A 49,881-nucleotide genomic window follows, 5' to 3' on the forward strand; every position below is an offset into this window, starting at 1 on the left:
GCCCAAATCGCATTTACGAACACCTATGTAGCTGACTAAGGTAATTCGCGCTTCCGTCTGCTGTTTCGCAGGCAACGCACGCAACTCTCCGTTATCGACGTACTCAGTGCGTTTTCACACAGCCTGGGTCGGATACAGCCCTTCACGACAGGCAGAAATCGGCCAAGAGCTGTCGTTGAGTCCCATCTGCATGAAATGACTTTCATCCCGGGCATGCTCACTTGCAAGACCGGCGCGCCACAGTTAAGGTCATGCTTCATGACTACGCCATGCATCGAATCGACCACAACCTTCACGACCGCCACAGGCGGGTCGTGGGAGGTTGTGTGAGTTAAAACAACGCATAACCCCAAAGACCCGCCAGTAATGGACCGGGTCTTTTTTTTGCCCCGGTTTTATTGGCACAAACGTAAGGAAACGCACATGTATGCACTTCTGATTCTCGACATGCAGGTAGGGCTTGTACACGGCCCGGATAGACCTTGGGGCAGTGAAGCGCTTCTCGATACATTGAATAGGCTGATGAGAAGTGCACGGGAGGCTGGCGCCCCCATCTTTCTCGCCCGCCACATAGGTCCGGCCGGGTCTCCTATCGAGCCGGGTAGTCCGCTCACCGAGCTTGTCCAGGAGTTGCAGCTAAGAGGTGACGAAGTGATTTTTGAGAAAAAACGTCCCAACGCCTTTGCTCAGACTGAGCTGGCTGGTCAGCTACGCGAACGCGGCTGTGAAGGCATCGTCGTTACAGGAATGAAAACTCAATACTGCGTAGATAGTACTTGCCGTGCTGCCCGCGATTGCGGCTTCGATGCTGTGCTCATCGCCGACGGACATACCTGCTCTGATACTCCAACGCTCAAAGCAGAGGCCATCGTTGCCCACCACAATGCAACCTTGGCGGGGCCATTCTGCCGAGTCGTTCAGGCTGAGGAATGGAGTTTCTAAGAAACTCCCCTGATCGACCCCGGCCAGGGTCGATCAGTCCGCTTGGCGCTGATGGGTTTCTTCTCCACTGGCCACTATCGGCCAGCCCGTCAATCACAGCGTGAGTCAATGTCTGCTTCACGCCCCGAGGAAGTCAGTCCGGACACTAGAGTCAGGTGTCGGATTGATGAGCCGTCCAGTGTTTCATTTCTTCTGCAATGAAGTGGTTCACCAGGTCACTGTACATCTTCTCGATTGCATCCGGGCTCAGGCCCTCAGCCTCGGCCCACTCGCGTCGTGTCGCCAACATGGCCTTGAAACGCTCCGGAGCACGCACCGAAGTCACTGAGGTCTTGTACTTCGAGGCAGCCAGTACGTAGTGAAAGCGCTTACCCAACAGCTTGATAACAACCTGATCTAGGGCATCGATTTCGCGTCGGATATCCTCCATGCCTGCACACTCTTCGGGCTGCAGCTGATTGATGACGTCCATGTTAGGTGACTCCGTTTGCTGAAAAATTCGTGTGCCTTCGGAAGAAGTATCGGCGCGCTGACTTCCGTGAACGATACAGCCTGAATACCATAAAATCCGCTGTCCGCCGCACGATGAGCGTTTTTTTCGCTAAGGCAGATCGGCGAACTCTTTAGACCACGTTAATCGAAAAGGCAGTGTGCAATGGTACCGGTGTTTGACTGTCCGCTTGTGGCCGATTTCTGCCTTCCACGACCGGCTGAAGCCGACCCATAGCGGTCTTTGGCGGACCTCAAGAGTTAATCTCTGACTATCCGTTTTTTGGCTGCTGATCACGATTGGCTGTTCTCGAAGCCAAATGGTCCGTAACGGCGGCGCGTAAATATTACGGAACTGAATCTGAGCTGCTCAGCTGCGCAAGGGAATGCTGGCTTATTGTGATCTACACTCCCTGAGCGTGTGAGTAGACGCTTCGCCACAAGATTTACTCAGTCGCTAAGTTTAGAGATAGACCTGAATTTTAGTGAGTCGCGGTCTGGGCGGGGGCACGCCAGTCGATCAGCAAAAAACCTTGTCTGGCAATCGTGTATCAGTCGAGTTCGACAACACCTGGATTGAAGCCCTGATCGCCCACATGACCTGGCACCTACTGAAAAAGTCGGGAGGGTTTCAGGCATTCAGATGATTTCACCGTGGCCACGAAGGCTCACGGTGCCAGCTTGCTCAAAACTAATGAGGTGGAAATGAACAGGAAGTCAAACCGGGGCTGGACAATGGCTGCGGCAGTCGTCGTAGTGGGTTCAACGCTTTTCGCGGGGTGTGCGGGCAAAAACGATCCTATCGCGCAGGCAGACAAGGCGGATGAGGCCAAGGGTGTGCCCGCGCCGAGTCTGGAGCAAACCAAGGCGATCGCCGAGGAAGGCTTTATCTACGGCTTGCCGCTGGTTATGAACTACGCCGTGATGAACGAATTCGCGGTGGACTCCAAGTCCAGCCAGTTCAAGGCCCCCTTCAACCAACTGCACAACGATCATCGGGTCGCGACACCGGCTGACACCGCCATCATTACACCCAACAGCGACACGCCGTACTCGATACTCTGGGCCGACCTGCGTGCAGAGCCGCTCGTGATTACCGTGCCGGCCGTCTCCAAAAAGCGCTACTACTCGGTGCAACTGATCGACGGCAACACCTACAACTACGGCTACATCGGGAGCCGGGCAACTGCCAGCGCGCCCGGGAGCTACATGATTGCAGGCCCCGACTGGAAGGGTGCGACACCTCCAGGCATCGAGAAGGTGTTCAGCTCCACGACTCCCTTCGCACTGACCCTGATCCGGACCCAGTTGTTCAATCCGGCCGATATGCCAAATGTCGAGAAGTTGCAGGCGGGCTACAAGATCCAGTCGCTGTCCGCCTTCCTCCATCAACCTGCGCCGCTCGCTGCGTCGAAGATCGATTTCGTGCCGGCCACCACGGATGGCATCAAGGCCAACTTCTACGAGTACCTGTCGGCCGCGCTGCAGTATGTGCCAGCATCGGATGACGACAAGGAGATCCGGGCCAGGCTGGCCAGTATTGGCGTAGGTCCTGGGCGGAACTTCGAGTTCAAGGACCTCTCGCTTGAGCACAAGGCCGTGGTCCTGCTCGGGATGAAGGCCGGCGACGAGAAGGTCGACAAGTTCCTCTCGAGCGGAATGAAGAATATCAACGGCTGGAGCGTCGGCGCGTTCTTCGGCGACCAGGCGTTCTACAAAGGCGACTGGCTGATGCGGGCTGGCGCAGCGAAGGCTGGTCTGTACGGTAATGACGCCGCCGAGGCGATGTACCCCATTACGCGTACCGATGGCACTGGCCAGACGTTGAATACCGGCAAGCACAGCTACACGCTCACCTTCCCCGCCGGCAAATTGCCGCCAGTCAATGCCTTCTGGTCGGTGACCATGTACGACGGCAAAAGCCAACTGCTGATCAAGAATCCGATCAACCGCTACCTGATCAATTCGCCAATGCTGTCGGCCATGAAAAAGAACGCGGATGGTTCACTGACGCTGTACATCCAGAAGGATTCGCCGGGCAAGACCAAGGAGTCCAACTGGTTACCCGCGCCTGACGACTCGGCCTATCTGGTGATGCGCCTCTATTGGCCGAAGGCCACGCCACCTTCGATTCTTCCCGCTGGTGAAGGCAGCTGGCAGCCACCGGCACTGGTGGTATCGAAGTAGTGCGACTCTTGCGATCCATTGCTGGCACTCGCCGTAGGTCGGTGTAGGCCAGTGCTACCTTTTTGCCAATAGCAGCCGATCATGAAGGGTTGCTATTGGCCGTTCTCTGCCGATCGTGGTTACAAAGCATTCCGGTCAAATCCGTCGCAATCACTGGTCAGGTCGAATGCAATCGGGTGGTCAAGTGCCGTGCAATTTTTCCAAAAAAAGACTGAAGTCAATACGGAAGGCTTGGGCCAAACCTCTCGGTAGTCCTGGTGCGGAGTATTGCGGACACCAGCGTCCGAAGTGTTCGGATCTCTAACGCATTTTTCCCGACTACATCTCTCCCTACACTGGCTCGACCAGGTTTTTCGCAGTTGGAATACCTTGGCGCCATGACGTTATTTGCCGTGGCCAACCTTGGCTTTATCAGCGCCCTCTGCGCGGTATTGGCCTTATGCCGCCAGCCGTCGTCGCCCGACAACGCAACCTTTCCCTTCAAACCAGGCTCAGGAGTTTCCATGACCCTGTCATCAAAAAAAATTCGAGTGGGTCTCATTGGCGTCGGTCATTGGGCCGAGTACGGCCACTTGCCCGCCCTCCAGTTGCTTCCCGACTATGAGCTGACGGCAGTCCACAGTCGCAGCCCGGAAAAAGCCGCCGAGTTGGCACTGCGCCACGGCATCCGCTTTGCACTCGATTCCGTGGAGGCGCTGGTCAATCATCCGCAAGTGGATCTGGTGCTCGTGCTCAACACGGCACCCCAGCACGAGGCCACCGTACGAGCAGCCATCGCCGCCGGCAAAGATGTGTACTGCGAATGGCCGCTGACGCCCAGCAAGGCCGTGTCGCAGGAACTGATAGCGCTTGCCGAGAAGGCTGGCGTTCGGCATATCGTCGGATTGCAGCGTCGACTGAATCCGGACTATCGCTACGTACGCGATCTGTTAAAGGACGGCTACATCGGGGAACTGCGTTCGGTACGGTTGCATGTCAGCGTCGAATATTTCCAGCGTGAACGCCTGGCTGCCCTGCACTTCACCATCCCGCCGGAGAACTTCTCCAGCCTGCTTTCCATCTATGGCGGTCACTATTTCGATGCGGTGTTCAGCACGCTGGGCCATCCGCAGAGCATCAGCGCTCTGACAGTAAACCAGTTCCCGGAAGTGACGCTGATCGAGACAGGTGAGGTACTGAAACACACAACGGCCGACCAGGTTCTGGTCAACGGTACCTTCTCCAACGGGGCTGTGCTGACGGTCCATATCGAAGCCGGGAAACGCAGCAACCATGGCATACAGCTGGACCTGACCGGCACCCAGGGTGATCTCAAGATCTGGAACACCACCAGTTTTGGCGACCAGTTCAATACCATCGAAGCGGCCCAGGGCGACTCGCAACCGATGCATACACTCACGGTGCCGCCGCGCTACAACTGGCTGCCGGAGAATGACCTGGGCGGCAGCCAGCAGGAACTGGCCCACTTGTATGCCGCCTACGCCAGGGATGTGCGCGACGGTACCCAGGTTGCACCGACCATGGCGGATGCCATGCGCATGCACGAATTGATCGATGCCATCGAAATTTCCAACCGCGACGGTGTGCGCCTGAAGCTGCAGGCGTAAGCGATCAGATGCGCAAATGCGCACTCATGTAGTCAATGAAAACGCGCAACTTGGGTGAGGCATAACGGTTGGCTGGCCACAGCATCCAGAAGACGACCTGGCGGTCAATGCAGTCGTCCAGCACGGTGACCAGCTGGCCGCTTTCCAGCGCTTCGCGCACCAGGAAAGTCGGCAGAAAGGCAATGCCCCTGCCCTGGATTGCGGAGTAGGCAAGTGGCTCGATGGTGTTCGACGTCATCGTGGCGGGCAGCACCAGTTCAGCCTCGGAGGCTTCGAGTCGCAGCGGCCAGCGTTCCAGCTTTCCGGTTGCGGGGAATTTGTGCTGCAGGCATGCATGGCGTTCCAGTTCACGCGGATACGCGGGTACGCCATGCCGCTTGAGATACGTCGGCGACGCCACCAGCACATGTGCGCAGGAACCCAGGCGGCGCGCAGTCAAGCGAGAATCGGTTTGCTCGCCGGTGCGAATCACCACGTCGAACCCCTCCTCGATCACATCGACCATGCGATCGCAAAAATCGATATCCAGTTCGACTTCCGGATACTGCTCCATGAACCCGTCAAAGGCCGGCATCATCAGGTCGCCCAGTAGCGGAGTGCCTACGCGAAGTCGCCCACGTGGACTGCCAGCCAGGCCTGACAGCTCGGACTCGGCAGCGGTGACCTCGCTGAGGATGCGCCGGCAGCGCTCAAGGAACAGGGTCCCCTCGGCCGTCAGCGTGATGCTGCGTGTGCTGCGATGAAACAGCCGCACATGCAAGCGCTCCTCCATCCGGGCGATGGTTTTGCCCACGGTCGAGGATGACACCCCCAACTGGCGGGCGGACTCGGTAAAGCTGCGCGTTTCGGCAACCTGCACGAACATCGAGATGCCATTCAGACTTTCCATCACTTTTCCTGCCTGCTCCGACAGAACCCCACCAACAAGGCGGGATTACGGAAAAAACATCCGAAATGTTCGGCTTCGCGGGATATTTTTCTCCGCGAATTTTACGCCTACATTGGCGCCATCCCACCACTGATAGGTATCGTTGTCATGTCCAAACTGCATACGAGCATCCAGATAGGTCCACACCGGATTTCCCATCGCGTCGTTCTGGCGCCACTTACCCGTATGCGTGCCGAGCCGGGCGCCATCCCTGGCCAGTTGATGGCCGAGTACTACGCCCAGCGTACCACCGCCGGTGGCCTGCTGATCGGCGAAGCGACTATCGCCGCAGCCAATGGTAATGGCTACCTCGGTGCTCCCGGTCTGTATGACGACAGCCAGATCGCCGGCTGGAAGCTCGTGACCGATGCGGTTCATGCCAAGGGCGGCAAGATCTTTCTGCAGCTCTATCATGCGGGGCGCCAGTCAAATAGCCTCCTGCAGCCGGGCGGCGCCCAGCCGGTGGCCCCTTCCGTCGTGGACCACGGCGGCCTCGCCTTCACCGAGACTGGCTGGACCCCCGGCAGCCCGCCGCGCGAACTGACCATCGCGGAAATCCGCGGGCTGGTGGAAAGCTTCCGCGCCGCGGCCGAGCGCGGTATCGCAGCCGGATTCGACGGCGTGGAGTTGCACTCGGCCAACGGCTACCTGTTTGATCAGTTCCTCCAGGACGGCAGCAACAAACGTACGGATATCTACGGTGGCTCGTTCGAGAACCGCAGCCGGTTCCTGCTCGAAGCGGTAAAGGCGGTGATCTCCGTCTGGGGCAGCAATCGGGTGGCAGTACGCCTGGGGCCGAGCGGCAATTTCGGCGATATGTCCGACAGCGATCCCATTGGCCTGTTCACCTATGTCGCGCGCGAACTGAACAAGCTGGACCTCGCCTATCTGCACCTGATCGAACCGCGCATCCTGGGTGTCGCCGAAGACGAGCGCCGCGACCAGAATCCGGTGGCGTCCCAACTCATCCGCCAGCACTACAAGGGCACGCTTATCGCGGCGGGCGGTTTCTCCGGTGAATCGGCCAACGCGATCCTTGAGGCCGGCGATGCAGACCTGGTCGCGTTCGGCCGCCACTTCATCGCCAACCCTGACTTGCCGGAGCGCCTGCGCAATGGCTGGCCGCTGAACCCGTATGACCGCGAGTCGTTCTTCGGTGGCACGGAAGTGGGTTACACGGACTATCCTTTCCATACCGAAGTTGCGTGATCATTTGCACCACTGGTAGCTGGGGTCATAGTGCCCCGGCTACCTCCCTCCAAAAAATCACTCCCCCAATCTGCCGCGTTTCACAGTCGCCTCTGCCAGCGGGGTCAAGGTGCTAACCCAAGAAAGACCTTTTCTCCTACAGGCTTTTCACAAGGGTGGCGCGACTGAGCAGTTTTTCGGCCGCAGCACGCGAGGTGGGTCTTTCTCAATCCCAGGTCTCCAGGATTGTCGCCGAGCTCGAAGCCGATCTCGGCACCCTGCTGCTGGCGAGATCGACACGTGCCGTCGTACCGACCGAGGCCGGGGCGGATTTTCTCTCGCGCATGGAACCCATCCTCGTCACGGTGGAAGAAGCCGAGCAAAGCGTTCGCGGTGGCCTGGAACTGCATGGGGTCGTGCGGATCAGCATGCCAACGAGCATCGGTGTACGGGAAATCATTCCGCGATTTGCGTTTCGAATGCCAACTGGCAGTCGCTGAAGACGACTTCGTCATGTTGCACGGTCGCTTCACTGGCCTCGGCCAGCCGGCGAACTGGGTCGTGGTCGATATCCTGCGCCTTGAGGGCGGCGTGATGGTCGAACACTGAGATGTGATTCAGGACGAGGCGACGCGCGAAGGTTCCGCCGGCGGGCACCCTATGTTTGGGGATCAGTTCCCAGGCTGATGCTCCATTAAACAATTCAAGGAATTCAGGCCGAACTCAGGCGACGCTCGATTGCGGGACGCATTCCTTGAGTTGAAGGCGTCTCGGTAGACAGCTATCAACGCAATCAGACAGTCGCCCTTGGTGGATATGTTATGTTATACCTTATACAAACATGCACTGTCAGGCTCCACTGGCAGAGCCATCCACTCCCTGCTTGCGACATTCGATGACAACTTCTACTCACATCCCCCCCATCACACGCTTGAACCAACGCCTGCTGTCCATTGATGCCCTGAGGGGATTGGTAATCCTTCTTATGCTGTTGGATCACGTGCGCGAAACGTTCTTTTTGCACCGTCAGGTAACAGACCCGATGGACATCGGCTCCACTGAGCCGGCGCTATTTTTCAGCCGCACACTTGCCCATTTGTGTGCGCCGGTTTTCATACTGCTCACTGGACTTTCCGCTTACCTGTATGGCCAAAAGCACCAGGGCAAGGGTGATGTGTCAGCCTTTTTGTTCAAGCGCGGTCTGTTCCTGGTACTGCTGGAGTTCACCCTGGTGAATTTCGCCTGGACATTTCAGTTCCCGCCTACGGCGATTTACATGCAAGTGATCTGGGCGATTGGCATCTGCATGATTGCCCTGGCCGGACTGGTCTGGTTACCCAGGCCCATTCTGTGCTGCCTGGGCCTGGTGATCGTGGCCGGGCACAACCTGCTGGATAATGTGCACTTCGCGACAGGCTCGCCCATGCATATACCCTGGGCGATTCTGCATGATCGCGGCTGGATCGAACTCTCCGACGGCTTGCGCCTGCGCACCTCTTATCCTGTGCTGCCGTGGATCGGTGTGATCGCCCTTGGATACAGTATCGGCCCCTGGTTCGCTGGCCAGGTTTTGGCCGCAGAGCGTCAACGTACCCTGCTGCTTGCAGGGGCCGGGACATTGATCGGATTTGTCGCACTGCGAGCAGTCAATGGTTATGGCGAGGTGCATTGGGTCGCCCATGAAGGCCTCACGCAAACCCTCATGAGTTTCTTCAACATCACAAAATACCCACCTTCCCTGCTGTTCCTTTCGCTGACGCTGGGCATGGGCCTGTTACTGCTTCGTGCCCTGGAACGGGCTCAACAACGCAAGTGGGTCAATGCATTGGCAGTCTTTGGCGCGGCGCCGATGTTCTTCTACTTGCTCCACCTTTACGTACTCAAGGCGCTGTATCTGGTCAGCGTGGCGCTGTTCGGATTGAACCAGGGAATTTTTTTCGGTTTCGACAGCATTTGGGCTGTGTGGCTGACGGCGGTGCTCTTGGCTTTGTCCCTGTATTTGCCTGTGCGCTGGTTCGCGGCATTGAAAGCACGCCGTCGCGATATCGGATGGCTCAAATACTTCTGATCAGGGCATTTGCCCACAAAAGGGGCCCCTGGAGAGAATGCCCGTCAGTTAAGTGTTTGAACACCGCAAACCTTGTGGGAGCGAGCTTGCTCGCGATGACGGTCGCACATTCAAAATCAATGTATCTGACAGTCCGCCATCGCGAGCAAGCTCGCTCCCACAGTGTCCCGGGCTTAACTGACTGGCATTAGCCTCTGGAGAGCCCCTTTTTTCTAGACTGCCCCGTCCTGAAAACCTTTATCAAAGCGGAATGAGGCGCCGTAAGCCGAATCCGGTAAATGGTTAGCGCCATCGTCCCGTAACCGCGAACGGAAAGTACCGCTCTGTGGCTGGGTGCGATACAAACCACGTTTTTGCAGTTCAGGAATGACCAGTTCAACGAAGTCCTCGAGGCTGCCCGGGCTGATCAGCGGGTTGAGCATGTAGCCGCTGGTGCCGGAGATTCGGGCGTGCTCTTCGATCCGATCGGCCACTTGGTGCGGCGTTCCCACCAGAATCAGATCACTGCCCCGGGTGACGTTGGCAAAGCGCTGTTTGACATCGCCGGCGGTCAAGGGCTTGCCACTGCCATCGGGACGCATCACGTAGGAGGTCATGCCTTCGGTGTGAGTGGATAACGCATCGCTGTCTGCGTAGCGGCTGATGTCGATACCGGTATCACCGGCATAACTCACCAGCTGCGCCTGCAAGTGATAGTTGCTTTGCAGCTCGTCATATTTGCGCTGGGCTTCGATCTCGGTCCTGGCCGTGACGATGCGCAGGACCGTCAGTGATTTGACATCTTCAGCGTGACGCCCCCGTGCCCGGGCCTGCGTCCATATATCTTCCAGTCCCTGGCGAATCTCCAGCGGGTTGGACTTGGCGATGAAAATCAGTTCGGCGTGCTTGGCCGCAAACTCCCGACCACGGCCTGACCAACCGGCCTGGATCAGCAAGGGTGTGCGTTGCGGTGACGGGGACGTCAAATGCGGCCCGGCCACCCGGTAATGCTCGCCAACATGATCGATCGGTCGCACGCGATCGCCCTTGGCATAGACCTGGCGAGACTTGTCGGCCACCACGGCATCGTTTGCCCAGCTGCCTTCCCAGAGTTTGTAAACCACATCGAGAAATTCATCTGCGCGTTCATAGCGATCATCGTGCTTGATCATCTGCTCCAGGCCGAAGTTGCGAGCGGCGCTGGTCAGGTAGGAGGTGACGATGTTCCAGCCGACCCGGCCATTGGTCAGGTGATCCAGCGTGCTGAAACGCCGGGCATGGGTGAACGGATGCTCGTAGCTGGTGGTGACAGTGACGCCGAAGGCCAGGTTTTCCGTCACGGCGGCCAATGCCGGGATGATCATCAACGGATCGTTGGCCGGTGCTTCCACCGCCCACTTCATGGCCGCGTCGGCATTACCGCCAAACACATCGTAGAAACCCAGCACATCACCAAAAAACAGCATGTCGAGATGAGCCTGGTCGGCGATGCGTGCCAGGTTCGACCAGTAGCCCAGCGAGTTGATGGTCAGTCGTTCGTCAGCCGGGTGCGTCCAGAGGCTCGGCGCGCCGCCACAGCCGACACTGGCTTGCTCGTATAACGCAAACAACAGAGGTTTTGGATCGGACATCGTAGTACCTGTAAAAGTCATTAAACGGAGCGGGTCAGCGCTGATGCTTGAAACCTTTGCCGTAGTGGCGTTCAAGACGGTTCTGTATCAACTCCAGTCCAATGGACAGGAGCCAATAGATAACGGCTGCGGTGGTGAGCATTTCGATGTAGCGGTAGGACGAGCGACCGTACGACTGCGCGAGGAACATCACTTCCCAGACCCCCATCACCGATATCAACGATGAGTCCTTGAGCATTGAAATGAACTGACTGGTTGTCGGGGGAATGATCGTGCGCATGGCTTGCGGCAGGACGATGTGCAGGAACGTTGCCGCAGGCCCCAGCCCCAGAGCCATCGCCGCTTCGCGCTGTCCGGGTGCTACAGCCATGATGCCGGCCCGAAAAATCTCGCTGAGGTAGGCACCATAATTGAGCGAGAGCGCAATGATCCCCGCGCTGATGGCGCCAGGAACCACACCCAACTGCGGCAGCCCCAGGTAGATCAGCAGGATCTGGATCAGCAGTGGAGTACCGCGAAAAAAAGACGCATAGAAACTGGCAATGCCGAAAGCCACTGCACTGCGAGACAGGCGCGCCAGCGCCGTCACGAAGCCAAGGAGCAACGAAAGCCAGATCGAGCAGAAGCACAAGAACAGCGTCAGTGCGGCGCCCTGCAAGAAACCGTCAGGCCCCAAATGCAGGCCGACCAGATTGGGCAGTTTCTGCAGAATGATCGAGAACTTCAGATCGAAACTCATGAAAAACATGACGCACAGGCCGAACAGCACTGCCCAGGTCAAATACAGGCGAGTGCGAAACCCCAGTAGCGGGCTGAAACGACGCGTCTCGGTTTCGGAGGTTACAGCCGCCTTGGCCGGGTGTGGATTGAGGGCTGTCATTGGCTGATATCGGCACCGATCCACTTCTGTGAAATCTTGCTTAATGTGCCGTCGGCCTTGAGTTGGGTGACGACCTCAGTGACTTTGGCGTTCCATTGCGGATCGCCCTTTTCGATCGCGACCACGTTAGGCTCCGCATACAGCGTGTCGCCGGCAATTTTGAAGCGAGGATCCTGGGCAATGCGTTCGCGAGCGGTGATGAGGTTGGTGACCATGGCATCCAGGCGCACGCCGGTGCCCAAGGCCAGATCCTGGAAGGCGACCGTTTCGTTGTCGTAGGGCGCGACCTGGACGCTTTCGAATGGATAGCTCAACGGCTTGTCCTCGGCGCCCTCGATCACCAGATCCTTGTTCAGATAGGCTTCATAGGTCGACGCACTGATCACACCGACTTTTTTACCTGAAAGATCCTTGCCCGTGACAATGTCCTTGTCTTTGGCATTCACCACGATCACGGCCGGTGACTGGTAATACTCCACCGGGAAGTCGAACACTTCGGCCCGCGCCTTGCTCGGGGTCATCGAGCAGACGCAGATGTCATATCGTCCGTTCCAGTGTCCTGCAGCGATGACATCCCAGGACGGTGTCTGCAGCTTCAGCTTCACCCCTAGCCGTTGCGCAACGGCCTTGGCGACATCCACGTCAAACCCGTCCAGCTGGTTCTGTTCATTGAGAAAGGAGAATGGCGGATAGCTTTCCATCAGAACGCCGGTCAGCTCCCCGCTGCTGGTTACGCGATCCAGAGTGGCGCCCGCGAAAGCCGTCGAGCAGGTAGCCAGTAATGCCAAGCCAAAAGGTAAAAGCGCCTTAGTGTTCACAGACAAGTGCTCCAATCGATTCAAAATACTGAATAGATTAAAACGCACTATAAAAATACTTTGTACTTACTTTATGGAATATAAGACTACGTTCAAGCTATATTGGATCCAGCGGTCCAGGCGCCTGCACCGCTGACCCTTGGTGACAAGCAACACCCCGACCGATCCGTTCGGGGCGTTGCTCTTTGCTCAGCGATAGCAATCGAGCAGGCGTGCGGCGACTTCCTTCAACTGCGTGTCGGCCAGACGGTTGATCCCGGCAGCACGCTTGCGCCCTCCCCCCGTTGGAAACTGCCGGCAGAAGGCATCCGCCGTCAGCCCGGCCTCTTCCGGTACCCGCAGGCTGAACGCCCAGTCACCGTCCGCCCTGGCGCTGAGCAAGCCGATCGCCTTGCGCGGTGCACCGGCCGCCAGCTGGTTGGCCAATACGCCACTGACCCGCCGCGCCCAGGGTTGCGCGGGCAGGCGGTATAGCTGCGCGCCCCGGCCCTCGTGCCAGGGTTCAAGGCCGGCGGCAGCGGCCATGTCGGCGGTGTGGCCGCTGCGCAGGGTGGTGAAGCTTGTGCTGTGGCGGATGAAGTCCAGCGGGTCGTGGTAAGGCAACAGCTCGGCGGCCAGCGCCAGCGGCTCGAAGTGCAGGTCCGACAGGCTGTCGCCGTAGGCGTTGTAGTTGAGCAGCAGGCCCAGCTCCTCCAGGGCCTGCACCTCATCGTTGGCCAGGCCATGCTGCGTCGCCAGCGCCCGTGCCGGGCCGGTCAGGCCGTCACCAAAGGCCGCGGCCACCGCCCAGCGGTGATGACGCCCGTCCAGGTAGGTGTTGACCAGCAGGCTGGTGCACACCTGGGCGCCAGTGTCGATGAAGGACTCGAACGCCGGATGCCGCGGCAGTTCGCCTGCATAGTGATGGTCGAAATAGCGTACCCGGGCGCCGCCGTCGAGCAGGCGCCGGGTGGCCTCGCGGTTCTGCTCGTGGGCCACGTCCAGCACCGTGACCCGCTCGCCGGGCCCGGCCTGGACCCGGCGCAACAGCTCGATGTCGCGCTTGACCCCGCTGACCAGGCGCACCTGCGAGTCCAGTTCGCCCGCCAGGCGCAACTGCTGCAGGGCGCACAGACCGTCGGCATCGCCGTTGAAGGCGCAGTGATCGATTGTGTTCATCTGCCCTGCTCCTCAGTACATGACTTCGCCGCCGTTGGCATCGAGTTGCGCGCCATTGATCGCACTGGCGTAGTCCGAAGCCAGAAACAACGCAGCGCGGGCGCACTCCTCGTCGCTGCGCATGCGCCCGCCAGGAATGCCGGCACTGAACTCGGCGCGCACCTGTTCTTCGCTGACACCACGGGCGGCAGCATTCTGGCGTACCAGGGCCTGCACCGGCTCGCCCCACATCCAGCCACAGGCCAGAGCGTTGACCCGCAAACCGTGGGCCGCCTGCTCGCTGGCCAGGTAGCGCACGCTGGCCGCCAGGGCGCTTTTCGACGCGGCATAGGCCGCCCCTCCCTGATACGGCTTGCGCACGCCCAGGGTGTTGATCATGACGATCGCCCCCGCGCCCTGCGCACGCATGGGTGCCAGCACCGCGCGGCTCATGTTCAGCGAGCCCAGCAGATTGACCTCCAGCGCCTCGCGCAGCGGGTCGTTGTCCGCCTCGTCCACCGCCTGGAAACCGCCATGGGAAAAGGCGCTGTTGATCAGCGCATCGATACGGCCGAATTGCTCGAGAGTGGCTTCGGCGAAACGCTTGCAGGCCTGCACATCGGTGATGTCGGTGGCCACGCACAGCACTTGGCAATGCCCGGCGACCGCCTTGATGCGCTGTTGCGCCTCAAGCAGGCGGCCCATGTCGCGGGCACCGATGGCCACGGCTCGCGCCCCTTCGCGCGCGGCCTCCAGGGCCAGTTTGATACCCAGCCCGGGGCCGATGCCCGAGACCATCACGACTTTATCTTTCAATAGCATGGGGGAATCCTTTTATTGTTATGGGCGACTTGCAGCGTCTGACCAGTACAGGTTTCAGGCTGGAATATGCCGGGTTCGATACTCCGCATAATCACGTTGCAACATGTCCTCACTGAGGCCGAACTGGCCGGGGTTGTAGTGATGAACTGCACGTTTTTCACGACCGTTTTCCGCCAGCCAGCACCCCATGGCGATCTCGACCTGCGGTGTCTGCTCGAGGCCGGCAAAACGATAGATACGCTCGACTACAGCTTGCGGTGCGGCCAGCGTGTCCTCGAAGTGCACATCGAGGAAGCGTTCGGACGGCATGCGTTCGCGGACCGCCATGGTGTGGCGTAGAGCACGTGCCATACGCCGGTTCCACTGCTCGCCAACGGCCTCGGCATCGACCTCGTCGCTGTAGAGCATCCAGAGGGTATGGATAAAACTGGCCAGGGAGGGAATGGTCCTGGCCGGTTCACGATGAGTGAGGATCACCTGCGCTTTCGGGAAAACCTCGAACAGCAGTTCCAGGGTATGCAAGTGCTGGGGACTCTTGAGTAACCAGCGACGGCCAGGTTCGATGCCACGACGTGCTTGCTGCCATTGCAGGAATTGCAGGGTTCGCTTGAGGTACTGATAAACCTGGGTCTGGTCCTGGCGATCAAGCCACGAGGTATAGCTCGGCACGTTGACATAGGAGTCCATGGCGCACAGGAACGAGTGCTCCATGAGCATGAACTCTTCATCGGGCTGCTCTGCATCGAGGGGGTGAATGGCGAGCAACTGCGGGAGGAACTCGATCATCCCCGCCACTTCGTCACGTGCCCGGGCAATACGCAGCAGCGGCTGTTCCAGGGTTTCACCCGGCAATGGCGCGGGGTAACGGGTCTCCCACCACTGCGCCTTGCTGAACTGTGGGTCCACCGCCAGGGTGCGCTGCAGCAGCGTGGTGCCGGTGCGTGGCAGGCCGACGATCACCAGTGGGTCGTTGATTTCCAGTTCGAGGATTTGCGGGTAACGCCGACAGTGATCCTCGATGATCAGACGGTTGATCAGTTGCGCCAGCAGCTTCTCACGCAACAGTCCGCGCCCCGACGGTGACAACCGCGCTTCTTTCTCCAGGGCGTCAGCCAGCACTACCAGGCCCTGGCGAAAATCGCCCGGGCCGAAATCGTCGAGGCCGCCCGCACGTGCGCAGGCTTCAGCCAGCAAGGTATCCAGGGCGAAGTCATTGGCACTCATCGCACGAGCTCCTTCAGATCATTGAGTTTGACCACGCGTGTCGTTGGCTGCACCGGCTGCTTTGCGCCCACCCATCGCAGGCAGAGGGTGCCATGCGGATGGCTGGCAGTTTCCAGCCAGTTCGCCAGACCGGGGTCAACGGCGCAGAGGATCATGCGCAAGCGACCATCCGCCTCCAGCTGCGCCGACTGTTTGTTCAGGCAGATGCGGTGATAGCGGTAGTCGAGCGACTCCATCCAGTAGTTGTTGATCTGCACATTCCAGAAATCGCAGTCCGGCACCTGATCGACCTCGATCAGCAATGCCTCGTCATCCGCCAGCGCCCAGTAAGAGTGGTAATAGAAAATGTTCGGGTCGCCCCCCACCGACTGGCACAGTGCCTGGTCGGCGGCGGGCAGTTGATTGGTGTGCTTCTGGTAACCCTGAGCCCAGTCGGCGAATAACCGGGCGGTGTTCTCGACGAAACTGCCCACCCGCTGCAGGCTTTGTTGCAAGCGCGGCGCATCCAGCGGTTCGGGTGTCTGGCGGGCATTCAGACGTTCAATGCGCAGTTGCGCCGGCTGCTCGCTGCTACGGTCCAGAAAGGTTTGGCGGACAATCAGGGCATTGCTCTGCGGTTCAAGCCGCAGCCAGTTACCGATGCCAGGCGGGTGCTGGCTGAGGATGATTTCGAAGTTGCCCTCGGCATCCGACTGCAACATTCCGGCATCGAGAAAGCCGGTCTGGATCATCTTGCCATCTGTCTCATAGCCACCTTTCTGGGAGCCGAAACTGAGGTAGGCAACACTGCCGCGCTGGCCGCTGACCCGGTACTCGTGCGCGCCGTTGAGGCGCGCGTAGCTATACAAATTATCGGGGTTGTCAGCGCCAATTTTCGCCGTTTCGTGGGAGGGTGTGATGAAGCCCGGGAAGTCCGGATCAGCAAATTCCAGGTGCATTTCCAGCGCAATGCGTAGCAACCGCGTGAGATAGCGAAAACCTTCGGCGCGGGTCTGCACATCGGCCGGCGCTTCGGCGCGCAATATTTGCTCGCCGCTACGTCGCAGTTGCTCGCAGAAGAGGTTCCAGCTTTCGCCGCTGAGTACCTCCTGATCGATCCTGTCTGTAACCATGTCGGTCTCCTCTGTTGGCGGAAAGTCCGCCGCTGCCAGTGACCTTAGGGAGGACCCGCTTGCCGATTCTTCGTCCAAGCGGACTAAATCGCCTGCTAGTCCGCACGGACGAGGAGCCGTCCACCGTGAGCGGCGAGGATCGCGCCTGAGCCCTTGGCTTACTCCCCACCGCAGTTTCGTGGCGCGGAGTCATCCTCAGAGGAGTTACCCATGACCGCAGAGAAAAACCTGGTCCGTTCAGTGACCGTGGACATCGCCGCACCGGCCGAATTTGTCTGGTCGGTACTGATCGACCTGATGCGTTATCCGCAGTGGAACCCCTACACCGTCAAGATCGAGTCCAGCTTGCGATTGGGCGAACCGGTCAACCTCTACCTGCCCAATCCGGGGCGCCCGGGTGAACTGCTGCACGTGATCGAGTACCTGGCGGACTTCGAGCCCCACCGGCTGCTCGCCTGGGAGATGTATGCCAACGCCGACAATCCCGACGCTGCCCGTCGCGAGCAGCACATCGAGCACACCGGCGCGGCCAGTTGCCGCTACCACACCACCGACCAGTTCCTCGGCGCCACCGCCGACCAGGTCATGACCGATCATGGCGCTTGGGTCAAACAAGGGTTCGATGCCGTTGCCCACGCCCTCAAGATCCGTGCCGAGACGCTGTACGCGTCCGTCGCGTGACCTTCAACTGCCGGCGCCTCTTCGTCCGAGCAGACGAAGAAGCGCCGGCGGTGCTTTACCTACCGTGGTGTTCAGCCGGCGCCAATCCCGGCAGAACACGAGGAGGTATCCGATGTTGACTCATCTGCAATGGCTGGAAGCGGAAAGCATCCAGATCATCCGCGAAGTGGTGGCCGAGTGTGAAAACCCGGTGATGCTCTACTCCATCGGCAAGGACAGCGCGGTCATGCTGCACCTGGCGATGAAGGCATTCGCCCCGGGCAAGCCGCCCTTCCCCCTGCTGCACGTGGACACCACCTGGAAGTTTCGCGAAATGATCGCCTTTCGCGACCAGACCGCCGAGCGCCTGGGCCTGGAACTGCTGGTGCACATCAACCCCGAAGGCGCGGAAAAGGCCATCGACCCCTTCATCCACGGCTCGGCCTTGCACACCGATGTGTGGAAGACCCAGGGCCTGAAGCAGGCCTTGGACCACTACGGTTTCGATGCAGCCTTCGGCGGCGCCCGGCGCGACGAAGAAAAGTCGCGGGCCAAGGAGCGGGTGTTTTCCCTGCGCTCCGAGCAGCACCGCTGGGACCCCAAGCAGCAGCGCCCGGAGCTCTGGCGCCTGTACAACACCCGCAAGCGCAAGGGTGAAAGCCTGCGGGTGTTCCCGCTATCGAACTGGACCGAGCTGGATATCTGGCAATACATCTACCTGGAACAGATCCCCATCGTGCCGTTGTACTTCGCCAAGGAGCGCCCGGTGGTGCGCCGTGACGGCACGCTGATCATGGTCGACGACGAACGCCTGCCGCTGCTGCCCGGAGAAACCCCGGAACTGCGCAAGGTGCGCTTCCGCACCCTGGGCTGCTACCCGTTGACCGGCGCCATCGACAGTGACGCCGACAACTTGCCGGCGATCATCAGCGAGATGCTGGTCAGCCGCACCTCGGAACGCCAGGGCCGCCTGATCGACAGCGATTCGGCCGGCTCCATGGAGAAGAAGAAACAAGAGGGGTATTTCTGATGAACGCGATCACCGATGCACGCAATGGCGACTTGACGCCCTACCTGCAACAACAGCAGAACAAGCAGCTGCTGCGCTTCATCACCTGTGGCAGTGTCGACGACGGCAAGAGCACCTTGATCGGCCGCCTGCTGTATGAATCCAAGGCATTGTTCGAGGACCAGCTTGGCCAGCTCGAGGCCGACTCGAAAAAACTCGGCACCCAGGGCGACGAACTGGATTTCGCCCTGCTGGTCGACGGCCTGAGCGCCGAGCGCGAGCAAGGCATCACCATCGATGTGGCTTACCGTTTTTTTGCCACCGACAAGCGCAAGTTCATCGTCGCCGACACCCCCGGCCACGAACAGTACACCCGCAACATGGTCACTGGCGCCTCGACCGCGGACCTCGCGGTGATCCTCATCGATGCTCGCCAGGGCTTGCTGACCCAGACCCGTCGGCACAGTTACCTGGTGTCGCTGCTGGGCATTCGCAAGGTCGTTGTCGCCATCAACAAGCTGGACCTGGTGGGCTTTTCACAAGCGGTGTTCGAACGCATTGAAACCGAGTATCGCGCGTTCGCCACGCAGATCGGCCTGCATGACATCCAGTGCATCCCGCTCTCTGCGCTACGTGGCGACAACATGCTCGAAGCCAGTGCGAACACCCCCTGGTATCAGGGGCCGACCCTGCTCCAGCATCTGGAGAACGTCCCTCTGGAGCAGGCTCGACAAGTCGAGGCAGCGTTCCGCCTGCCCGTACAGTGGGTAAACCGTCCCAATCTGGATTTTCGTGGCTACTGCGGCAACGTTGTCGCAGGCAGCGTCAACGTGGGTGACCGCATTCGGGTGCTGCCATCAGGGCAACAGAGTGAGGTCACCGCGATCTTCGGTAGTGCCGGGGAACAGCAACAAGCCCTGTGCAACCAGGCTGTCACCCTCGTTCTCAAGGATGACATCGATATCAGCCGTGGCGACTTGATTGCTCTGGCCGACGCACCACCGGCAGTGGCCGACCAGTTCGAGGCGACGCTGGTGTGGATGGACGAAGAGCCGATGTTGCCCGGGCGTCCTTACTTGATGAAGATCGGTTGTCGCACCGTCGGCATGAGCTGCGCCAACCTCAAGCACCGGATTGATGTGAATAGCCTCGAGCATCTCGCGGCCAAGACCCTGGAACTGAACGGCATTGGCGTGTGCAACCTGCACCTGGACCGGCCGATCGCCTTCGATGCCTATACCGACAACCGCGATACCGGAGGCTTTATCGTCATCGACCGCCTGAGCAATCGCACGGTCAGTGCCGGCATGCTGCACTTCGCCTTGCGCCGTGCGCAGAACGTGCACTGGCAGGCCATCGACGTCAACCGCGAAGCCCACGCCGCGCTCAAGGGCCAGTCGCCGCGGGTGCTGTGGTTTACCGGTTTGTCCGGCGCGGGCAAGTCGACCATCGCCAACCTGGTCGAACGCAAGCTGCATGCCCTGGGCCGGCACACCTACCTGCTCGACGGCGACAACGTGCGCCACGGCCTGAACCGCGACCTGGGCTTCACCGAAGCCGACCGGGTGGAAAACATCCGCCGGGTCTCGGAGGTGGCCAGGCTGATGCTCGATGCCGGGCTGATCACCCTGGTCTCGTTCATCTCGCCGTTCCGTGCCGAGCGTGACATGGCCCGCAGCCTGGCCGGCGACGGCAACTTCCTCGAGATCTTCATCGATGCGCCGCTGGCCCTGGCCGAGCAGCGCGACCCCAAGGGCCTGTACCTCAAAGCCCGGCGCGGTGAGCTGAAGAACTTCACCGGCATCGACTCGCCCTACGAACCGCCGGTGGCGCCGGATATCCATATCGACACCCAGCACGAGTCTGCCGAGGCCGCCGCCGAACGCATAGTCGAAGCCCTGCTGGCGCTGTAACGGCTACCGGGCGCAGCCTTGCCCCTCGGGTTTGCGCTGCGCCCGTCAGTGCCTAGGCCAAACGGACGATTTTGCCGTCGTGACCCCGGTCGATACTCGCCCATGACAACACGCAGCCAAAGAGGCGCGCATGACCCTGCCCTTTTCCACCTGCCCGGACCTGCACGCCAGCATCGACATCCCCTCTGCCGAGCTCAGCAGCCTGCTCGGGCTGGTCTACCACGGCACGCTGGAGCCCACACCCTGGGCCAGCTTGCTGGAAGCCTTGCGCCAGCGCTTCGCCGCCAGCTTCGTCACCCTGGTGCTGCGCAATCCCGACCATGAACGCCCCGGGCTGATCGTCAATGCCTCGGTGCATGGCGCGCTGTTGCCCGGCGAGCCCTCCTACAGCGAGCACTTCTATTCGATCTGCCCGTTCCTCGACTGGCCCGCAGACCAGGTGGCCAGTGCCGACCAGGTGCTGGGCACAGAAGCGTGGCTGGCCCATGATTTCTACCGCAACTACCTGCATCCTCTGGACCTGCGCGATGTGCTGGTGGCCAACATGCGCACCACCGCCGGCATGCACTGCGCGCTGTTCGCCTGCCGCGACCACGCCAGCGAAGCGTTCACCCCGGCGCAGATCGACCTGATCCGCCTGTTGTTGCCGCACCTGCAACAGGCAGTGGACCTGCACTCGGCGGTGGATCAACTGGATGCCGAACGCCAGCTCTACGCGGCCACCATCGACCGCCTGATGGTGGGCACGGCCATCCTCGACGAGAACGGCCGGATGATGCGCTGCAACCGTGCCGCCCAGCGCCTGTTCGACAGCCATGACGGCCTGGAGTGCAAGTACGACAAGCTCTGTGCCTTCGCCGGCCATGAGAACCGCACACTGCAGCAGGCCATCCAGGCGGTGTTGAAACAGCGCCCGCGCGGCCTCGACGACCTGCAAGTCCTGACCCTGTCGCGGCCCAGCGGCGAGATGCCTCTGAACCTGCTGCTGCGCCCGATTGCCATGAACTACCAGACCCACAACAGAGCCCGACGCCCGGCAGTGGTGGTGTTCATCCGCGATCCCGCCGACTCGCCCCAAGCCTCGCGCGATCTGCTGCGCAGCCTGTTCCAACTGACCCGCACGGAAACCGAAGTGGCCATGCTGGTCATGGACGGCCAGACCCTCGATGAGACGGCCGAAGCGCTCGGGGTTTCGCGCAACACCGTGCGCGCCCACTTGCGCGGTGTGTTCGCCAAGACTGGCGCCACGCGCCAGGCGCAACTGGTCAAGACCTTGCTCAATAGCGTGGCGTCTTTGGGGTAGCCGTCTGCGCCTGATGTCCATGACTGCACCTGGCCGGCCCAGTGGGATGAACGCGAAATCCAGAGAATCCTGTTTACTGAAACGCTGTGTCAGCAGCGCGTGAAACCCGCTTATCCGCGCCTGTCGTACTGATTCACCAACCTCACGCGCAGTGCGCAGGCAAACAAGCGCATGCACCGGACTTTTTCGTCTAACGTCATTGAATGCGTGTGCATGACCCACTTCCTCTGAAAATGGAGTTCGACGATGAAAACAATCGCTTCCTGGCTGACGATTACGCTTTTTGCTCTGGTGCTTGGCGGCTGTGCCGCGGTGGGCGCCGGGAGCGGAGGCGCTGGCGAGATGGAAATTCGCTCGGGGAAAATCGAGCAGATTACACAGACCCAGATGCAGACCAATCACGATAGCGGTGTCGGCGCCATAATGGGGGGTATTGGCGGTCTGGCCCTGGGAAGTCTGATCGGCCAGGGTACCGGCCGGGATGTGGCGATGGTCGCCGGTGCGCTGGCTGGTGCGGCAGGCGGCAACTACGTCGAAAAGAAAAAATATGATCAGCCCGTGGACGCACAGCAGATCATCGTTCGCACCCAGAGCGGCGTACTGGTTCAAGTGACCCAGCCGATCAACCCGGCGCTGAGAAAAGGCATGAACGTGTATGTAGAAGGTGCCGGAAACGAAGCGCGGGTGGTGCCACAAAGCTAGGGGCGGCGACTGCGAAGTGGCACAGGCGCGCAATCCTGACCCGGAAGGCGCGCCACCATGGTCCATGGGTTATCCGAAAACCGGTACGCTGACTGACCCGTTGGGCTTTTTCAGGTACTCCCGCAAGCGAATGCCAATCTCGGCAATTTTCGTCTCTCCCGCACGCAAGGCTTGCGGGTTGGTGTGCACCGAGTAATTTCCCAGTGCCAGATCATAGGGATGCGGTGCGGCTGAACCGATCACGAAGACCGTATCTTTGTGCAGGGCTTTGAGCGAGACGGCGCCATTGCCTGGTTCGAAGATGGCCATTTCTCCTGCGTTGATCAGGCCAGGTGCGGACAAAGCGCCACGGCTGACACTCAACCACAACGACTCGTGCCCATTGGGTGGAACATAGGTCCAGGATTCCCCGGCACGTAGCGTGACCAGCAGGTAATTCATCCCGGCAGGAGCACGGACCGGGCTCTGGACACCCTGGTACGAGCCGAGTATCAACCGCGCCGGCCCCACTTCAGGCATCACGCTTGACTCCAGGTATTGGCTATCGACACTGGCGTTTTCCAACGCCGGTGGTAGTGCAACCCACAGTTGAAAACCCTGAATCCGCTTCGATGTACCGACCGACATTTCCTTGCCGTGCCAGACTCCGCCTCCCGCGCGCATCCATTCAACACCGCCGTAGTCAATCATCCCGGTACCCGAACCAGCATCCTCGAAACGCAAATTGCCTTCGGTAATCACCGTGACGGTGGCGATGCCCGAGTGCGGGTGCAAGGGCATGCCGTTGATGAATGAGCTCTCACTTTCAAACAGATCCAGAAAAACGAACGGCTTGATCAGGTGGCCAAGGTCCGAAGGACTCATCAATCGGACAATCGAGCCATGCCCGCTGCCTGTGGTGCGATAGCTGATTGCGCGGTGAGTTGCGGTTTCGCGTGCAGAGCCGGGGTCCATCGCGATGTGAGGCGGTTGCATAAGGTTCATCATGATCACTCGAAGTGGAAAGCCTCGCGGCCCGATACCTCAAACAATAGAGCGGGACCGATTACTTGATTAGTCGATACAATTGGATTGCACTCATCCACTAACGTCAGGAATGACCGGCCATGCTCGACCTTAATGACATCGCGATGTTTGTGCAGGTAGTCCGCTGCGGCAGCTTTGCGCAGGCGGCACGACGCCTGGGCATGCCGCCCAATACCGTGAGTCGCCGCATCCAACAGCTCGAAGCACACCTCGGCACTCGGCTGCTGCAACGCTCCACCCGCAAGCTCACGCTCACCAGTGCCGGCCAGGACTTCCATGAGCGCTGCGCAGGTGCTGTCGATGGCCTGCTCGAAGCCGGACAGGCATTGGTGACGGGCAGCAACGAGCCCAGCGGCCTGGTGCGTGTAGCGGCACCAGCGGATTTCTTCGATTTCTTCCAGATGGCGTGGGTGAGCGAATTTCTCGCCGCGTATCCACGCGTGAGGCTCGACTTCATACTCAGCGATGCGAAGGCCGACTTGATCGCAGAGCAGATCGATGTCGCGTTTCGCGGCGGCGCCTTGCGCGATTCCGGTTTTGTCGGCCGTCAGATCCTTGACCCGCGCAGCGTCGGAATGGTCGCAAGCCCCGCCTACATTGCCGCGCACGGCTCACCCCGCACGTTGCAGGACCTGGTAAACCACGATTGTGTGATCTCAGCGCAACCCGGCGGCCACGCCACGTGGCGCTTGTTCGGTCCGCAGGGTGAGGAGGAAGTGCAAGTCAGCGGGCGCTTCAGTGGCAATACCGCACAGGCACTGCGCAGGGCCGCCGTGGCCGGCCTCGGCATCGCGCTACTGCCACCGGTGATGGCCAGGCTCGACGTTCAGGCCGGCGTGCTCGTTCCGGTATTGCCGCAATACCAGCCCAAAGGCTACGGCTTGAACGTGCTGTATCCGAGCCGCCGGCAGCTGCCACTCGCGGTATCGGCCTTCATCGACCTGGTGATCGAGAAGTTGAATGCGTCGGACGCACCAGAGGTGCACCCGTAGCGAGCGGCAGTCGATGCATCAGGCGATGGCCGGGATCGCAAAGTTTTCCCGAGCCCACGCGGCGAACTTCGTCGGTTCTACGCCGGCGACCTTGTTGGCCAGCGCAATGGCCTCGCGCGAATCGGCCCCCAGATAAGTGTGGGCCTCAAAGTAGGCGAGCATCTGCGCTATCTCCTGGGCCCCCGGGAACCAGCCGGCAAAAATTTCTGACGGGATATGCTTGAACGAGACCTTGTGTCCCAGGCGATTCAACTCGGTGATGACCTCGTTGAAGCTCAGGAAGTCGCCCACCATCGGCAAGTATTCGCCGTTCCCGGCCAGTTCAGGCTGCGCGAATGCACCTGCCACGACGGGGCCGAGTTCGGTGATGTCACCCATGTGAATGACACGCTGCCGCGGATCGAGCGGCAGCGCCCATCCCACCGTCCCGTCTGCTTGCTGCTGCGGCGCCATTACACCCAGCAGATTCTGATAGAAGAACGGTGCGATCACGAAGGTGTGGTGCGCAAATCCGGTCTCGCTCACGATTCGGTCGATCTTTGCCTTGTCGGTGAAATGCGGGACATCGAGCTTGCCTTGGCTGATCGCCTCCACATTCGGTAGCGTCGACCAGATGAAGTGCTGAACGCCGGCCGCTTTCGCCGCGTGAACGGCCGCGAGCGCCTGGGTGTGCTCGTCCGTACCCGGCTCCCAGAAATTGGTGACCAGAAAAACTCCGTGTGCGCCGGCAAACGCGGTTTTCAGTGTTTGCGGACGAGCCAGATCCGCCAGCACGACCTCGTCCGCCAACTGCGGATGTTCGGCCGGATTACGCGTCAACGCACGGACCTTGAATTGACCGTTTGCCTGCAACGCACGCACAACGGCACCGCCCTGATGACCTGTTGCGCCGACGACGGCAATGATTTTTCGGGTGTCTGACATGGTCGTTTACCTATGAAGGGTGACTGGGTGGAAAAGTCGACGAGCCTCACGGCCCGACACCTGAAACAGTAGGGGGGGTCCGATTGATTGAGTAGTCGGCAGAATTGGATTGCACTCATCCAGCTGTACGAGGAATGAGCAAACATATCCAACCTCAGGCCAATTGCTGGAAACCCATGGATCTATACCGCTTGCGGACCTAAACTTTGGGTGCCTCGCCCTCCTCGCCGATTGTTGAACGGGTTTCATGACTGAGCATGCCAAGTACCATCACGTGTCCGAAGTACCAGGCCTGGTGCTGGGGTCCGCACGCTTTGTAGACAGCGGTTTCGATCGCCATTACCACCTCGATTTCCACGTTGGTTTGGTCACCGAAGGCGTCCAGCGTCATCGATCCAAAGGCGAGTCGTTTCTTTTAGGTCCGGGAAGGATTGCCCTGATGCCGCCGGGTGAAATCCACGATGGTGTGCCCGAGGGCGGCGACGCTTATACGCTCAAGACATTCCGTCTGTCACAGGCGCTGGTCGCGAGTCTGACCGAGGAGATCAGCGGTCAACCGAGAGAGCTTGAGTTGACCGGTGTGTTGCTGGAAGACGCGGGGCTTGCCGGCAACCTGCGCGGGTTGCACGACGCGATGCAGCAGGCCGTTGGGCCGGGCACCTTGGCGGTGCAGACGCAATGGATCACCCTCCTTGAACACCTGTTGAGCCAGTCACGGGTGACCAGGCCCGAAACGATTACCGGCACGCTATCGCCCCTGCAATGGTCTCGCGTCAGGGACTATTGTTTCAGCCACATCGATCAGCGAATCACCCTCGATGATCTCGCTGGCCTGTGCGGGTTGGGCCGCTTCCCGTTCCTCAAGCAGTTCAAGCGGACCATCGGCATGACGCCGCACGCATGGTTGCTTCGCCTGCGTCTCGAACGGGCCTGTGGCCTGCTATCACGCAGCGCGCAACCCATCGTCGATGTCGCCCACGCCGTCGGCTTTTACGATCAAAGCCATTTCAACCGCGCCTTTCGACAGGCATTCGGCGTCGCGCCCTCGCGCTACAGGACATAGGGCGTCGGCCATCAGGCGACCGTCAATTTTTTACAAGCGCAACAACCTTCCCTCTCCATAGGATGCGCCAATCCGGGCGAAACACCTTCGCCTGCGCAGCCGAGAACTGGATGATGAACGTTGAAACAAACAGACCGCCCGCGCTGGGTTTTTCAAGTGACAACATCGCCGGTGCATCGCCGGAGGTGGCACAAGCCCTCGTCAAACACAGCACGGACCAGGCAAGTCCCTATGGCACCGACGAGCTGACGGCGCAGGTCAAACGCAAGTTCTGCGAGATCTTCGAGCGTGACGTGGAAGTCTTTCTTGTGCCCACCGGCACTGCCGCCAACGGCTTGTGCCTGAGCACGATGACGCCACCCTGGGGCAATATCTACTGTCATCCGGCCAGTCATATCAACAACGATGAATGCGGCGCGCCGGAGTTCTTTTCCAACGGCGCGAAGCTGATGACCGTCGACGGCCCGGCGGCCAAGCTGGATATCGTTCGTCTGCGCGAGCGGACTCGCGACAAAGTCGGCGACGTGCACACGACCCAGCCCGCCTGCGTCAGCATCACCCAGGCCACCGAAGTCGGCAGCATCTACACCCTGGATGAAATCGCGGCCATTGGCGACGTCTGCAAGTCCTCTTCCCTGGGATTGCATATGGATGGGTCGCGCTTTGCCAACGCCCTGGTGTCGCTTGGCTGTTCCCCGGCCGAGATGACGTGGAAGGCCGGCGTGGATGCCCTGTCGTTCGGTGCCACCAAGAACGGCGTACTGGCGGCGGAAGCCATCGTCCTGTTCAACACCTCGCTCGCCACCGAAATGAGTTACCGGCGCAAGCGTGCTGGCCATCTGTTTTCCAAGATGCGTTTCCTGTCGGCGCAGATCGATGCGTACCTGACCGACGATCTCTGGCTGCGCAATGCACGCAAGGCCAACGCTGCCGCCCAGCGCCTGGCCCAGGGACTTGCAGGCTTGAGCGGCGTTGACGTGCTCGGCGGCACCGAGGCGAATATCCTGTTCTGTCGGCTGGACTCGGCAATAATCGAAGCGCTGCTAAAGGCTGGCTTCGGGTTCTACCATGATCGCTGGGGACCGAATGTCGTTCGCTTCGTCACCTCGTTCGCCACCACTGCCGAGGATGTCGATCACCTGTTGAGCCAGGTGAGGCGAGCTGTAGATCGGGTACACGAGTAACGGTCGCAACACAACACAGCGGCTGATGGGCGTCTCCAGTATCGACGCCCAACTCTACGGACAATCACTGGCAACCACTTACCTCGTGGTATCGAGGACAATCCGGCCCCGTAAGTGGCGCCCCATGCTTTTGCCGATCGCCACTTTCGCCTCACTCAGGGGGTATGCCTCAACGTCGACGGTGAGGTGTCCTTTGTCGAACAGCTCGGCGATGAGCGAGAGCTGCCGGCCATCCGAGCGGGTGGCAAAGTTGGCGGGCGTCACGCCGTAGTCGTTCGACAGCGACATGTTTGGAGCACTCACCGGCGATACCAGCACACCGTTTCGTTTCAGTACCGCAAACGAACGGGTTTGTGTTTCGCCACCCACCAGATCCAGTACCACATCGAGGCCGGACACCAGTTCCTCGAAAGCCTGGGTGGTGTAGTCGATGGTGTAGTCCGCTCCGATTTCCTTCAGGTAGGCATGATGGTGTGCAGAAGCCGTTGCGTAGACTTCAGCGCCCAGGTACTTGGCAATCTGCACGGCCATGCTGCCCACGCCACCGGCCGCTGCATGGAAAACATTGCGCTGCGAGAGAGCTGGCCCTGCGCAGCGCGGGGGTATCAACGACGGCGGGCGTCGAGGCTGAAGCGACCGGCACCGAAAGCCACGACCTGCAACAGGCCACCGGCCATCGCGATGTTCTTGAAGAAGTGGATGAACTGGTTCTGATCGCCCAGTGCGTTATGGAACGCCAGCGCGGTGAACACGCTGAACACGGCCAGTACGGCGGCAACGGTGCGGGTGCGGTAACCGGCGATCAATGCCAGGCCGCCGCCGATTTCTACAATGATCGCCACCGCCAGTGCCAATTGAGGAAGCGGAAGCCCGACAGAGCTGATGTAGCCGACCATCATGGCCGGAGCGGCGAGTTTCGAAAAACCGGAAAGGATGAAGATGGCGCTGAGCAGTACGCGGCCGATCAACGAAGCCGAGGCTTGGGTCACATCGGAACGGCTCTGTTCAGAGGTGGTTGTTTGAGCAATGTTTGCAGAAGTCGTCATGGGGTATTTCCTTCAATTGGGTGCGATTCGACAGGAACCGCCCTGGTGAGGAAATGTTGCTCTTCGTCAGCTAACCTGAATAGCTGACTAATTTAGATCATTAGATTCGATAAACTAGAAAAGCAAACCCACATCACCGGTAAAGGAATTCAATCGTGCAATTTGCCAAGCGACGCCTGATTCAAGGAAACAGGCATGATCTCTGACCCGGGAACACCGACTCTGGACCAACTGCGGGTGTTCCTGACGGTCGTGGAAGTCGGCAGTTTTGCAGCGGCCGCCAGAAAACTTCATCGCGCCACTTCGGTTGTCAGCTACTCGATCGCCAATCTTGAAATGCAGCTCGGTGTGTCGCTGTTCGACCGCCAGACGACCCGCAAACCCCAACTCACCGATGCCGGCCGCACCGTACTGGCCGAAGCCAGGACCATTGCCAACGGTGTTCATGGCTTACGCGCCAAAGTGAAGGGCTTGCTTCAGGGGCTCGAAGCCGAAGTTCACGTGGTGCTCGATGTGATGTTGCCCCCCGAGCGCGTGGTGGATGCACTCAAATCCTTTCGCGAAGAGTTCCCGACCGTTGCCCTGCACTTGCATATGGAAGCCCTCGGCGCGGTCACTGAACGGGTGGTCAACCGCGGCGCAATCATCGGCGTCAGCGGCCCCATGAACGAGGGCATCGACGGTATCGAAAGAATGGGTGTCGGCTGTGTCGAGTTGATTCCAGTGGCAGCGCCGAATCATCCTCTGGCCTCAAGCGACTCCAATGTTCCGGGTGCCGGGCGCGAGTTCACTCAACTGGTGCTGTCCGATCGCTCGGTCCTGACCAAAGACAAGGATTTCGCCGTACTGAGTAACCGCACCTGGCGCCTGGCGGACCTGGGCGCCAAGCACATGCTGCTGCGTGAAGGCATCGGTTGGGGGAACATGCCAGCCCCGATGGTCCAGGAAGACCTGGAGAGCGGCCGACTCGTGCAACTGAACATCCCGGAATACAAGAGCGGCATTTACGCCTTCGACGTCATTTACCGCACGGATCTGCCACCGGGGCCGGCTGCGAGGTGGTTGATCGACCGCTTCGTTCAACAAAGCTCAGCGCGGGAGACATCCGTTTGAACGCGTTACTTGCCGATTTTCTGCAACCTGAATGCTGCTCGAGCCGCCCGCGATGAAAATCGGCGTCATCTCCGACACCCACGGCTTGCTCCGCCCCGAAGCGATTGCCGCCCTGCAAGGCTGTGATCGCATCCTTCACGCGGGCGACATCGGTAGCGCGCAGGTCCTCGACCAATTGGCCGCAATCGCGCCAGTGGACGCGGTGTGTGGCAACAATGACCTGGACGCACCCTGGGCGAGCGAGCTACCCGATTGCCTGCGCCTGGAGCTCAACGGCTGGGGGGTTCTGCTGGTGCATGACATCGCCGATGTGGCGGCCAATCTTGATAGCCGTATCAAGCTGGTGATCACCGGACACTCGCACAAGCCGTGCATCGACTGGCGTGGAGAACGGCTGTTCCTGAATCCGGGCAGCGCCGGGCGCCGACGCTTCAAATTGCCTGTCACATTGGCGTTGCTTGAAGTGGTTGGGCAGTCAATCGAACCGCGGCTGGTGACGCTGCTCGACTGACTCGCCTTACATCCGTTCGATTCACGACTCGTCGGCAGCCACCCTCACTCGGTGGCAGTCGGACGGTCCAAGTTTTTGACCGCGCAAGGAGCGAACTTCAATCGGCATCAGGGACTGGCCGTACTCATTGTCCAGCAACACCGAACGGGTCTCTTCCCGCGTGAACAGGAACCGTTCGCCCCACTGCCTCATACTGACCACCACTGGAAAGATCTCCCGTCCTTTTTCCGTCAGGACGTATTCCTTGTAGGCACTTCCATCCGACGCAGGCTGAACGTCGAACACTCCAACCTCAACCAACGTCTTCAAGCGCGAAGCCAGAATGTTCTTCGCCACCCCCAGGCTTTTCTGAAATTCACTGAATCGGCGAATGCCGTCGAACGCGTCGCGAATGATCATGAGCGACCAACGATCCCCAATGGCTTCCAATGTTCGTGCTACCGGGCATTCGCTGCCTTGCGGTGAAGGATCTGCGACCATCGTGTTTACCTTTTGGATAAGGACTGCCAGGTCAGTCGTCTGGCCTTGAGCAATGTGGTTGCAATATGAAACCTGATTCGATAACAATTGAATCCAGTTGCTAATTGAAACCAGTTTAGCGCCACGGAGGCTCACATGAAAGCAGATACCGATTCAGCCACCCTTCCTTTCGCCGCGCAGGCTTCGGGGCTTTCTGCGCAACTCACGTTTCTGTTTTCTGTCACCTGCGCGCTTGCCGTCGCCAACGTTTACTTCGCACAACCCTTGCTCGATTCAATGGCCCGGAGCCTTGATGTTGCCCCATCAATGATCGGGTTTGTGGTGACTGCGACTCAAGTCGGTTACGCGCTGGGGCTGCTGTTCATCGTACCTCTGGGCGACTTGTTGAACCGTAAAGGGCTGATTCTGACGCAAATGCTGCTGTCTGCGATTGCCCTGGCGGGAGTCGGCGCCGCACAGCAATGGTTGACCCTGTTGGGAGCCATGATCGCTGTGGGTTTGCTGGCAGTGATGGTTCAAGTGCTGGTGGCCTGCACCGCCGCGCTGGCAACGCCGTCACAACGTGGCCAGGCCGTGGGAACCGTAACCAGCGGCATTGTCCTGGGCATACTTCTGGCGCGGTTTACCTCTGGGCTGATCGCAGATCTGGCGGGCTGGCGCGCCGTGTACTTCGTTTCCTCGGGATTGATGCTGAGCCTCGCGGCGGTGTTCTGGAAAGTGCTTCCTCCCGCAGAGACTCTACGCAATCGATACACCTACCCGGCACTCATCCGGTCACTCTTCACGCTGTTCATGACCGAACCGGTCTTGCGGATCAGGGGTCTGCTGGCCTTACTGATCTTTGCCGCTTTTTCCGTGCTCTGGACTTCCATGGTGCTGCCGTTGAGCGCTCCTGCGCTTTCGCTTTCACACACGGCCATCGGCCTGTTTGGCCTGGCCGGCGTCGCCGGTGCCCTTGCCGCAAGAAGATCCGGTCGCTGGGCCGACCAGGGCTTGGGACAACGCGTAACCGGCATTTCGCTGGTGATCCTGACGCTGTCCTGGCTGCCCATCGCGTTTGCGCAGACATCACTGATCGCGCTGGTTTGCGGAGTGATCTTGCTCGACTTCGCCGTACAAGCCGTACACGTCACCAACCAGAGCCTGGTTTTTGCGGCACGCCCCGACGCCCAAAGTCGCATGGTCGGCGCCTACATGTGCTTTTACTCGGTGGGCAGTGCACTGGGAGCCGCAGCCGCGACGCAGGTTTATGCACTATGGGGCTGGATTGCAGTCAGCCTGCTGGGCGCCTTGATCAGTGCGACTGCCCTGGTGCTGTGGTGTCTCACGTTGCATTTCTCAACGATCCATCAAGGAAGATCCGAATGAAGGGGAAGTACTCTGCCCTTCAGTAAGTCCCTGCCCGCAGCGAGCGTCTGACCTCAGCCTGTATGGCATAAGCCGGCGCCTCCACGGCATTGAAATCCTGTGTATACCGTTGGGCAAATCCCAGCACCCCCCACTCCTGATACTGCTGCACATGTTTGAGTTCGTGAGCCCAGAGCGCGATGTCCTGTTCTGCGGATTGCGCGTCCCGGAACAGGATGATGTCGATCAGCGTCACGGCACCGACATCGGGGTTTTGCAGCATGGCGGTGGCGGCGTTGAATTGGCCGTTGTCGCTGATTTTGTAGCGCGCGGCATCGAGGACGCTGGGGGCGTACCAGTGCAGTAGCTGCTCGCGGATGTGCGGTGGAATGGGTTGGATGCCGGCGTTGGCTGCTTCAGCACGAGCTTGGGTCAGCCACAGCGCCAGCCCAGGCGCCGCGATCTGGTCGATGCCATCAGGCACCACGTCCGGCAGGCAGATGCAGCCATCCAGGCACACCGGCTTCTCGCCAGCCGGGCAGTCGTTGGTCTGGGCCGGCACTTCAAGCGCCAGGCAAAGAATCAGCAGCGCTAGCAGGCGCGTGATGATGGGCGACATTGGACTCTCCAGGTAGCGGACAGTGGTGAACCCCCAGTGATCGAGCAGTGAACTCGCCAATAGCGCCTCCAACCCCATCGGCTTGGCGAAATGATAACCCTGGGCCTGCCCTGCCACCATTTCGCGCAGCAGGTCCAGCGGCGCCTCGGGAGCCAGCACCGAAAACTCGTCGCCCCTCAGGCGCGCCTGGGCCTGTCATGAATAGCCAAGGGACTGTCGTCAAATGAAAAGCGCCCCTGATTCTGGGGCTATTTAATGGCAGCACTGAAAAAGTCTCTGGCGATCGAGCTGGCGTAAGCGACTGCTCCGCCTGAGTCACGAGTTGCCTGGTACGCCAGGCAGGAGAATAACAATATGAAATTCGTGAAAAGTCTTCTGGCTGCCGTACCCCTCATGGCGCTGGCCATCGATGCACAAGCCTATGTATCGAGTCAGGAAGCCGCCCGGTTGGGCACCAGCCTGACGTGGGTGGGTGCCGAAAAGGCCGGTAATGCCGATGGTTCCATTCCGCCCTACAGCGGTGGCCTGACCACTGCACCGTCCAGCTTCAAGGCTGGCGACAGCATGCGTCCGGACCCCTTTGCCCACGAAAAACCGCTGCTGGTGATCAACGGCAAGAACGTCGATTCGTACAAAGGCATGCTGACGGCCACCACTGTAGCGTTGGCCAGGCGTTACCCGGGCTTTCGCATCGACGTGTATCCGACCCACCGCACGGCATCGCTCCCGCAGGCGGTACTGGACAACAGCCGCAGGAATGCCACCGCTGCCCGCTCCCTCAATGGCGGGATCGCCATCGACAATGTGATGCCCGGGGTGCCGTTCCCGATCCCGCAATCGGGCGCCGAAGCGATGTGGAATTTCCTGCTGCGCTACCAGGGCGTCAACATTCATTCCAAGTACGACTCCTGGAGCGTCGACACGGCGGGCGTACCGAGCCTGGCGGTCACCGGTGAGGCATTTGTCTCCTTCCCGATTTACGAGAACATGTCGAAGCCGATCAACAGCTCCGACATTTATTATCAGTTGAAACTGTCCTATACCGGACCTGCGCGCCGAGCCGGCGAGTCGATCATGCTCAAGAACGCCACCAACCCGGCACAGTTTCCTGGCCGCGCCTGGCAATACATGCCTGCCCAACGCCGCGTCAAACAGATTTCGATCCTGGCCTACGACACACCCAATCCCGGTACCGCCCGTGCACTCGAGCTGTACGACTGGACGCTGGTGGGCAAGCAGGAAATGATCGTGCCCTACAACACTTACAAACTCACCTACGCTCGCGACGCCAAATCGCTGACCACCCCCAATTTCATCGCCCCGGACTTCGTACGCTGGGAAAAACACCGGGTCTACGTCGTGGAGGGCAACCTCAAGCCCGGTGCAAAGCACATCTACCAGAAGCGCCGCTTTTACCTGGATGAAGACACCTGGGCAGCGGTGGCCTCCGATCAGTACGACACCAGTGGCCAGCTGTACCGTGGTTCCTTCGCGTTCTTCAGCCAGAGCTATGACCAGCAGGTCCCGGACGCGACCCCTTTCATGACGTACGACCTGTCGCGAGGCACCTACAACATCAATGGCGTGGTAGGCCCTCATGGGGGCATCCGCTACATCGAGCCGCTATCGACGGCGCAGTGGGTGCCAGAGACCATGGCGGGCACCGGCATTCGCTAGGCCCCGGGTTCGATTCAGCGCCGCCAGGCGGCTTCGGCTTGAATGTAGTGTCAGGCCGCGTCTTCGCGGTAAGTGCCATCGGAATGTATAGCCCTGTCAAACTGTAGATTCCGGTGGTGCTGAAGCTGAATAACTCAGCTTTCAGAGGACATGATTGAGTCGTCACTTGATTCAGCAGCCAGCTTCAATCGGTCAGCCTTGCTAATGTATTTTGACTTGCTTTTCGGTGCCAATTTGGCACTAGCCTTCTTGGCGTTAGCCTTTAGTATCTGATTTAGTTTTTTACGACGATTCATGTTTTTCTACTCGGTTTGTACGTTCTTGAATGATATCAGCTTGGAACATTGAACCAGATTCCTCTGGTGCACACTCAGTGCATAACGCTGCAAACAGGCGGTGAATCGCCCCTGGCACTGGCTTGGGACTCAGGCTCCCCCTGGGTGGCATCCGAACGCACGCCCCCACATGTGGGGGAATCTCACTTTTATTGGGGGGGATTGAGTGTCGGTTTTCGTCTGAAGGAGGCATTTCGCAGTGCTGGAGGCCCGGGGCTGGTAGCCAGGCTTCCTTTACCCAAATGGCTTGATTATTGCTGATTCCACTTCATGGGTTTCTCGGTACCCAATTTACCAGGCAACAATGTAAAACCAGCGGGTTTTGGGAGGTTAGTGCCATGTGGCATCACCCTTTGATGTTTTTGGTTTTCTACCTGCTTTTCACCCTCGGCATCGGCTGGTTGTGGTCCACTGCTGCCCTGTATTTGCTTTGAACCAATGGAGAAAGTGTCCCCGCAACCCATCACAAAACCAGACGACAATCTTACTCGCCCCCGTTTCAGCTTTCTGGCCCAGCCACGCACTCACACACGCTCAACCGGCACATGTACGCAGCACGTGACTCCTTGTTCGGGAAGGCTCTGCAGGTGCCGGCACACCGTATGACGTAACAAATCACCTGAATGCCTTACGCAAGCTCGGTTCACACCGTCCCAAGACGCTCGCCTGACCAGCCTCCGGATGTAACGAATCAAGTCAAAATGTTTACCTATAGAGCAGATCCTTATACGATGAAGTCCGCTTCTACTGCTCTCCATCAGGTCTGAGTAAGCCATGGTTATAATGCATGACAAAGCGACTTAACGAATTGTGCTCTATAGTCACGCAAGATTTTGCGCGAAAAACAAGCAAAAGCTGTATACAGGTTAAATTATTTCCACAATTAAGTATAACAACATTGAGCACATGAACAATGAACAACCCTGATTTACTGGCCGAAAGCTCCAAAGCCTTCAGCATAGTTATAGTAAATTACAAAACACCAGAAATCACCAAGATATGCCTGGACTTATTGCACCAGCATTTTGGCAGCAACAGCGTCCCGGTATGGGTAGTTGACAACTATTCCGCCGATGAAAGCACTGAGTACTTACGAACGCTTGACTGGATCAATTTAATCGAGCGTTCTGTTTCCGAGCCAGAAGCAGGCCATATCGCGCATGGCAAAGCACTTGACCTGGTTCTGGAACGAATTGATACCGATTATTTATTCCTGATGCACACTGACACATTTGTTTTTGATAAAAACGTTTTTCCGATGATGCTGAATAAATGCTTGAAGAACCCAAAAGTCGTGGCCGTCGGTTGTGTCGAGCAAATAAACCGTGGCACCGCGAGAACTCTTTGGCGCTTTAGCTCACGACTATTCAAGCACCATTTCAGACGCCTGAAAATCTCCATGGGATTGCGTTCCAGAGAACCAAAACCGTACAAAGAAGTGTACTTGAAAAGTTTCTGCACATTGTGGAACAGCAAGCTTATCAAACAGCACAACATGCATTTTTCGATGGACGATCGTGTACCTGGCTATACTCTCCAGGACCGCATGACCGAGCTTGGCTATGCCGTTGAAATGTTATCACCGCGTAAAATCTTCAGTTATCTGGATCACATTCAGGCTGGCACTGTTGCAGCGGCTGGCGGCTATGACAAAACTCATAGACGAACCAAAATGTACAACAATATCCTTAAGCGTCTGAACAAGGACGACAGAAAAAATTAAGCTACGAACAGGCGCAACGAGCAGTGAGTCAAACCCTGCTTGAAGTCACCCACAAGTCTTTATATCAAGTTATTGGAGCGGTAATGGCACCCATCACTCAAGCACTACCTATCACCCTGTCCCCGGAGCTTGATTTCGACCAGAATGCCGCCAGCGCCCTTGGTGCCTCGTTGGCCAGTCGCTATGTTCAGGCTACGCCATTTCCGCACATAGTCATCGACAACTTCTTGCACGAAGACCTGATTGCGAGCATCTGCTCGCACTTCCCGGTCGAGCCAACCAACAATGAAATGCTCTACGAGCGCGGCTATAAAGGTCAACGAAAACGTCAAATCAGTCCCAACGAATGCCCCCCCTATTTGAAGACTGTTTTCAACGCCTTTAACTCGGCCCCCATGTTGCAGTTTCTTGAAAAGCTCACAGGCATCGAAGGTTTGATACCCGACCCCTACTTTACCGGTGGCGGCCTGCATGAAACGAAAAGCGGTGGTTTCCTGGGGGTGCACTCAGACTTCAGGCTCAACAAAAAACTTAATGTTGAGCGCAGACTGAATATCATCATTTATCTGAATGAAGACTGGCAAGAAGAGTACGGCGGCAACCTGGAACTTTGGGATGTCGGCATGAAGACCTGCCTTAAAAAAGTCCTGCCCATTTATAATCGCTGCGTCATTTTCAACACAGACAAGGACAGCAATCATGGGCACCCGGAGCCTTTGACGACTCCGGAACACATCACCCGCAGGTCTATCGCGCTTTATTACTACACCGCGGGAACCATGGCGATCGATCCGGCACAAAGAAACAAAACCCACTACAAACCAAGGCCCAAAGATCGTTTAAGCCTGAAGTACTACATTAATAAACTGATCAAGAAGAAAAACTGAACGGTATCGCCAGACGATCAAGTTTGTGTTTCTTGAGCGTTAGCTTGCAAATCCGGATATGCCCCCACGTCCGGTAACAGCCATGTCATGGTTTTTTGATCTCTTCACTCTTCTCAGAGTCGTGGCACTACTGACAGTGGGGGCTCTACAATCCTGAGCCAGGGCCAGCGAGCCTGATAACTTTTCGCCTTCTGATCGAACAGGTCTGGTCTGGGATTCTTTGGATTGATTCGAAGTAGCCCGTGCTCTGTGTCGGCCAGGCCGTTGGGCGCATAGACCTCGCCAGTTTCAACATCCAATCCAATGCAGGTGCCGGCAATCAGGTAGCGATCAACCCCGTCCTTAGCCGACTGAAGCTGAGGATAATCCCCGCCAAACCGCTGGCTGTACCACAGGTGAACGCGAGCCTGATTCTTCATTTCGACGTTCACGTCGAGGTCCTGGAACAGATGCTGAGCGCAATGGATGACCTCATTCTCTGCTTCCCAGGACAGATCCTCATCGAAGTAAAAGACGTCGTAGTCCTTCACTCCCCACTCTGGCGGGAGCTGTGACTGGTGATTCCACACGGCCTGGAACAAGCAACCGGCCGTGAGCAGGCATTGGTTCAAACCGAGCTCAGGCAAGCGAGTGGAAATTTCTGCGTTTACTGGATTGGCCATTGCGATCCTGACCAGGCTTTCGACTGTCAATGTCATCTTCATCCCTTTAAATCGATCTGATCCCGACGATCGACAATACCGTCAGCGCCTTACAAACTCGAGAACAACACCGCCCTTTCTTCACCCTGGGTCAATAGCGCCCTTGGCAACCCGCGACTACCGGCCAATCTGGCGCGAATCATGCCTGATTCAACGGCATGAAGTCGGTACTGACTATGTGGGTGACACTTTTGAAGTGAACCGCCGCTGTGCCTGCCCCGATAATCGATAGCATACTCACGAACTGCCGAGGTCAAGCATGACAAGCGCAACGACAGAACAAGTCAGCCCAGCAACGCTGAGAAAAGTGATTGTGGCCGCCGGCATCGGCAATTTCGTCGAGTGGTTCGACTTCGCCGTCTACGGTTTTTTGGCCACGACCATCGCCCAGCAATTTTTCCCCAGCGGCGATGCCAGTGCCGCGCTGCTCAAGACCTTTGCGGTATTCGCCGTGGCCTTCGCGTTTCGACCCCTTGGCGGGATTTTCTTCGGCATGCTGGGGGACAGGATCGGCCGCAAGCGAACCCTTGCGATGACGATTCTGCTGATGGCCGGTGCGACGACCTTGATCGGTCTGCTGCCCACCTATGCGGCAATCGGGGTCATGGCGCCGATTCTTCTGTCCCTGATCCGTTGCGCCCAAGGCTTTTCCGCCGGGGGAGAATACGCTGGTGCCTGTGCCTACCTGATGGAGCATGCACCGAGTGATAAACGCGCCTGGTACGGCAGCTTCATTCCGGTGTCGACATTTTCCGCCTTCGCCGCGGCAGCCGTGGTGGCCTACGCACTCGAGGCTTCATTGTCGGCCGAAGCTATGGGTAGCTGGGGTTGGCGCCTGCCGTTCCTGATTGCCGCGCCGCTGGGCCTGGTGGGTCTTTACTTGCGCTGGAAGCTCGATGAGACTCCGGCATTCCAGGCGGTGACCGAGGAACACGCAGTCGCCCATTCCCCGCTCAAGGAAACCTTGCGCAATCATGGTGCGGCGATCTGTTGCCTGGGTGCTTTTGTGTCACTCACGGCACTCTCGTTTTATATGTTCACCACCTATTTCGCGACCTACTTGCAAGTCGCCGGTGGCCTGAGTCGCGCAACAGCGTTGCTGGTGTCACTGATTGCATTGCTATTCGCTGCAGCGATCTGCCCGCTGGCCGGGCTGTATTCGGACCGGGTCGGGCGTCGAATCACGGTGATGACGGCTTGCGCGCTGTTGATTGTGGTGGTGTATCCATCGTTCCTGATGGCCAGCTCCGGCTCGTTCGTCGCGTCCATCATCGGCGTCATGCTCCTGGCGATTGGCGCGGTGTTGTGTGGCGTGGTCACCGCGGCCTTGCTCTCGGAAACCTTCCCTACCCGTACTCGATACACCGCCTCGGCTATCACCTACAACATGGCATATACCCTTTTCGGCGGCACCGCACCGCTGGTGGCGACGTGGTTGATCAGCACGACCGGCAGCAACTTGTCGCCGGCGTTCTATCTGATCGCGATTGCATTGCTCGCGCTGGCGGGCGGGCTGGCATTGCCGGAAACTTCAAGGATTTCCCTGCATGACGTTGCGGCGGGGGAAAAAGGCGTAGCAGTGAGCGCTGCGGCCTGAAACACCAAACGAGCCGGGACGGTGCTCAAGCCAGCAGTTCGCTGATCCACCGGGCCTGGCGCGCGATGTCCTGCACTTTCGCCTCGGGCACGGCTTGCTGCGCCCGGGCTAATTGGGCCAGGGTCTTCTGCTTCTGGCGCAGCTTGCGCTGCCACTTGACCAGGAACGCCGGGCTGCGCGTCTGCATCTGCAACGGGCCGAAGTACAGCTCCTCGGCGGTGTACTCCACCGGCCCGGCGCGCTCGGCGACGATGATTTCGTAGTCGAAGCGGTTTTCCCGCAGCACTTCCTCGCAGAGGATGCGGTAGCCATTTTCCATCAGCCATTGACGCAGTGGCTGCTCGCCGCCGTTGGGCTGCAGGATCAGGCGTTCCTGACCGCTCAGGCATGCCTTGCCGCTGTCGAGGATGTCGCGGATCGTTTCGCCGCCCATCCCGCAGATGCTGATCGCCGTGATCCCGTCTCCTGGCTCGATCGCCGCCAGGCCATTGGCCAGGCGCACGGTGATCTGCCGGTCCAGGCCGTTTTCGCGCACAGTGCGTTCGGCCGAGTGGAACGGCGTCAAGGCCACCTCGCCGGCCACCGCCGCGACGATGGCGCCACGGCGCATCAACGCCACCGGCAGGTAGCCGTGATCCGAGCCAATATCGGCCAGGCGCGCACCGGCTGGCACATGCGCCGCCACGCGCTCCAGGCGCATGGACATAGTCTGCTCGTTCAACTGCTGCCCCTTTTCACCACGAACGTCCGACACCTTTGGCCAGACAGGGGCGCGATTCTGTCGAGCATCGCCGTGCATTTCAAATTTATTTGACTGCCTGGTACCTGATCGAGTCCCGACATCGCAGAGCCATTGAGCGCACCCTGGCCGAGCATCCGAAAGCATTTTCCGATCCGTTGGTCGCGCTCACCTTTAGCGACAACGCACCCGCACCTCCACCGAACAGATCCACGGCATAACAGATCACGCGAATTGCCCAACTGTGTGATCACAGCGCCCGGCAGGCCAGGCGCTGAACAAAAGCCCAGCACCCTCTCAGAGGATGGTGGGCTTTTGTCCTCCTGGCTTTACGCCATATCAGGCTTCGTGCGTGCCAGTTGCTCCCGGGCAAATGCGCCGAGGGTCTTCAACGCCTTGGCCGCCGAATGCAGGTAGAAGGCTTGTAACTGGAACACGTGCCAACGTGCGGCATACACTTCCAGGCGGCAATTCACCCCGCTGTCAAGCGCATGCTCGGCCAATCGGGTGGCGTCAGACAACAGCAGCTCATGGTCCCCGACCTGGATCAACATCGGCGGCAGCCCTTGCAGATCCACCTCAAGCGGATTGTCCATCACCTGCGTACCGGCATACCAGCGCAGCCCTTGCTCCAGCCAGCCGCGCCGGATCATCGGATCCTGTTCGACCCGCGAGGTCATGGAAGCACCGCTCAGGCTTTCGTCAGCCACTGGCGACATCAGGAGCATGCCGGCGGCGAAATGCGGGTGAAGATCACGCAGCTTGAGCGCCAGAGCCAACACCAGCGCGGCGCCCGCCGAATCACCGGCGAGGAAGACTCGGTCAGCGGCATACCCCTGAGCCCGGAGTGCCTGATAGCAGGCCAGCGCATCGTCCAATGCCGCCGGGCAAGGATGTTCTGGCGCCAGGCGATAATCAGCTACCCACACCGACATCCCCGAGGCCCTGGCCAAGCGGCTGGTGATGCTCCAATGCGTACCCGGCGAGCCAAGGCAGAACGCCCCGCCATGCAGGTACAGAATGACCCCGCCGTTTTCACCCTGCATCGGTGCGACCACCTGCACCGGCACGCCGTTGGCCTGTTGGCGATAACGAATCACGCCGCCAGTGCCAGGCATCAACGTGGACAATAGGCTCACGACCTTTCTCTGCGCTGGCGCAGCCAACCCCGGCCCGATCAGCGAGCGGAACGTGGTGCGCAAAAAAAACCTCAGGAATCCGGCGCTCAATTTTTCCGGCCAGTCGCGGGATTCGCCAACGGTCGTGCCGCCTTCAAACTCGCGTGTGAAGCGGTATGCATGCAACCCGGAAAACCGCGTCAACCAGCGATAGCTCAAGGTGAAACCCGGCCAGTTGGTGCTGTTGTTGCCAGCGTCATCCACATACCAGCTCTTGCAGCCGTTCCACACCGTGTTGGCCAGGCGTTGCTGGACCTGCCCATGGAAGCGCTCATACACGCTTGAGTCGACTTCCACGGTGTTGGCACCGGTGCCCTTCATCGTGCGCCAACAGCGCATGACGTGGGCGATCTGACTTTCCAGCATGTAGACAATCGAGTTGTGGCCCAGGTTGGTGTTGGGCCCATACAACATGAAGAAATTGGGGAATTGCGCAACCGTCAGCCCCAGATACGCGCGGGTGCCATCGCGCCAGGCATGGTTAAGGTCCACGCCATTGCGCCCGACGATACGCATCGGCGACAGAAACTCGGTGGCCGCGAACCCGGTGCCGTAGATGATCGCATCGACTTCATGCAACTGGCCGTCAACAGTTTCAATGCCGCTTTCAGTGACTCGCGCAATGCTGTCGGTCACCAACTCCACGTTGGACCGGCTCATGGTCTTGAGGTATTCGCTGGACAGCAGGATACGCTTGCAGCCGTACGGATAATCCGGAGTCAGTTTGTTGCGCAGTACCGGGTCCGGCACTTGCTCGGACAGCAGTCGACGGAACGGAACGCCCACGGCCCACTTCATCAAACCCTTGAATCGGGTGAACGCCAGTGCCCGGGACTCGTAGCGCATGTATATCGAAGCGCGGTACGCAGTCATCGTCCAGGGCAGGTTGCGCAGCAATGATTTTATCCGCTCGGAGTAAGCCCGATCAGGTCGAGGCATCAGGTACGCGGGCGAGCGCTGGAACACTTTCATGTGCCCGACAGTCCCGGCAATCGCGGGCACGAACTGTATGGCCGATGCACCGGTGCCGACTACCGCCACGCGTTTGCCTGCCAGCGAATAGCTGTGGTCCCAGGTCGCCGAGTGGAACACGTGCCCCTTGAAGGTTTGCATACCCGCCAGTTTCGGGAACGCCGGGCGACTCAACTGACCGGTGCCACTGATCAACAGCGATGCACTCAGGACGCTGCCATCCTGTTGAGTCACGTGCCACAGCGACGTGCGTTCATCGAACTCGGCGCACACCACTTCGGCGCCGAAACGAATGTGCTTGTCCAGTCCGTACTTGTCGGCGCAATGCCGCAGATAGGTGTGAATCTCTACCTGGGGCGCGAACACCCTGCTCCAGTCCGGGTTCGGCTCAAACGAAAACGAATACAGGTGCGAAGGTACGTCGCACGCGGCGCCGGGGTAACTGTTGTCCCGCCAGACACCGCCGACGTCCTGTTTCTTCTCCAGGATCACAAAGTCCTTCACACCGGCCTTTTGCAAGGCAACGGCCATGCCGATACCGGCAAAACCGCTGCCGATGATGATGGCGCTCAAGGCTGTTGCCGACTGGCGACCGGTTTCAACTTCATGCAACGACATAAGGTGCCCCGTTGTTGTTTTTAGTGGTGGCTGGGGTTTCAGACCAGGCGGACGAACACACCCGCTGAATGCCGCGAATAAGGTCAACGGCTTTCTCGGCGATCATGATGGTCGGTGCGTTGGTGTTGCCGCCGATCAGGGTCGGCATCACCGATGCGTCGACGATTCGCAGTCCTTGCAGACCGTGTACGCGAAGTTGCGCGTCGACCACGGCCAGTGGGTCATCGCCCATGCGGCAAGTGCCCACCGGGTGATAAACACTGTCGGTACGACGACGCAGTACGGTGCGGATCTGCTCGTCGGTGTCGACCCCTTCGGTGTACAGGTCGCGGGTGATCCAGTTGGTCAGCGCCGGTGCCTGCATCAATCGGCGTGTCAGTCTGAATGCCGCGACCATGTCTTCCAGGTCCTGCGGGTCCTGAAGAAACGCCGGATCAATCAACGGTGCCGCTTGCGGGTCTTTGCTGGCCAGAGATACGGTTCCGCGACTGCGCGGACGCAACAGGCAAACGTGGCACGACAACCCATGACCCAGGCGCAACTTGCGCGCATGGTCCTCGACCGGGGCGACAACAAAATGCAATTGAATATCCGGTTTATCCAGCCCTTCGAGCGTCTTGAGAAACGCTCCGCCCTCGGCAAAATTCGAGGTCAGCATGCCTCGACGTTCCCGACGAAAACGGCCGGCTTCCTTGAGCATTCTGGTACTGCCGGCGAATGAAACGCCCATGGCATCCAGGCTTGAGGTCTTGTAGACGAAAACGAAATCCGGATGGTCTTGCAGGTTCTGCCCGACACCCGGCAGGTCCTGCAAGAGCGGGATGCCATGGCGTTGCAGTTGTTCTTTCGGCCCCACGCCCGACAACATCAACAGTTGCGGGGTCTGGAAGGCCCCGGCGGCGAGGATGACTTCCCGCTTGGCACGCAGGGTGCGTAGCTGACCGTTTTGCAGCACCTCGACAGCCACGGCGCGAGTGCCTTCGAACAGGATCCGTTGCACCTGGGCCCGGGTTTCGACGGTCAGGTTGTTGCGCACCCCCACATACGGCAACAGATATGCGCGCGCCGCACTGCAACGCTCACCGTGCTTTTGCGTGACTTGATAGATGCCAACGCCTTCCTGTTCTTCACCGTTGAAGTCGTCGTTGAGCGGCAAACCGGTCTCGCGGGCCGCCTGCAGAAAGCGTTGCTGGAATGGATTGTCCGAACGTAAATCGCTGACCCATAACGGCCCGCCCCGCCCGTGCAAGACGTTGTCGATGCGCTCGTTGTGCTCACTGCGACGGAAGTACGGCAAGACATCCTTGAATGCCCAACCGCTATTGCCCAGGGCGGCCCAATGGTCGTAGTCCCATTGATGACCCCGCACGTAGATCATGGCGTTGATCGCTGAGGAGCCACCCAGTGCCTTGCCCCGTGGCTGGTAGCCCTTGCGCCCTTCCAGCGCCATCTGCGGGACGGTGTCGAAGGCCCAGTTATTCACCGAAGTCGGCACCATTGCCACCATCGCTGCGGGGATATTGACCAGGCTGGACTGCCCGCCGCCACCGGCCTCCAGCAAGCAAACACTGACGTCCGGATCTTCGCTCAGCCGACCGGCCACCACACAACCACCGGAACCGCCGCCCACTACGATGTAATCGAAGGTCTTTTTCATTGTTGTTCTCCCTTGTGCAAGGCAGTGCGAGATTTGCGGGGTTACCCGAAAACACACAATTGCGCCTCCTGGTTTTCGCCAGGTGCCGCAACGGCCTTTTATGGTTGGTTAAACGACGAACCGTGCGTAAAGGATGGTGACGGCCATTGATAAAGAACCGAATGCTGGAATGGGACAATTGCTTTATTATTCGGGCCAAACTTTCGCCACAGGCACATGGGTATGAGCTTTCGGGATTTTCTGCGTGGCCCGGCCAGCGCCTTGTTGCTGGTGCAGTTCGGCGTCGAAAAAGGCTTGGCGGCCAGCGCGATACTGGCCGGCTCGGGGCTGACGGCAGCGCAACTGGCCGACCCGAATCTGGAGCTGACTGCCGATCAGGAACTGCGGGTGACCGGCAATCTGTTGCAGTTGCTCGGTCATCCTCCGGGGCTTGGCTTCGAAGTCGGTGCGCGCTATCACTTCTCGACCTATGGCCTGTTTGGTTACGGCCTGATCAGCAGCGCGACCACCGGGGATGCACTAGCCCTGGCACTGAGCTTTTTGCCGCTGACCTACGCATTCACCGTGGTGACCTATGAAGAGCAAGGCAGTGAAGGTGTGCTGACTTTCGCCACGCCCGGGTTGGCACCCGACCTGCGCGATTTTCTGTTGGCCCGGGACATGGCAGCGGGGGCGCTGTTGCTCAAGGAACTGGGGGGCGATGACTTTTCGCTGTCGCGCTTCACGTTACGTGCCGGTCCAGCTCACGAGTGCGATAACGACCGTTTATTGGGGCTGGCGCCTGCCTACGCAGCCAGCAGCAACAGCCTTGCCTTTGATCGCTCATTCCTGACGCGCCCCTTGCCACAAGCCAACGCCGTCACAGTAAGCATGTGCGAGCAGATGTGCACACAGTTGATGCAACGGCGAATCGCCCGTTCCGGCATGACGGCGCTGGTCCAGCACTACCTGACCAGTGCCGACACCACGCCACCGGACCTTTGCGCCATGGCCCGCCTGATCCACGTCAGCACTCGCACCCTCAAGCGCCGCCTGCACGATGAAGGCACCACCTTCCGTGCTTTGCTGGCCGAGGCCCGCAGCCGCAGCGCCATCGAGATGCTCAACGACAAACGCTTGAGCCTCAGCGAGATTGCCGAGCGCCTGGGTTTCAGCGACCTGTCGAGCTTTTCCCAGGCATTCAAGCGCTGGTATGGAGTAGCTCCGAGTAATTTCTCGCTGCGAAACAGTAGCGGTGGCGAGTGCTAGATAACGAACTGGAGTGATCAAGGGATACTCACTCGGTATCGAATGTCCGTTATGAGGTGTGGATTCAACCGGTCGATGCAATAGATCGGCTAAATCGTTCAGCGGGCGTTTCGTAGTTTAGTGTTTTCCGAGGGCCATGTTTACAAAGGAGCACGCCAAGGCTGGCCGCCCCTTCACGGCTTCGTTCACCGGGCTGGCAAACACAACGCTTTTGCTCGCCTGTCACGTTAATAGTCAGGTTGAGGAGAACAGCATGAAATCCCGGATCATTGGGCTGCGAGTGGCCGGCACCGTCTACGCACTGATGGCCTTGGCGCAACTGGGGCGCCTGATTATTCGCCCCGAGGTTCTCATTGATGGGCATCCCATGCCCCTGTGGCCAAGCGAGCTCGCCTTCGTGTTGCTCGCGGTTTTGAGCGTCTGGATGTGGTCGCTCGCACAGTCACGATCAGGGTGATGCTGATGCAGTGCCGACAGTCATTCCTGGCTGATCAGCTGGTGCGATCCCGACATTCAATCTCTGCGCTTATCAAGACACTGACGACGCAGGACAAGGTTATTGATCTCCATGCAACTGACCGAGTAATCGTCATCATCATTATTTTTGGCCTTGTCCTTGGCTTTGCCGCAATTGCCATTGTCATTGCAATTGCCTTGCCCTTTTTGATCATTGCTGTTTTTCAAGCAGTTTCTGACATCACTTGCACTGCCCGCATCATCGCAATTGGAACCGGCAAACGAGATTGATGGCAAAGCCAGGGAGAATAGGAGTGTGCACACAGCGGCCGCGACGATTCGCATAACAAAGCTCCTGAGTAGATTGCTACTTAGCTGCAGGTTTTGCCTTGAACAAACTCTGAATGACTGTAGCAGGTCCCCTTGAGGAGGCTCGTCAACCTGATTGATAAATGCTGTGGACTGAGTTTTCTGCTGTTGTTCAGTGACAGAGGTCTCAGGAATCCTGCTGACGGTCCTCGGCTACTTCGCCATGGTCCTGGCGAATTGACGCTGGCTCGAGCCAATTAAATCACCCGTGGCGAGGGAGCAAGCTCCCTCGCCACAGGTTTGCACGATGCCACTAAGGCAACGCATACACCCGGAACAGTTTTTTCACGGTAGCGTTGGTTCCGCCCAGGTATTGGTCGTAGGCCTTTTCTATGAAGCCCGAGTAATAGGCTTCACTCAGGGCCATATCGACCAGCAAGCGGAAGTCTTCGTCGTTGCGATCCACGATCATCGCCACCGGCGAGTACTCGAAGATGCGGTCCAGGAGCATCAGGTTCTTGGCCGCGCCCTCCTTGGCGACTTCGTTGCGCAGCAGCATGCGTTCGGAGAAGAAGGCATCGGCCTTGCCCTCGGCGACCAGCTTGACGCCCTCGTCGTTGTTGGCCACGGTCACCAGCGAAGCGATCACGTTGAGCAGGCGCATCTGTTCGCGAATCCAGTCTTCGGTCACGCCCCCCTCCAGAGTCGCGTAGGTTTGGTTGGCCAGACCGTTGTTGATGCTGGCACGCCAGGTCGGGCCGGTATTGGCGACCTTGCCATTGAGCACATTGAGCAGCGGTTCGCCAGCATCGTTGCGCACCACGACCGAGAGGCCGGCGGTGTAGATCGGTATGGAGTAACTGATCATCTTGCGCCGTTCCAGGGTGGGCGGTGTCGGCGTGCAGAGAATATCGACTTTACCCTGACTCACGGCGTTGACCTCGTCCGAAATCTTGACGGGCTGGTAGCGCACTTGCAGGTCGGGCAGACCCAGTTCGCTCTTGAGCTTGTCGGCGACTTTCAGGCACAGGTCGATGGCATAACCGCTGGCCTTGTCGCCGTCCTGCTTGCTGAAAGGGGCCAGGTCAGGCAGGTATCCCAAGGTCAAGGTGTGGCTGCTGCGCACCCGCTCAAGGGTGTTGGCGCCGGCCACTAGCGGCAGCGTCGAGAGTGCGAAGGCCAGCAACAGTCTGGTGGTTGTGGCAAATGGTACGTTCATGTCCGGTTTCCCCGTATGCAGATGTCTGTGCAGTCCTGTTGGCCACGCCTAAGGGTTTGCGACCCTGGCCTGGTTGGCCGCTGGCGCTTCGGTGAAGCGCTTGGCGAGGAATCCATAGAGCAGGTAGCCGACAGCGAGCACCAGGGTGCCGCCCATCACTGCATCCTTGCCGCAGGCATACAGGGCGTACAAGGAGTACGTTATGGCAATCAGCAAGACCACCAGGTTACGCGAGTATATGGCCGACGAGACCCCGGCCTTGTGCATGATCACCAGCAGGCCCGTCAGCGCAGTGATATAGGGGATGAGGTTGGTGACCGCTGCCAGGCTGACCAGCTTGCTGAACTGGGCGGCGGCATCGGGCGAGATGGTCGACAGGGCCATGAGGGTCTGCAGCACGCCGCAGACAATCATGCCGATGACGGGCGCATTCATGGAGTTGACCTTGCTGAACAGCTTGAGGAACAGGTTCTGGTCAGCCGTCATCTTCGCGGTTTGCGCCAGGGTAAATTGCCAGCCCAGCAGCGAGCCGACACAGGCCATGACCGCCAGGGCCATGACGATATTGCCGACCATCGGGCTGAAAATCGTGGCGTAGACCAATGCGAAGGGCGCCGAGGATTTGGCCAGTTCCGCGTTAGGAATGATGCCCTGGATGACAGTGGTCGACAGCACATAGACCACGGCGGCCCCCAGGGTGCCGAACAGGCAGGCCAGCGGCACGTTGCGCTTGGGGTCTTCCACGGCATCGGTGGCCTGGGCCGCCGACTCCATGCCCAGGAAGGCCCACAGGGTCAGGGGTATGGCTTTGCCAATGGCTTCGGAGATCGCCACGCTGTGCGGATTCCAGGCGGCGGCCAGTACATCGGGCTTGAACCAGAACCAGCCGATGATGCTCAGGCCCGCGACCGGAATGATCACGCCCCACACCGTGAACGCACCGATCTTGCCGGTGATGCCAGGGCCACCGAAGTTGGCGAAGGTGGTCAGCCAGATCAGCCCGATCGTGCCGACGCACAGTGGAATCGCACCCGTGCCCAGCCAGGGCACGAAGGCGGTCATGTAGCCCACCGCCGAAATGGCCACGGCCACGTTGGCGATGGCCAGGGACAGGAAGTACAGGTACGAGCAGAGGAAAAAACCCGACTTCGAATGAGCTTCTTCGGTGTAGGCGGACAAGCCGCCTGAGCGCGAGCAGAAAACGCCACACTGAGCAAAGCAGTAGGCGATGGCCATCGAGCCGATCGCGGTGAAGATCCATGACAGCAGCGAGACGGCACCCAGTTGAGCCATGTTGGTGGGCAACATGATGATGCCAGAGCCCATCATGTTGACCGTTACCAGCGTCGTGAGCCCCATCAGGCCCATTTTCTTGCTTGAATCAGCCATCGCAAACTCCTTGCTTTTTTGCAGGGTTTTGAACCTGGGTCCGGCGACGTGCAACACGCGGCCGGACAGGGGCTAATGCTTACTGCTTGACCACATGAACCTTGTAGGTTGGGCACTTCTGACCCGTGCAGCATCAGGCCTTGAGCACGTACCCATACGCCCGGGTACGCCCGCCTTCCTGCTTCAGGTACACGCCCTGCAACTCCGGCGTGAAGCCGGGCAAGCGATTGATGCCTTCTTCCAGGGCCAGGAAGTATTTCAACACCGCGCCG

At 59.3% G+C, this 49,881-nt stretch carries 45 protein-coding genes and 2 pseudogenes; 24 read left to right on the forward strand and 23 right to left on the reverse strand.

What is annotated here, in order from left to right:
- Positions 1-423 precede the first annotated feature (423 nt).
- Positions 424-942: a cysteine hydrolase family protein gene (locus KGB28_RS18365; protein ID WP_223446879.1), complete on the forward strand. Its 519-nt coding sequence runs from the start codon at positions 424-426 to the stop codon at positions 940-942.
- Between the two features lie 151 nt (positions 943-1,093).
- On the opposite strand, the gene KGB28_RS18370 is transcribed toward KGB28_RS18365, so the two are convergent.
- Entirely contained in the window at positions 1,094-1,414 is a 321-nt protein-coding gene (locus KGB28_RS18370) for an isochorismate lyase (RefSeq protein WP_150755274.1), read from the reverse strand.
- A gap of 752 nt (positions 1,415-2,166) precedes the next feature.
- Between KGB28_RS18370 and KGB28_RS18375 the strand changes: the two genes are divergently transcribed.
- Positions 2,167-3,618 (forward strand): DUF1254 domain-containing protein, encoded by a 1,452-nt coding sequence (locus KGB28_RS18375; protein ID WP_223446950.1) that lies wholly within the window; start codon positions 2,167-2,169, stop codon positions 3,616-3,618.
- A 503-nt stretch (positions 3,619-4,121) separates the two neighbouring features.
- A complete protein-coding gene (locus tag KGB28_RS18380) occupies positions 4,122-5,225 on the forward strand; it encodes a Gfo/Idh/MocA family protein (protein WP_223446881.1) in 1,104 nt (367 codons plus the stop codon).
- Between the two features lie 4 nt (positions 5,226-5,229).
- On the opposite strand, the gene KGB28_RS18385 is transcribed toward KGB28_RS18380, so the two are convergent.
- Positions 5,230-6,114 (reverse strand): LysR family transcriptional regulator, encoded by an 885-nt coding sequence (locus tag KGB28_RS18385; protein WP_223446883.1) that lies wholly within the window; start codon positions 6,112-6,114, stop codon positions 5,230-5,232.
- Between the two features lie 147 nt (positions 6,115-6,261).
- Between KGB28_RS18385 and KGB28_RS18390 the strand changes: the two genes are divergently transcribed.
- From KGB28_RS18390 to KGB28_RS18400, 3 genes and pseudogenes are all read left to right on the forward strand, one after another.
- On the forward strand, positions 6,262-7,362 hold the full coding sequence (locus KGB28_RS18390) for an alkene reductase (protein ID WP_223446885.1): 1,101 nt from the start codon (positions 6,262-6,264) through the stop codon (positions 7,360-7,362).
- Positions 7,363-7,511: 149 nt separating this feature from the next.
- Positions 7,512-7,841: pseudogene (locus tag KGB28_RS18395) on the forward strand (LysR family transcriptional regulator); the annotation flags it as partial.
- 395 nt (positions 7,842-8,236) lie between these two features.
- Complete coding sequence (locus tag KGB28_RS18400) at positions 8,237-9,409, forward strand: DUF1624 domain-containing protein (RefSeq protein WP_223446952.1); 1,173 nt, start codon at positions 8,237-8,239, stop codon at positions 9,407-9,409.
- A 212-nt stretch (positions 9,410-9,621) separates the two neighbouring features.
- Here the strand turns inward: KGB28_RS18400 and KGB28_RS18405 are convergent, their stop codons facing one another.
- The 7 genes from KGB28_RS18405 to KGB28_RS18435 all read right to left on the reverse strand — a co-directional run bounded on the left by KGB28_RS18405 (position 9,622) and on the right by KGB28_RS18435 (position 17,012).
- Entirely contained in the window at positions 9,622-11,019 is a 1,398-nt protein-coding gene (locus KGB28_RS18405) for an LLM class flavin-dependent oxidoreductase (protein ID WP_223446889.1), read from the reverse strand.
- Positions 11,020-11,053: 34 nt separating this feature from the next.
- Complete coding sequence (locus KGB28_RS18410; RefSeq protein ID WP_223446891.1) at positions 11,054-11,899, reverse strand: amino acid ABC transporter permease; 846 nt, start codon at positions 11,897-11,899, stop codon at positions 11,054-11,056.
- Complete coding sequence (locus tag KGB28_RS18415; protein ID WP_046038301.1) at positions 11,896-12,717, reverse strand: ABC transporter substrate-binding protein; 822 nt, start codon at positions 12,715-12,717, stop codon at positions 11,896-11,898. Before KGB28_RS18415 ends, KGB28_RS18410 begins: the two co-directional genes overlap by 4 nt.
- A 189-nt stretch (positions 12,718-12,906) precedes the next feature.
- Positions 12,907-13,875, reverse strand: a complete 969-nt coding sequence (locus KGB28_RS18420; RefSeq protein ID WP_223446893.1) for a DHH family phosphoesterase — start codon at positions 13,873-13,875, stop codon at positions 12,907-12,909.
- Between the two features lie 12 nt (positions 13,876-13,887).
- Positions 13,888-14,676, reverse strand: a complete 789-nt coding sequence (locus KGB28_RS18425; RefSeq protein WP_223446895.1) for an SDR family oxidoreductase — start codon at positions 14,674-14,676, stop codon at positions 13,888-13,890.
- 54 nt (positions 14,677-14,730) lie between these two features.
- Positions 14,731-15,900, reverse strand: coding sequence for a sulfotransferase family protein (locus KGB28_RS18430; RefSeq protein WP_223446897.1), 1,170 nt, complete (start codon positions 15,898-15,900; stop codon positions 14,731-14,733).
- Entirely contained in the window at positions 15,897-17,012 is a 1,116-nt protein-coding gene (locus tag KGB28_RS18435) for a DUF1214 domain-containing protein (protein WP_223446899.1), read from the reverse strand. Before KGB28_RS18435 ends, KGB28_RS18430 begins: the two co-directional genes overlap by 4 nt.
- Before the next feature lie 210 nt (positions 17,013-17,222).
- Between KGB28_RS18435 and KGB28_RS18440 the strand changes: the two genes are divergently transcribed.
- From KGB28_RS18440 to KGB28_RS18460, 5 genes are all read left to right on the forward strand, one after another.
- Positions 17,223-17,693 (forward strand): SRPBCC domain-containing protein, encoded by a 471-nt coding sequence (locus KGB28_RS18440; protein WP_223446901.1) that lies wholly within the window; start codon positions 17,223-17,225, stop codon positions 17,691-17,693.
- Entirely contained in the window at positions 17,635-18,702 is a 1,068-nt protein-coding gene (cysD, locus tag KGB28_RS18445) for a sulfate adenylyltransferase subunit CysD (RefSeq protein WP_263296813.1), read from the forward strand. Before KGB28_RS18440 ends, cysD begins: the two co-directional genes overlap by 59 nt.
- Positions 18,702-20,594, forward strand: coding sequence for a sulfate adenylyltransferase subunit CysN (cysN, locus tag KGB28_RS18450; RefSeq protein ID WP_223446903.1), 1,893 nt, complete (start codon positions 18,702-18,704; stop codon positions 20,592-20,594). Before cysD ends, cysN begins: the two co-directional genes overlap by 1 nt.
- A gap of 130 nt (positions 20,595-20,724) precedes the next feature.
- Positions 20,725-21,897 carry a helix-turn-helix transcriptional regulator gene (locus KGB28_RS18455; RefSeq protein WP_223446905.1) on the forward strand — a complete coding sequence of 391 codons (1,173 nt, stop codon included), beginning with the start codon at positions 20,725-20,727 and terminating at the stop codon, positions 21,895-21,897.
- 246 nt (positions 21,898-22,143) lie between these two features.
- The gene (locus KGB28_RS18460) at positions 22,144-22,599 is read left to right on the forward strand and encodes a glycine zipper 2TM domain-containing protein (protein ID WP_223446907.1); all 456 of its coding nucleotides are present in this window, start codon (positions 22,144-22,146) and stop codon (positions 22,597-22,599) included.
- 69 nt (positions 22,600-22,668) lie between these two features.
- On the opposite strand, the gene KGB28_RS18465 is transcribed toward KGB28_RS18460, so the two are convergent.
- Positions 22,669-23,574, reverse strand: coding sequence for a pirin family protein (locus KGB28_RS18465; protein WP_223446909.1), 906 nt, complete (start codon positions 23,572-23,574; stop codon positions 22,669-22,671).
- Positions 23,575-23,705: 131 nt separating this feature from the next.
- Between KGB28_RS18465 and KGB28_RS18470 the strand changes: the two genes are divergently transcribed.
- Positions 23,706-24,617 (forward strand): LysR family transcriptional regulator, encoded by a 912-nt coding sequence (locus KGB28_RS18470; RefSeq protein WP_223446911.1) that lies wholly within the window; start codon positions 23,706-23,708, stop codon positions 24,615-24,617.
- Positions 24,618-24,635: 18 nt separating this feature from the next.
- Here KGB28_RS18470 and KGB28_RS18475 read toward each other — a convergent pair whose 3' ends face one another.
- Complete coding sequence (locus KGB28_RS18475; RefSeq protein ID WP_223446913.1) at positions 24,636-25,541, reverse strand: NmrA/HSCARG family protein; 906 nt, start codon at positions 25,539-25,541, stop codon at positions 24,636-24,638.
- Positions 25,542-25,788: 247 nt separating this feature from the next.
- Here KGB28_RS18475 and KGB28_RS18480 point away from each other — a divergent pair, with 247 nt between their 5' ends.
- Positions 25,789-26,604, forward strand: a complete 816-nt coding sequence (locus tag KGB28_RS18480; RefSeq protein ID WP_223446915.1) for an AraC family transcriptional regulator — start codon at positions 25,789-25,791, stop codon at positions 26,602-26,604.
- 113 nt (positions 26,605-26,717) lie between these two features.
- On the forward strand, positions 26,718-27,788 hold the full coding sequence (locus tag KGB28_RS18485; protein ID WP_223446917.1) for a threonine aldolase family protein: 1,071 nt from the start codon (positions 26,718-26,720) through the stop codon (positions 27,786-27,788).
- 78 nt (positions 27,789-27,866) lie between these two features.
- Here KGB28_RS18485 and KGB28_RS18490 read toward each other — a convergent pair.
- Together KGB28_RS18490 and KGB28_RS18495 are read right to left on the reverse strand one after the other, a co-directional pair.
- Positions 27,867-28,352, reverse strand: a pseudogene (locus tag KGB28_RS18490) (zinc-binding dehydrogenase); the annotation flags it as partial.
- A gap of 41 nt (positions 28,353-28,393) precedes the next feature.
- On the reverse strand, positions 28,394-28,834 hold the full coding sequence (locus KGB28_RS18495; protein WP_223446919.1) for a DoxX family protein: 441 nt from the start codon (positions 28,832-28,834) through the stop codon (positions 28,394-28,396).
- 195 nt (positions 28,835-29,029) lie between these two features.
- Between KGB28_RS18495 and KGB28_RS18500 the strand changes: the two genes are divergently transcribed.
- Both KGB28_RS18500 and KGB28_RS18505 read left to right on the forward strand, forming a co-directional pair.
- The gene (locus tag KGB28_RS18500; protein WP_223446921.1) at positions 29,030-29,947 is read left to right on the forward strand and encodes a LysR family transcriptional regulator; all 918 of its coding nucleotides are present in this window, start codon (positions 29,030-29,032) and stop codon (positions 29,945-29,947) included.
- A gap of 52 nt (positions 29,948-29,999) precedes the next feature.
- Positions 30,000-30,458 (forward strand): metallophosphoesterase family protein, encoded by a 459-nt coding sequence (locus tag KGB28_RS18505; RefSeq protein ID WP_223446923.1) that lies wholly within the window; start codon positions 30,000-30,002, stop codon positions 30,456-30,458.
- A 21-nt stretch (positions 30,459-30,479) separates the two neighbouring features.
- Here the strand turns inward: KGB28_RS18505 and KGB28_RS18510 are convergent, their stop codons facing one another.
- Positions 30,480-30,938 carry a winged helix-turn-helix transcriptional regulator gene (locus KGB28_RS18510; RefSeq protein ID WP_223446925.1) on the reverse strand — a complete coding sequence of 153 codons (459 nt, stop codon included), beginning with the start codon at positions 30,936-30,938 and terminating at the stop codon, positions 30,480-30,482.
- A 135-nt stretch (positions 30,939-31,073) separates the two neighbouring features.
- On the opposite strand from KGB28_RS18510, the gene KGB28_RS18515 reads away from it, so the two are divergent.
- Positions 31,074-32,306 (forward strand): MFS transporter, encoded by a 1,233-nt coding sequence (locus KGB28_RS18515; protein ID WP_223446926.1) that lies wholly within the window; start codon positions 31,074-31,076, stop codon positions 32,304-32,306.
- A gap of 19 nt (positions 32,307-32,325) precedes the next feature.
- Here the strand turns inward: KGB28_RS18515 and KGB28_RS18520 are convergent, their stop codons facing one another.
- Positions 32,326-32,904, reverse strand: a complete 579-nt coding sequence (locus tag KGB28_RS18520; RefSeq protein WP_223446956.1) for a DUF4157 domain-containing protein — start codon at positions 32,902-32,904, stop codon at positions 32,326-32,328.
- 354 nt (positions 32,905-33,258) lie between these two features.
- On the opposite strand from KGB28_RS18520, the gene KGB28_RS18525 reads away from it, so the two are divergent.
- Positions 33,259-34,581, forward strand: a complete 1,323-nt coding sequence (locus KGB28_RS18525) for a DUF1329 domain-containing protein (RefSeq protein WP_223446928.1) — start codon at positions 33,259-33,261, stop codon at positions 34,579-34,581.
- Between the two features lie 134 nt (positions 34,582-34,715).
- Here the strand turns inward: KGB28_RS18525 and KGB28_RS18530 are convergent, their stop codons facing one another.
- Positions 34,716-34,877, reverse strand: coding sequence for a DUF2986 domain-containing protein (locus KGB28_RS18530; RefSeq protein ID WP_150723880.1), 162 nt, complete (start codon positions 34,875-34,877; stop codon positions 34,716-34,718).
- A gap of 952 nt (positions 34,878-35,829) precedes the next feature.
- On the opposite strand from KGB28_RS18530, the gene KGB28_RS18535 reads away from it, so the two are divergent.
- Positions 35,830-36,639 carry a glycosyltransferase gene (locus tag KGB28_RS18535; RefSeq protein ID WP_223446930.1) on the forward strand — a complete coding sequence of 270 codons (810 nt, stop codon included), beginning with the start codon at positions 35,830-35,832 and terminating at the stop codon, positions 36,637-36,639.
- Between the two features lie 83 nt (positions 36,640-36,722).
- Positions 36,723-37,526, forward strand: coding sequence for a 2OG-Fe(II) oxygenase (locus KGB28_RS18540; protein ID WP_150723882.1), 804 nt, complete (start codon positions 36,723-36,725; stop codon positions 37,524-37,526).
- A 113-nt stretch (positions 37,527-37,639) separates the two neighbouring features.
- On the opposite strand, the gene KGB28_RS18545 is transcribed toward KGB28_RS18540, so the two are convergent.
- Positions 37,640-38,224, reverse strand: coding sequence for a nucleotidyltransferase family protein (locus KGB28_RS18545; protein WP_223446958.1), 585 nt, complete (start codon positions 38,222-38,224; stop codon positions 37,640-37,642).
- A gap of 262 nt (positions 38,225-38,486) precedes the next feature.
- On the opposite strand from KGB28_RS18545, the gene KGB28_RS18550 reads away from it, so the two are divergent.
- On the forward strand, positions 38,487-39,824 hold the full coding sequence (locus tag KGB28_RS18550) for an MFS transporter (RefSeq protein ID WP_223446932.1): 1,338 nt from the start codon (positions 38,487-38,489) through the stop codon (positions 39,822-39,824).
- A 25-nt stretch (positions 39,825-39,849) separates the two neighbouring features.
- Here KGB28_RS18550 and KGB28_RS18555 read toward each other — a convergent pair whose 3' ends face one another.
- From KGB28_RS18555 to KGB28_RS18565, 3 genes are all read right to left on the reverse strand, one after another.
- The gene (locus KGB28_RS18555; RefSeq protein WP_317853311.1) at positions 39,850-40,545 is read right to left on the reverse strand and encodes a tRNA (adenine(22)-N(1))-methyltransferase; all 696 of its coding nucleotides are present in this window, start codon (positions 40,543-40,545) and stop codon (positions 39,850-39,852) included.
- 347 nt (positions 40,546-40,892) lie between these two features.
- A complete protein-coding gene (locus KGB28_RS18560; RefSeq protein WP_223446936.1) occupies positions 40,893-43,331 on the reverse strand; it encodes a flavin-containing monooxygenase in 2,439 nt (812 codons plus the stop codon).
- Positions 43,318-44,988, reverse strand: coding sequence for a GMC family oxidoreductase (locus KGB28_RS18565; protein WP_223446938.1), 1,671 nt, complete (start codon positions 44,986-44,988; stop codon positions 43,318-43,320). Before KGB28_RS18565 ends, KGB28_RS18560 begins: the two co-directional genes overlap by 14 nt.
- A 222-nt stretch (positions 44,989-45,210) precedes the next feature.
- Here KGB28_RS18565 and KGB28_RS18570 point away from each other — a divergent pair, with 222 nt between their 5' ends.
- The 3 genes from KGB28_RS18570 (at position 45,211) to KGB28_RS18580 (ending at position 46,983) form a co-directional block, all read left to right on the forward strand.
- Entirely contained in the window at positions 45,211-46,236 is a 1,026-nt protein-coding gene (locus tag KGB28_RS18570; RefSeq protein WP_223446940.1) for an AraC family transcriptional regulator, read from the forward strand.
- A 253-nt stretch (positions 46,237-46,489) separates the two neighbouring features.
- On the forward strand, positions 46,490-46,693 hold the full coding sequence (locus tag KGB28_RS18575) for a hypothetical protein (protein ID WP_223446942.1): 204 nt from the start codon (positions 46,490-46,492) through the stop codon (positions 46,691-46,693).
- Positions 46,693-46,983, forward strand: a complete 291-nt coding sequence (locus tag KGB28_RS18580) for a hypothetical protein (RefSeq protein WP_223446944.1) — start codon at positions 46,693-46,695, stop codon at positions 46,981-46,983. The genes KGB28_RS18575 and KGB28_RS18580 overlap by 1 nt, the downstream gene beginning before the upstream one ends.
- A 331-nt stretch (positions 46,984-47,314) precedes the next feature.
- On the opposite strand, the gene KGB28_RS18585 is transcribed toward KGB28_RS18580, so the two are convergent.
- The 3 genes from KGB28_RS18585 to KGB28_RS18595 all read right to left on the reverse strand — a co-directional run.
- Positions 47,315-48,220, reverse strand: a complete 906-nt coding sequence (locus KGB28_RS18585) for an amino acid ABC transporter substrate-binding protein (protein WP_223446946.1) — start codon at positions 48,218-48,220, stop codon at positions 47,315-47,317.
- A gap of 48 nt (positions 48,221-48,268) precedes the next feature.
- Positions 48,269-49,609, reverse strand: coding sequence for a putrescine-ornithine antiporter (potE, locus tag KGB28_RS18590; protein WP_223446948.1), 1,341 nt, complete (start codon positions 49,607-49,609; stop codon positions 48,269-48,271).
- A gap of 133 nt (positions 49,610-49,742) precedes the next feature.
- Positions 49,743-49,881: hypothetical protein (locus KGB28_RS18595; protein WP_223446960.1), on the reverse strand; the 139-nt coding region annotated here is incomplete at its 5' end.

Origin of the sequence: Pseudomonas sp. BF-R-19 (assembly GCF_019956445.1) — a bacterium.
GTDB lineage: Bacteria > Pseudomonadota > Gammaproteobacteria > Pseudomonadales > Pseudomonadaceae > Aquipseudomonas > Aquipseudomonas fluorescens_BH.

What these genes read in the sequence shown, in the direction of transcription:
- KGB28_RS18365 (WP_223446879.1), top strand. Translation starts at nt 424, where the DNA reads ATGTATGCACTTCTGATTCTCGACATGCAGGTAGGGCTTGTACACGGC.
- KGB28_RS18370 (WP_150755274.1), bottom strand. Translation starts at nt 1,414, where the DNA reads ATGGACGTCATCAATCAGCTGCAGCCCGAAGAGTGTGCAGGCATGGAG.
- KGB28_RS18375 (WP_223446950.1), top strand. Translation starts at nt 2,167, where the DNA reads ATGGCTGCGGCAGTCGTCGTAGTGGGTTCAACGCTTTTCGCGGGGTGT.
- KGB28_RS18380 (WP_223446881.1), top strand. Translation starts at nt 4,122, where the DNA reads ATGACCCTGTCATCAAAAAAAATTCGAGTGGGTCTCATTGGCGTCGGT.
- KGB28_RS18385 (WP_223446883.1), bottom strand. Translation starts at nt 6,114, where the DNA reads ATGGAAAGTCTGAATGGCATCTCGATGTTCGTGCAGGTTGCCGAAACG.
- KGB28_RS18390 (WP_223446885.1), top strand. Translation starts at nt 6,262, where the DNA reads ATGTCCAAACTGCATACGAGCATCCAGATAGGTCCACACCGGATTTCC.
- KGB28_RS18400 (WP_223446952.1), top strand. Translation starts at nt 8,237, where the DNA reads ATGACAACTTCTACTCACATCCCCCCCATCACACGCTTGAACCAACGC.
- KGB28_RS18405 (WP_223446889.1), bottom strand. Translation starts at nt 11,019, where the DNA reads ATGTCCGATCCAAAACCTCTGTTGTTTGCGTTATACGAGCAAGCCAGT.
- KGB28_RS18410 (WP_223446891.1), bottom strand. Translation starts at nt 11,899, where the DNA reads ATGACAGCCCTCAATCCACACCCGGCCAAGGCGGCTGTAACCTCCGAA.
- KGB28_RS18420 (WP_223446893.1), bottom strand. Translation starts at nt 13,875, where the DNA reads ATGAACACAATCGATCACTGCGCCTTCAACGGCGATGCCGACGGTCTG.
- KGB28_RS18425 (WP_223446895.1), bottom strand. Translation starts at nt 14,676, where the DNA reads ATGCTATTGAAAGATAAAGTCGTGATGGTCTCGGGCATCGGCCCCGGG.
- KGB28_RS18430 (WP_223446897.1), bottom strand. Translation starts at nt 15,900, where the DNA reads ATGAGTGCCAATGACTTCGCCCTGGATACCTTGCTGGCTGAAGCCTGC.
- KGB28_RS18435 (WP_223446899.1), bottom strand. Translation starts at nt 17,012, where the DNA reads ATGGTTACAGACAGGATCGATCAGGAGGTACTCAGCGGCGAAAGCTGG.
- KGB28_RS18440 (WP_223446901.1), top strand. Translation starts at nt 17,223, where the DNA reads ATGACCGCAGAGAAAAACCTGGTCCGTTCAGTGACCGTGGACATCGCC.
- cysD (WP_263296813.1), top strand. Translation starts at nt 17,635, where the DNA reads ATGCCGTTGCCCACGCCCTCAAGATCCGTGCCGAGACGCTGTACGCGT.
- cysN (WP_223446903.1), top strand. Translation starts at nt 18,702, where the DNA reads ATGAACGCGATCACCGATGCACGCAATGGCGACTTGACGCCCTACCTG.
- KGB28_RS18455 (WP_223446905.1), top strand. Translation starts at nt 20,725, where the DNA reads ATGACCCTGCCCTTTTCCACCTGCCCGGACCTGCACGCCAGCATCGAC.
- KGB28_RS18460 (WP_223446907.1), top strand. Translation starts at nt 22,144, where the DNA reads ATGAAAACAATCGCTTCCTGGCTGACGATTACGCTTTTTGCTCTGGTG.
- KGB28_RS18465 (WP_223446909.1), bottom strand. Translation starts at nt 23,574, where the DNA reads ATGCAACCGCCTCACATCGCGATGGACCCCGGCTCTGCACGCGAAACC.
- KGB28_RS18470 (WP_223446911.1), top strand. Translation starts at nt 23,706, where the DNA reads ATGCTCGACCTTAATGACATCGCGATGTTTGTGCAGGTAGTCCGCTGC.
- KGB28_RS18475 (WP_223446913.1), bottom strand. Translation starts at nt 25,541, where the DNA reads ATGTCAGACACCCGAAAAATCATTGCCGTCGTCGGCGCAACAGGTCAT.
- KGB28_RS18480 (WP_223446915.1), top strand. Translation starts at nt 25,789, where the DNA reads ATGACTGAGCATGCCAAGTACCATCACGTGTCCGAAGTACCAGGCCTG.
- KGB28_RS18485 (WP_223446917.1), top strand. Translation starts at nt 26,718, where the DNA reads ATGAACGTTGAAACAAACAGACCGCCCGCGCTGGGTTTTTCAAGTGAC.
- KGB28_RS18495 (WP_223446919.1), bottom strand. Translation starts at nt 28,834, where the DNA reads ATGACGACTTCTGCAAACATTGCTCAAACAACCACCTCTGAACAGAGC.
- KGB28_RS18500 (WP_223446921.1), top strand. Translation starts at nt 29,030, where the DNA reads ATGATCTCTGACCCGGGAACACCGACTCTGGACCAACTGCGGGTGTTC.
- KGB28_RS18505 (WP_223446923.1), top strand. Translation starts at nt 30,000, where the DNA reads ATGAAAATCGGCGTCATCTCCGACACCCACGGCTTGCTCCGCCCCGAA.
- KGB28_RS18510 (WP_223446925.1), bottom strand. Translation starts at nt 30,938, where the DNA reads ATGGTCGCAGATCCTTCACCGCAAGGCAGCGAATGCCCGGTAGCACGA.
- KGB28_RS18515 (WP_223446926.1), top strand. Translation starts at nt 31,074, where the DNA reads ATGAAAGCAGATACCGATTCAGCCACCCTTCCTTTCGCCGCGCAGGCT.
- KGB28_RS18520 (WP_223446956.1), bottom strand. Translation starts at nt 32,904, where the DNA reads ATGTCGCCCATCATCACGCGCCTGCTAGCGCTGCTGATTCTTTGCCTG.
- KGB28_RS18525 (WP_223446928.1), top strand. Translation starts at nt 33,259, where the DNA reads ATGAAATTCGTGAAAAGTCTTCTGGCTGCCGTACCCCTCATGGCGCTG.
- KGB28_RS18530 (WP_150723880.1), bottom strand. Translation starts at nt 34,877, where the DNA reads ATGAATCGTCGTAAAAAACTAAATCAGATACTAAAGGCTAACGCCAAG.
- KGB28_RS18535 (WP_223446930.1), top strand. Translation starts at nt 35,830, where the DNA reads ATGAACAACCCTGATTTACTGGCCGAAAGCTCCAAAGCCTTCAGCATA.
- KGB28_RS18540 (WP_150723882.1), top strand. Translation starts at nt 36,723, where the DNA reads ATGGCACCCATCACTCAAGCACTACCTATCACCCTGTCCCCGGAGCTT.
- KGB28_RS18545 (WP_223446958.1), bottom strand. Translation starts at nt 38,224, where the DNA reads ATGACATTGACAGTCGAAAGCCTGGTCAGGATCGCAATGGCCAATCCA.
- KGB28_RS18550 (WP_223446932.1), top strand. Translation starts at nt 38,487, where the DNA reads ATGACAAGCGCAACGACAGAACAAGTCAGCCCAGCAACGCTGAGAAAA.
- KGB28_RS18560 (WP_223446936.1), bottom strand. Translation starts at nt 43,331, where the DNA reads ATGTCGTTGCATGAAGTTGAAACCGGTCGCCAGTCGGCAACAGCCTTG.
- KGB28_RS18565 (WP_223446938.1), bottom strand. Translation starts at nt 44,988, where the DNA reads ATGAAAAAGACCTTCGATTACATCGTAGTGGGCGGCGGTTCCGGTGGT.
- KGB28_RS18570 (WP_223446940.1), top strand. Translation starts at nt 45,211, where the DNA reads ATGAGCTTTCGGGATTTTCTGCGTGGCCCGGCCAGCGCCTTGTTGCTG.
- KGB28_RS18575 (WP_223446942.1), top strand. Translation starts at nt 46,490, where the DNA reads ATGAAATCCCGGATCATTGGGCTGCGAGTGGCCGGCACCGTCTACGCA.
- KGB28_RS18580 (WP_223446944.1), top strand. Translation starts at nt 46,693, where the DNA reads ATGCTGATGCAGTGCCGACAGTCATTCCTGGCTGATCAGCTGGTGCGA.
- KGB28_RS18585 (WP_223446946.1), bottom strand. Translation starts at nt 48,220, where the DNA reads ATGAACGTACCATTTGCCACAACCACCAGACTGTTGCTGGCCTTCGCA.
- potE (WP_223446948.1), bottom strand. Translation starts at nt 49,609, where the DNA reads ATGGCTGATTCAAGCAAGAAAATGGGCCTGATGGGGCTCACGACGCTG.